The sequence below is a fragment of the Pseudonocardia sp. genome (assembly GCF_050246655.1).
Classification (GTDB): domain Bacteria; phylum Actinomycetota; class Actinomycetes; order Mycobacteriales; family Pseudonocardiaceae; genus Pseudonocardia.
Genome location: NZ_JBFWVQ010000002.1, coordinates 115,344 through 165,484 on the forward strand (window position 1 = coordinate 115,344; position 50,141 = coordinate 165,484).

The 50,141-nt window shown below is 74.2% G+C and carries 38 protein-coding genes and 2 pseudogenes (1 of these 40 only partly in view); 8 read left to right on the plus strand and 32 right to left on the minus strand.

Annotated features, from left to right (window positions below):
- From AB7J25_RS01275 to AB7J25_RS01300, 6 genes and pseudogenes are all read right to left on the minus strand, one after another.
- On the minus strand, nucleotides 1-595 hold the 5' end (the start) of the coding sequence (locus tag AB7J25_RS01275) for an HTTM domain-containing protein (protein WP_428504060.1). The gene continues 845 nt to the left of window position 1, outside the view; only the first 595 of its 1,440 coding nucleotides appear in the window; its start codon is at nucleotides 593-595; its stop codon lies beyond the left edge, outside the window.
- 75 nt (nucleotides 596-670) lie between these two features.
- On the minus strand, nucleotides 671-2,140 hold the full coding sequence (locus AB7J25_RS01280) for a hypothetical protein (protein ID WP_428504062.1): 1,470 nt from the start codon (nucleotides 2,138-2,140) through the stop codon (nucleotides 671-673).
- Nucleotides 2,141-2,402: 262 nt separating this feature from the next.
- Nucleotides 2,403-2,996 carry an HNH endonuclease gene (locus AB7J25_RS01285; RefSeq protein ID WP_428504064.1) on the minus strand — a complete coding sequence of 198 codons (594 nt, stop codon included), beginning with the start codon at nucleotides 2,994-2,996 and terminating at the stop codon, nucleotides 2,403-2,405.
- Nucleotides 2,997-3,056: 60 nt separating this feature from the next.
- Nucleotides 3,057-4,200: pseudogene (locus AB7J25_RS01290) on the minus strand (cystathionine gamma-lyase).
- Entirely contained in the window at nucleotides 4,197-5,234 is a 1,038-nt protein-coding gene (locus AB7J25_RS01295; RefSeq protein ID WP_428504066.1) for an NAD(P)H-dependent glycerol-3-phosphate dehydrogenase, read from the minus strand. Before AB7J25_RS01295 ends, AB7J25_RS01290 begins: the two are co-directional and overlap by 4 nt.
- Complete coding sequence (locus tag AB7J25_RS01300) at nucleotides 5,231-5,938, minus strand: lysophospholipid acyltransferase family protein (protein ID WP_428504068.1); 708 nt, start codon at nucleotides 5,936-5,938, stop codon at nucleotides 5,231-5,233. Before AB7J25_RS01300 ends, AB7J25_RS01295 begins: the two co-directional genes overlap by 4 nt.
- A gap of 104 nt (nucleotides 5,939-6,042) precedes the next feature.
- On the opposite strand from AB7J25_RS01300, the gene cofC reads away from it, so the two are divergent.
- The 4 genes from cofC (at nucleotide 6,043) to AB7J25_RS01320 (ending at nucleotide 11,872) form a co-directional block, all read left to right on the plus strand.
- The gene (cofC, locus tag AB7J25_RS01305) at nucleotides 6,043-6,714 is read left to right on the plus strand and encodes a 2-phospho-L-lactate guanylyltransferase (RefSeq protein ID WP_428504070.1); all 672 of its coding nucleotides are present in this window, start codon (nucleotides 6,043-6,045) and stop codon (nucleotides 6,712-6,714) included.
- Nucleotides 6,715-6,923: 209 nt separating this feature from the next.
- Nucleotides 6,924-9,236: an RNA degradosome polyphosphate kinase gene (locus tag AB7J25_RS01310; protein ID WP_428504072.1), complete on the plus strand. Its 2,313-nt coding sequence runs from the start codon at nucleotides 6,924-6,926 to the stop codon at nucleotides 9,234-9,236.
- Between the two features lie 41 nt (nucleotides 9,237-9,277).
- A complete protein-coding gene (locus AB7J25_RS01315; RefSeq protein ID WP_428504136.1) occupies nucleotides 9,278-10,240 on the plus strand; it encodes an NUDIX hydrolase in 963 nt (320 codons plus the stop codon).
- A 474-nt stretch (nucleotides 10,241-10,714) separates the two neighbouring features.
- Nucleotides 10,715-11,872, plus strand: a complete 1,158-nt coding sequence (locus AB7J25_RS01320) for a glycosyltransferase (RefSeq protein WP_428504074.1) — start codon at nucleotides 10,715-10,717, stop codon at nucleotides 11,870-11,872.
- A gap of 97 nt (nucleotides 11,873-11,969) precedes the next feature.
- On the opposite strand, the gene AB7J25_RS01325 is transcribed toward AB7J25_RS01320, so the two are convergent.
- The gene (locus AB7J25_RS01325) at nucleotides 11,970-13,733 is read right to left on the minus strand and encodes a polysaccharide biosynthesis tyrosine autokinase (RefSeq protein ID WP_428504076.1); all 1,764 of its coding nucleotides are present in this window, start codon (nucleotides 13,731-13,733) and stop codon (nucleotides 11,970-11,972) included.
- Nucleotides 13,734-13,926: 193 nt separating this feature from the next.
- Here AB7J25_RS01325 and rfbA point away from each other — a divergent pair, with 193 nt between their 5' ends.
- Together rfbA and AB7J25_RS01335 are read left to right on the plus strand one after the other, a co-directional pair.
- The gene (gene rfbA / locus AB7J25_RS01330) at nucleotides 13,927-14,805 is read left to right on the plus strand and encodes a glucose-1-phosphate thymidylyltransferase RfbA (protein ID WP_428504138.1); all 879 of its coding nucleotides are present in this window, start codon (nucleotides 13,927-13,929) and stop codon (nucleotides 14,803-14,805) included.
- Nucleotides 14,802-16,076 (plus strand): O-antigen ligase family protein, encoded by a 1,275-nt coding sequence (locus AB7J25_RS01335; protein WP_428504078.1) that lies wholly within the window; start codon nucleotides 14,802-14,804, stop codon nucleotides 16,074-16,076. The genes rfbA and AB7J25_RS01335 overlap by 4 nt, the downstream gene beginning before the upstream one ends.
- Here AB7J25_RS01335 and AB7J25_RS01340 read toward each other — a convergent pair.
- The 24 genes from AB7J25_RS01340 to AB7J25_RS01455 all read right to left on the minus strand — a co-directional run bounded on the left by AB7J25_RS01340 (nucleotide 16,046) and on the right by AB7J25_RS01455 (nucleotide 46,276).
- On the minus strand, nucleotides 16,046-17,656 hold the full coding sequence (locus AB7J25_RS01340) for a hypothetical protein (protein WP_428504080.1): 1,611 nt from the start codon (nucleotides 17,654-17,656) through the stop codon (nucleotides 16,046-16,048). The two genes, AB7J25_RS01335 and AB7J25_RS01340, sit on opposite strands and share 31 nt — an antisense overlap.
- A complete protein-coding gene (locus tag AB7J25_RS01345) occupies nucleotides 17,653-18,759 on the minus strand; it encodes a hypothetical protein (RefSeq protein WP_428504082.1) in 1,107 nt (368 codons plus the stop codon). The genes AB7J25_RS01340 and AB7J25_RS01345 overlap by 4 nt, the downstream gene beginning before the upstream one ends.
- Nucleotides 18,760-19,003: 244 nt before the next feature.
- Complete coding sequence (locus tag AB7J25_RS01350; RefSeq protein WP_428504084.1) at nucleotides 19,004-19,984, minus strand: glycosyltransferase family 2 protein; 981 nt, start codon at nucleotides 19,982-19,984, stop codon at nucleotides 19,004-19,006.
- On the minus strand, nucleotides 19,977-21,005 hold the full coding sequence (locus AB7J25_RS01355; protein WP_428504086.1) for an SDR family NAD(P)-dependent oxidoreductase: 1,029 nt from the start codon (nucleotides 21,003-21,005) through the stop codon (nucleotides 19,977-19,979). Before AB7J25_RS01355 ends, AB7J25_RS01350 begins: the two co-directional genes overlap by 8 nt.
- A 41-nt stretch (nucleotides 21,006-21,046) precedes the next feature.
- Complete coding sequence (locus AB7J25_RS01360) at nucleotides 21,047-22,225, minus strand: glycosyltransferase family 4 protein (RefSeq protein ID WP_428504088.1); 1,179 nt, start codon at nucleotides 22,223-22,225, stop codon at nucleotides 21,047-21,049.
- Nucleotides 22,222-23,475 carry an oligosaccharide flippase family protein gene (locus AB7J25_RS01365; RefSeq protein ID WP_428504090.1) on the minus strand — a complete coding sequence of 418 codons (1,254 nt, stop codon included), beginning with the start codon at nucleotides 23,473-23,475 and terminating at the stop codon, nucleotides 22,222-22,224. The genes AB7J25_RS01360 and AB7J25_RS01365 overlap by 4 nt, the downstream gene beginning before the upstream one ends.
- A gap of 68 nt (nucleotides 23,476-23,543) precedes the next feature.
- Nucleotides 23,544-24,704, minus strand: coding sequence for a glycosyltransferase family 4 protein (locus tag AB7J25_RS01370; protein ID WP_428504092.1), 1,161 nt, complete (start codon nucleotides 24,702-24,704; stop codon nucleotides 23,544-23,546).
- Between the two features lie 32 nt (nucleotides 24,705-24,736).
- On the minus strand, nucleotides 24,737-25,867 hold the full coding sequence (locus AB7J25_RS01375; protein ID WP_428504094.1) for an NAD-dependent epimerase/dehydratase family protein: 1,131 nt from the start codon (nucleotides 25,865-25,867) through the stop codon (nucleotides 24,737-24,739).
- A complete protein-coding gene (locus tag AB7J25_RS01380; protein WP_428504096.1) occupies nucleotides 25,864-26,868 on the minus strand; it encodes a beta-1,6-N-acetylglucosaminyltransferase in 1,005 nt (334 codons plus the stop codon). The genes AB7J25_RS01375 and AB7J25_RS01380 overlap by 4 nt, the downstream gene beginning before the upstream one ends.
- A 54-nt stretch (nucleotides 26,869-26,922) precedes the next feature.
- Nucleotides 26,923-27,801, minus strand: a complete 879-nt coding sequence (locus tag AB7J25_RS01385; protein ID WP_428504098.1) for a beta-1,6-N-acetylglucosaminyltransferase — start codon at nucleotides 27,799-27,801, stop codon at nucleotides 26,923-26,925.
- Between the two features lie 392 nt (nucleotides 27,802-28,193).
- A complete protein-coding gene (locus AB7J25_RS01390; protein WP_428504100.1) occupies nucleotides 28,194-29,942 on the minus strand; it encodes a DUF222 domain-containing protein in 1,749 nt (582 codons plus the stop codon).
- A gap of 19 nt (nucleotides 29,943-29,961) precedes the next feature.
- Nucleotides 29,962-30,924: a GDP-L-fucose synthase family protein gene (locus AB7J25_RS01395; protein ID WP_428504102.1), complete on the minus strand. Its 963-nt coding sequence runs from the start codon at nucleotides 30,922-30,924 to the stop codon at nucleotides 29,962-29,964.
- A gap of 158 nt (nucleotides 30,925-31,082) precedes the next feature.
- Nucleotides 31,083-32,156, minus strand: a complete 1,074-nt coding sequence (locus tag AB7J25_RS01400) for an LCP family protein (RefSeq protein ID WP_428504104.1) — start codon at nucleotides 32,154-32,156, stop codon at nucleotides 31,083-31,085.
- A gap of 75 nt (nucleotides 32,157-32,231) precedes the next feature.
- Complete coding sequence (locus AB7J25_RS01405) at nucleotides 32,232-32,930, minus strand: hypothetical protein (RefSeq protein WP_428504106.1); 699 nt, start codon at nucleotides 32,928-32,930, stop codon at nucleotides 32,232-32,234.
- 4 nt (nucleotides 32,931-32,934) lie between these two features.
- Nucleotides 32,935-33,561, minus strand: coding sequence for a response regulator transcription factor (locus AB7J25_RS01410; protein WP_428504108.1), 627 nt, complete (start codon nucleotides 33,559-33,561; stop codon nucleotides 32,935-32,937).
- 135 nt (nucleotides 33,562-33,696) lie between these two features.
- Nucleotides 33,697-34,380 carry an HU family DNA-binding protein gene (locus tag AB7J25_RS01415; RefSeq protein ID WP_428504110.1) on the minus strand — a complete coding sequence of 228 codons (684 nt, stop codon included), beginning with the start codon at nucleotides 34,378-34,380 and terminating at the stop codon, nucleotides 33,697-33,699.
- A gap of 85 nt (nucleotides 34,381-34,465) precedes the next feature.
- Entirely contained in the window at nucleotides 34,466-35,263 is a 798-nt protein-coding gene (locus AB7J25_RS01420; protein WP_428504112.1) for a methyltransferase domain-containing protein, read from the minus strand.
- A gap of 113 nt (nucleotides 35,264-35,376) precedes the next feature.
- Complete coding sequence (locus AB7J25_RS01425; protein WP_428504114.1) at nucleotides 35,377-39,036, minus strand: BTAD domain-containing putative transcriptional regulator; 3,660 nt, start codon at nucleotides 39,034-39,036, stop codon at nucleotides 35,377-35,379.
- A 229-nt stretch (nucleotides 39,037-39,265) separates the two neighbouring features.
- A complete protein-coding gene (locus tag AB7J25_RS01430) occupies nucleotides 39,266-39,700 on the minus strand; it encodes a cyclic nucleotide-binding domain-containing protein (RefSeq protein WP_428504116.1) in 435 nt (144 codons plus the stop codon).
- Complete coding sequence (locus AB7J25_RS01435; RefSeq protein WP_428504118.1) at nucleotides 39,697-41,778, minus strand: hypothetical protein; 2,082 nt, start codon at nucleotides 41,776-41,778, stop codon at nucleotides 39,697-39,699. The genes AB7J25_RS01430 and AB7J25_RS01435 overlap by 4 nt, the downstream gene beginning before the upstream one ends.
- Entirely contained in the window at nucleotides 41,775-43,097 is a 1,323-nt protein-coding gene (locus tag AB7J25_RS01440; RefSeq protein WP_428504120.1) for a reverse transcriptase domain-containing protein, read from the minus strand. The genes AB7J25_RS01435 and AB7J25_RS01440 overlap by 4 nt, the downstream gene beginning before the upstream one ends.
- 239 nt (nucleotides 43,098-43,336) lie before the next feature.
- Complete coding sequence (locus AB7J25_RS01445; RefSeq protein ID WP_428504122.1) at nucleotides 43,337-44,719, minus strand: MFS transporter; 1,383 nt, start codon at nucleotides 44,717-44,719, stop codon at nucleotides 43,337-43,339.
- Nucleotides 44,720-44,745: 26 nt separating this feature from the next.
- Nucleotides 44,746-45,369 (minus strand): RNA polymerase sigma factor, encoded by a 624-nt coding sequence (locus AB7J25_RS01450; protein WP_428504124.1) that lies wholly within the window; start codon nucleotides 45,367-45,369, stop codon nucleotides 44,746-44,748.
- Between the two features lie 19 nt (nucleotides 45,370-45,388).
- Nucleotides 45,389-46,276 carry a hypothetical protein gene (locus AB7J25_RS01455; protein WP_428504126.1) on the minus strand — a complete coding sequence of 296 codons (888 nt, stop codon included), beginning with the start codon at nucleotides 46,274-46,276 and terminating at the stop codon, nucleotides 45,389-45,391.
- Between the two features lie 103 nt (nucleotides 46,277-46,379).
- On the opposite strand from AB7J25_RS01455, the gene AB7J25_RS01460 reads away from it, so the two are divergent.
- The gene (locus tag AB7J25_RS01460) at nucleotides 46,380-48,275 is read left to right on the plus strand and encodes a hypothetical protein (protein ID WP_428504128.1); all 1,896 of its coding nucleotides are present in this window, start codon (nucleotides 46,380-46,382) and stop codon (nucleotides 48,273-48,275) included.
- Nucleotides 48,272-49,822, plus strand: a complete 1,551-nt coding sequence (locus AB7J25_RS01465) for a hypothetical protein (RefSeq protein WP_428504130.1) — start codon at nucleotides 48,272-48,274, stop codon at nucleotides 49,820-49,822. Before AB7J25_RS01460 ends, AB7J25_RS01465 begins: the two co-directional genes overlap by 4 nt.
- Before the next feature lie 16 nt (nucleotides 49,823-49,838).
- Here AB7J25_RS01465 and AB7J25_RS01470 read toward each other — a convergent pair.
- Nucleotides 49,839-50,141: pseudogene (locus tag AB7J25_RS01470) on the minus strand (3-isopropylmalate dehydratase small subunit); the annotation flags it as partial.

Below are 50,141 nucleotides of genomic sequence, written 5' to 3' on the forward strand. Positions count from 1 at the left end.
TGGTGCGGTGGAACAGCAGCATGGTCGGGATCGACAGCTCCAGCGCCATCGTCCCGTAGATCACCGCCGGGTGCAGCGGCGTCGGGACCGTCACGAACGGGATCGACTGGAGGATCCAGACCGAGCAGGTGGCGGCGACGTCGGTGAAGCCGGTGTTGAGCTTGGCGATCGCGGCCGACGCCCACAGCACGATGAACGACACCCGCAGGTAGGGCGTGACGCGCACCCACATCGCCGCGGGGTCGTTCGCGATCTCCGGGTGGCGCAGCCGCGTCCACACCCACCACGGGCCGAGCGTCAGCCCGAGGATCCCCATGAGGATCTGGTGGTTGATCGGGTCCGGCAGGGCGGTGAAGCACTCCAGGCCGAGCAGGGCAAGGAGCGTGACCAGCAGGGCCGGCTTCGTCGGCCGCAGGATCACCGCGAACGCGACGACGGCGATCGGGATGGCGACCCACCACAGCGCCGTGCTCTGGAACTCGTGGACCAGGGTCCCGATCGCGAAGGCCACCGCGAACACGGCGTACGCGACGCCCGCGAACGCGGTGCCGCCTACGCCGGCGATGTCCCGCCTGCGATCGACAACGAGGTCCATCGGTGCTCCTTACCACTCCGGTAGATCAGTTCCGGTAGATCAGTCCCTGGATCAGTCCCAGGATCAGTCCCAGGATCAGTGCTGACAGCGGGGGCCGTCGGTGTAGGGCCGCATCGCCCCGAACCACTCCTGCTCGGGCGAGAGCGGCACGCCGATCACGGGATCGGCCGACACGGGCGAGGCCAGCCGCTCGACGCCGTCGATGCGGTACCGGACGTCCGCGCCCGGGTGGGCCTCGACCAGGCGACGGACCTCCAGCAGCGGGAGCCTGCGGTCCCTGGAGTAGTCCTCGACGGCGGCGTCGAGCTCGGGTTCGTCCGAGCCGAGGAACTCCACGACGCCGTCCTGCCAGTCGAACACGCGCATCGCCTCGGGCAGGACGAGGTGGTTCCACTGGCCGGGCTCGGTGCGCACGTTGGAGAACATGGTGAGCGCGGCGCGCGTCTTCAGGCCTACGTAGGGCATGAGCGCGGTGAGCACGAGCAGCCCGACGCCCAGCAGCATCAGCGGCTGCGTGACGCGCAGAGAAGCCTTCGGACCGGGTGCGGGCAGCCACTCGCGGCGCAGCGTCCACAGAAGCCACCCGCAGACGCCCATCCAGGCCGTGCACACGACCGCGGCCGTCATCCAGTGGGCCCGCCACTGCAATCCGGCGGGCAGCGCCGCGATGGCCAGCGTGCCTGCGGCCCAGGCGACCGCGACCACCACGAGGGTGGAGGCGGTACGCGCCTGCCGGCGCACCCACCCGCGCACGACCGCGTCCGGCAGTGCCGCCCGGGCGCGCTGCGTGGCCGCCGCGATCATCGCAGGCGGCAGGAACAGCAGGTAGAACGACCAGGCGAACCCGGAGAAGGAGGCGTGCCCGGCGAACGCCGAGACCAGGTGGAACCCGAACCCGAGCACGATCGCGGCCGGGCGCGTGCGGTGGAACAGCAGCAGGAGGGGGATGGAGAGCTCGAGCGCGATCGTCCCGTAGATCGCCGGGGCGTGCAGCACCGCGGGCAGGTGCACGAGCGGGATCGACTCGAGGATCCACACCGCGCACGTGCCGGCCACGTCGAGGAAGCCGGTGTTGAGCTTGGCGAGCGCGGCGAACGCGAAGGTGGTGATGAACGCGAGCCGCAGGTAGGGCCCCACCCGCGCGTACAGCTCGGCCGGGTCCTGCGCGATCTCCGGGCTGCGCAGGCGCAGCACCAGCCACCACGGGATCAGCGTGACGCCGAGGACACCGACGACCACGAGGTGGTTGACCAGGTCCGGCAGGTCCGCGACGATCTCGACGAGCAGCGCGGCCAGCAGCAGCATCAGGCGCCCGGGCGCGGTGGGCCGCAGCAGCACGGCGACGGCGGCCACGGCGGTGAGCACGCCGACGGGCCCGCTGACGACCGCGGCCTGGGTGCCCTGCCAGGCGTGGATGAGCGTCCCGAGCGCGAACGCCGCCGACCAGGCTGCGAACGCGACGCCCTCCGGCGCCCGCGGCAGCGCCGTCGCCGCGGGCGTTGCCGCCCGGCGGCGGATGCGGCCGGTGCCGGCGTCGAAGACCATTGCTCGTCCCCCTCCTGCGAGCGACGGCGGATGCTATCGCCCGTTCCGACTGTCGACGGGGAGCGTTCGCCGTTACAGATCCCGCCCGGCAGCACGCCGCCCCGGCAGGCGACAACGCCGTCGAGCGCATCGCACGGTGAGCGTCTGTCCCTGCCGAGCCCCCCGATCGGCACAACGAGGGGGCGGTGACCGGCGTTGCCTCGACGCACGCGGAGCGCAGGAATGTGGACCGATCGAGTGAACCAGGGGCCAGGGAGGGCGATCAGGCGGCCGCGGCCAACCAGGGCTCCCACGCCGGCAGCGGCTCCACCGCCAGCACCATGATCCCGCCGGCAGCGCGGTTCGGCGCGCGGGGCGGTGTGTCGAGCGTCCAGCCGAGCTCGCCGAGCAGCCGGTCCGCCTTCCTGGAGTTGCACACCCGGCACGCCGCGACGCAGTTCTCCCAGCTGTGCGTGCCGCCGCGGCTGCGGGGGATCACGTGGTCGATGGTGTCGGCGCGCTTGCCGCAGTAGGCGCAGCGGCGGCCGTCACGGCGCAGCACGCCGGCGCGGGTCATGGGGACGCTCGCGCGGTAGGGCACGCGCACGTAGCGGGACAGGCGCATCACCGACGGGGCGGGGACGGTGAGCGACTCGGAGTGGAACGCACTCTCCAGCGATGCCTCGATGCACTCGGCCTTGCCGGTGAGCATGAGCACGACGGCGCGCTTCGCGGTGACGACCGTCAGCGGCTCGAAGGTCGCGTTGAGCAACAGGACCCTTGACCCCGTCGGGACCGCACCCGGGCTCGGCGCGATCCCCGGCGCCTCCCCTGGATCGGGGTCGGCACCGGTGGGGTCGGGTTGTCGTTCGGGCACGCGACCACCTCCCGCGCACAGCAGACCACAGAAGTGGTCTGCACCGCACTCCCCATCGCATCACACACCGGTGTGTCGGGGGTCGGCACCCCGGCCGGCACCGAGTGCCGCGTCGAGGCCCGCGCGGACGTCGGCGACCAGGTCGGCGGTGTCCTCCAGGCCTGCGGAGAATCGCAGCAGGCCGGGTGCGGCGTCGTCGCCCCAGCGGCCGCGGCGGTCGGCGTTGGAGCGCGGCCCGCCGAAGCTCGTGGCGGAGACGACCAGGTCGCAGGCCCCCAGGAACGCCGCGACGGCGGCCTCGTCCGCCAGCGTGAACCGCAGGACCCCGTTCCAGCGGCGCATCTGCGCGGCGGCGACGGCGTGCGCCGGATCGCCGGGCAGGCCGGGCCACCGGACGTCCGCCGCCGCAGGGTGGGCGAGCGCCAGCTCGGCGACGGCGCGGGCGTTGCGGGCCTGCCGCTCCAGGCGCAGGTCCAGGGTGGCGAGGCCGCGCAGCGCGAGCCACGCCTCCACCGCTCCGGGGACGGCTCCGCCCCGGGTGCGGGCGGTCCGCAACCGCTCCGCGAGCACCGGGTCGCGCGCGGAGACGTGGCCCGCGACGACGTCGCCGTGCCCGGAGACGGCCTTGGTGTCGCTCGACGGCGAGATCCGCACCGAGCTCCAGCGGCCGCTGCCCGAGCGGGGTGGCGGTGGTGTTGTCGACCGCGAGGAGCGCCCCCGCCGCGTGCACCTGAGTGGCGGTGGCCCGCAGGTCGCGCACGTCCAGCCCGGGGTTGGACGGCGTCTCGACCAGCACGAGCGCGGCGCCGTCCAGCAGCCCGTCGGGCCACGGGCCTGCCGTGGGCGCCTCGCGGACGTCGACGCCGTGCGGCGCCAGCTCGTCGCGGGCCAGGACCCGGGTGAGGTGGTAGCCGTCCGAGGGCAGGACGACGGCCCCGGCCGGCGCACCGAGGCGCAGGACGGCGCCGAGCGCGGCCATCCCGGACGAGAAGGCGACGCACTCGCCGCCGTCGAGGTCGCCGATCGCCGCCTCGAGGGCCCGCCAGGTGGGGTTGCCCGCGCGGCCGTAGTAGTCGGTGGGCAACGGCTCGGTCGGCGCGCCGAGGTGGAAGCCGGTGGAGAGCACCGGCCCGGCGTGCACGGGCTGCCCGGTCGCGGGAGCGGGGTGCCCGCCGAGGACGCAGCGGGTGCCGTCGCCCCTCACACCAGACCCGCCCGCTCGGGCCGGGGCGCGCGGCTGATCAGCTCCTTCGCCATGGCCTGGGCGGAGAGGCCCTCGTGGCAGACACGCCGGACGGCGTCCGCGATGGGCAGGTCCACGCCGTGGCGCGCACCGAGCTCGCAGATCGACAGGCACGACTTCACGCCCTCCGCGACCTGCCCGTGGTTCGCCGCCTCGGCCTGCGCGAGGGACTCGCCGCGACCCAGGCGCTCGCCGAACGTGCGGTTGCGCGACAGGGGCGACGAGCAGGTGGCGACGAGGTCGCCGAGCCCGGCGAGCCCCGCGAAGGTGAGCGGGTCCGCGCCGAGGGCGACGCCGAGCCGCGAGGTCTCGGCGAGTCCCCTGGTGATCAGCGAGGCGCGGGTGTTGTCGCCGAACCCCATCCCCGCCGCGATCCCGCAGGCCAGCGCGATGACGTTCTTCCCGGCGCCACCCATCTCGCAGCCGACGACGTCGGTGTGGGTGTAGGAGCGGAAGTAGCCGGTGGTGCAGGCGTGCTGGAGTGCGATGGCGCGGTCGTGGTCGGTGCAGGCGATGACGGTGGCGGTGGGCTCGCCCGCGGCGATCTCCCGGGCCAGGTTGGGCCCCGACACGACCGCGACCTGCGACGCCGGCACCCGCGCGACCTCGCAGACGACCTCGCTCATCCGCTTGAGGGTGCCCAGCTCCACGCCCTTCGCCAGGCTCACCAGGGTGGCGTCGCGGGGCAGCAGGTCGCGCCAGTGCGCGAGGTTCGCACGCAGGGTCTGCGACGGCACCGCGAGCGCGACGACGTCCGCGCCGTCCAGCGCCGCCGCGGCGATCGTGGTGGCGGTGAGCGCCTCGGGCAGCCGGATGCCGGGCAGGTAGCCGTCGTTGCGGTGGCCGTGGGTGATCTCCGCCGCGATCTCGGCGCGCCGCGCCCACAGGACGACGTCGCGGCCGGCGTCGGCGAGCACCTTCGCGAACGCCGTGCCCCACGACCCGGCACCCAGGACGGCGACGCGGCCGACGCCACGCGGTGTCCCGGCCGTCACCGGCCGGCCCCGCGGCGGAAGAACTCGGCCGGTGCCGTCTCGCCACGGACGTCGGCGAGCAGGTCGCGCACCCGCGACATGATCAGGTCCGTGACTTCGCGCAGCAGCGCCGCGTCCGCCGTCCTGCCCCGGTAGGGCGAGAGATCCACCGGCGGCCCGCTGCGGACGGTCACGGTCGTGCGCGGCAACGGGCGGAACTTCTTGTTGTAGCCGTCCAGGACCTCCCGGGTGCCCCAGTGCACGGTCGGCACGACGGGAACCCCCGTGGACAGCGCCAGGCGGGCGACACCGGTGCGCGAGAGCATCGGCCAGCCGTCCGGATCCCGTGTGATCGTGCCCTCCGGATAGATCACGACGGCCTTGCCGGCGTCCAGGGCGCCGGTGCCCGCACGCAGGCTCTCCTGGGCGTCCGCCGAGTCCCGGTAGACCGGGATCTGCTCGGTGGCCCGCAGGACCGTGCCCAGCACCGGCACCTTCCAGAGCACGTGCTTGGCGAGGAAGCGCGGGACCCGGCCGGCGCGGTGCACGTGCAGGGCGGTGTACACGGGGTCGAGGTGGGAGATGTGATTGGCGACGACGAGCACCCCGCCCGACTCCGGGATGTGCTCACCGCCCTCGTAGCGTTCGCGCCCGCACAGCAGGCCCAGCGGGTAGAAGACCACCGCCGCCCCCGCGACCCACGGCCCACCCTTCTCGCGCGCCATCCTGCCGACCTCCCCGCCCGCCGATCTCCGCGAGAGTCTTCCCGCCCCGCCGCCGGCGGTCCACCTCCGGGTCGGGGGATCACACCGGGTGCGAAGATGGCGCTGTGGGAGGGCCCGGCCCGGACGGCGCGCAGGTCCAGCTCGTCGTGCCGGTGAAGCCGCTGTGGGCGGCCAAGTCGCGCCTGCGCGGTGCCGCGGGCGAGGACCCGGTCGCGCACGGCAGGCTCGCGCTCGCGCTCGCCCTGGACACGATCTCCGCGGCGGGTGCGGCGCGGTTGGTGGGGCGGGTGCTGGTGATGAGCACGGACCCGGACGTCGCGGCGGGGCTCGTCGAGCGCGGGGTGGCCGTCGAGCCGGACGGTCCGAAGCCGGGGCTGAACGCGGCGCTGAGCCACGGCACCCGGTTGCTGCGCCGGGACGGGGCGGGGGTCGTGGGCGCGCTGCAGGCCGACCTGCCCGCCCTCAGCGCGGCCGAGCTGGACGCCGCCCTCGCCGCGGCGCTCGCCGCGTTCGCCGCGGGGGCGGCGCGGGCGTTCGTCCCGGACGCGGCAGGCACCGGGACGACGTTGCTGCTGGCGGCCCCCGGCGCGCCGATCGCGCCGCGCTTCGGCCGGGAGTCCGCGCGGCGCCACCGCGGCTCGGGCGCGGTGGCGCTCACGGGCCCGTGGCCGGGGCTGCGCCGCGACGTGGACACCGGCGAGGATCTTCGCGCGGCCGCCGACATCGGGTTGGGCCCGCACACCAGGGCCGTGCTGACACCCTGTGCGGGGACGTAGCCCCGATACTTGATCATCATTGTTCACCCGGATGTCGACCGGCGATGCGCACTCTCCGGGCCCTGGTGCGCGAGAATCACCCTGTGGGTGACGACGTGGCCGGCTGGGCGAACGGGGGCGGAACGGATCCGATCGGGCGGGTGCACCGGATGCCTGCACCACGCCGGTTCCCGCGCCCGGCTGTCCGGCGCACGGGACCGACCTGGCGGATGACCGACGTCGCGGGCACCGGTGTGGACGGCATCCCGCGCGGGCTGGGCGGCCGCGTGTCGCACGCCTCCGCCGGCACGGCGCCGGGGCCGGCGGCGGTGCCCACGGAGATCGGCCCGTTGGCGCCGGCGAACGGCGGGGCGCCCGCGGGACTCTCCGTTCCCGAGGCCGCCGTTCCGGTGAACCCGCCCGCGCGGACCCTCTCGCCCGCCCCCGCGGGCCTGCCCGAGGACCGCTACCTCAACCGCGAGCTCTCCTGGCTGGACTTCAACGCCCGCGTCCTCGCGCTGGCCGAGGACCCGAGCCAACCGCTGCTGGAGCGCGCCAAGTTCCTGGCGATCTTCGCGTCGAACCTCGACGAGTTCTACATGGTGCGCGTGGCGGGCCTGAAGCGCCGCGACGAGACGGGGCTCGCGGTGCGCAGCGCGGACGGCCTCACCCCGCGCGAGCAGCTGGCCCGGATCGCGGCACGCACGCAGGCGATCGCGGTGGCGCACGCGCGGGTGTTCCTCGACGAGGTGCGGCCCGAGCTCGCGGACCGGGGGATCCGCATCCTGCGCTGGTCCGATCTGTCGGTGCACCAGCGCCTGCAGCTGTCGGACTACTTCTCCGCGCAGGTCTACCCGGTGCTCACGCCGCTGGCGGTCGATCCGGCACACCCGTTCCCCTACATCTCGGGGCTGTCGCTGAACCTGGCCGTCACGGTGCGCGACCCGGAGGGCCACACCGAACGGTTCGCGCGGGTCAAGGTGCCCAACAACGTCCCGCGGCTGGTGCAGGTGCGCTCGGAGGCCGAGAACGGCACGGTCACCTTCCTGCCGGTCGAGGACCTCATCGCCGCGCACCTCGGGGATCTCTTCACCGGGATGGAGGTCGCGGAGGTGCACGCCTTCCGGGTCACGCGCAACGCGGACCTGGAGGTCGAGGAGGACCGCGACGAGGACCTCCTGCAGTCCCTGGAGCGCGAGCTCGCGCGGCGGCGCTTCGGCCCGCCGGTGCGCCTCGAGGTCACCGACACGATGAGCGAGCACGTCCTGGAGCTGCTGCTGCGGGAGCTGGACGTCGACCCGCACGACGTCGTCACCGTGCCGGGGCTGCTCGACCTCACGGCGCTGTGGCAGGTCCACGGCGTGGACCGGCCCGACCTGAAGGACGAGCCGTTCGTCCCCGCGACCCACCCGGCGTTCGCGGACAAGGAGACCCCGCGCAGCATCTTCGCCACGCTGCGGGAAGGTGGCGACGTCCTCGTCCACCACCCGTACGACTCGTTCTCCACGAGCGTGCAGCGCTTCATCGAGCAGGCCGCGGCGGACCCGAACGTGCTGGCGATCAAGCAGACGCTCTACCGCACGTCCGGCGACTCTCCCATCGTGGACGCCCTGGTGGAGGCCGCTGCGGCGGGCAAGCAGGTGGTGGCCCTGGTGGAGCTCAAGGCCCGGTTCGACGAGCAGGCCAACATCCGCTGGGCGCGCGAGCTGGAGAAGGCGGGCGTCCACGTCGTCTACGGGCTCGTGGGCCTCAAGACGCACTGCAAGACGTCGCTGGTGGTGCGCCAGGAGGGGTCGACGATCCGCCGCTACTGCCACGTCGGCACCGGCAACTACCACCCCAAGACGGCCCGGCTCTACGAGGACATCGGGGTGCTCACCGCGGACGCGACGATCGGCGCGGACCTCACGGACCTGTTCAACTCGCTCACCGGCTACTCCCGCCAGACGTCCTACCGCAGCCTGCTCGTCGCGCCGTACGGGGTGCGGCGCGGCATCGTGCGCCGCATCGAGGACGAGATCGAGGCCCACCGCGAGGGCAACGCGGGCGCCTGCGTCCGGATCAAGGTCAACTCGCTGGTGGACGAGCAGGTCATCGACGCCCTGTACCGCGCGTCGCAGGCGGGTGTCCCGGTGGACGTGGTGGTGCGCGGCATCTGCGCGCTGCGCCCGGGCCGGGAGGGGTTGAGCGAGAACATCCACGTGCGCTCGATCCTCGGGCGCTTCCTCGAGCACAGCCGGATCTTCCACTTCGGTGCCGCGCAGGAGTACTGGATCGGCAGCGCGGACATGATGCACCGCAACCTGGACCGCCGGGTCGAGGCGCTGCTGCGGGTCGCCGACAAGCGGCTCGCGACCAAGCTGGACCAGGTGTTCGCCTCCGCACTGGACCCGGCGACCCGCTGCTGGACGCTCGACGCGTCCGGCGGCTGGGAGCCCTCCCCCGCCCCCGGCTCGGGGGTCTCCCCGGTGCGCGACCACCAGGCCGAGATGATGGCCCTGCACGCCGCGCCGCCCGCCGACACGAGCGTGCAGTCGGCGTGAGCAGCGAGGTGCGGTACGACGGGCTCGACGGCGACCCGTCGGTGGGTGCGGACGTCCTCGCCGCGGGCGCCGTGCTCTGGCGCCCCACCGCGGGGACGGACGGCGTCGGCGGCTCCGCTGTGGACACTGTGGATGCCGTGGACGGTGTCGCAAAGGTCGAGCTGGCGCTGGTGCACCGGCCGCGCTACGACGACTGGTCGTTCCCCAAGGGGAAGCTCGACTCCGAGGAGACGATGGCGGCGGCCGCCGTCCGCGAGGTCGTCGAGGAGACCGGGTTCGCCCTCCGGTTGGGCCACGTCGTGAGCGACGTGCGCTACACCGTCCCGGACGGGCGCAAGCTGGTGCGCTACTGGAGCGCGCAGGCCCTCGACGGCCACTTCACGCCGGGCGCCGAGACCGACGAGCTGCGCTGGTTGGGCCCGGACGAGGCGGTCGAGCTCCTGAGCTACTCCAGGGACGTCGACCTGCTCAAGCGCTTCACGGCCGTGGGCCTGCCGGAGTCGATCGTCCTGCTGGTGCGGCACGCGAAGGCGGGCAACCGCATGCGGTGGGACGGCGACGACGACCTGCGCCCGCTCTCCGGGGCCGGCCACGAGCAGGCCGAGCAGCTCGCCGACCTGCTGCCGCTGTTCCGGCCGGAGCGGCTGGTCTCGGCGCCGCCGCTGCGCTGCGTCGACACCTTGAGGCCCACCGCGTCCCGGCTGGGCCTGGAGGTGACACTCGAGCCGCTGCTCGGGGAGGACGACTACTGGGACGAACCCGCGGCCGGGCTCGCGCAACTGCGGGAGCTGGCGGCCACGGCGGGCGTGACCGCGGTGTGCAGCCAGGGTGGCGTGATCCCGGACGTGGTGGGTGAACTGGCCGCCGCCGCGGGCCGGGCTGGGGCGCGCCGGCTGGGGATCGACCCGGACGACGTGCCGTCGAAGAAGGGCAGCACCTGGGTGCTCGGGTTCCGCGACGGCGGGCTGGTGACGGCCGACCACTTCCCGACGCCGCTGGGCTGAACATGAGAGTGGTCGGGCCGGTCTGTGGATGCTGTGGACCGGCGTTGACGGCTGCCGACACCGCGACCCGGCCGCGCCGGGCATGTCGACCTGCGACACGGTGACTCGTCGACCCGCCGGTGCACTCCGCGGTGACGGGAGTCCGGTGGTCGGTCGCGCGCGACCGTAACACCCACGTTCGACTGAACGAATCTAGACACAAGTACTCCGCGTGCAGATTCGCTCCCCCAGCCTGCTGTCGCGGCGTGCCACAGGCTCCCCCAAATGCACTAAGAACCTGAGGTAGAGGTCGCTCCCCGTGATCATTCAGGACGTCGGTATCCGTGTCAGTCGTCCCTCCTGGGCACCCGCGCACCCGGCGCGATGACGAACCCATCCGGGTCTGGGCGATACGAGCGTGCCGCCCACGGGCCGCACGGGATCCCGTCAGCGGTTGCGCTCCCCGGACCTCCCGAGGTTCCGATTCAGCGGACCGTGCCGGCCGCCGAACGGATCCGCCATCCGGCCGCATTCGGCCCGCCGTCCGTGATCTTGGTGCACGACTACCTCACGCAACGCGGCGGGGCGGAGCGGGTCGCCCTGGAGATGGCACGCCAGTTCCCGGGAGCACCGCTCCTCACGACCTTCTACGAGCCATCGACGACCTTCGCCGGCTTCCAGGACGTCGATGTGCGCCCCTGCCTGCTCTCCCGCCTCTCCCCCCTGCGGCGTGACCCGCGACGAGCCTTCCCGCTCCTCGCCGGAATGATCACGGTTCGCCGGGCGCCTGCGGGCGTCGTGCTCGCGAGTTCGTCGGGTTGGGCCCACGGTCTGCGCACCCGAGGTCCGAAGATCGTCTACTGCCACAACCCTGCGCGCTGGCTGTACCAGCCCGACGACTACTTCGCCGCACTCCCCCGCGCCGCCCGCCGTGCGATTGCGCGCCTGCTCGCGCCGCTGCGCACGTGGGACCGCCGCGCTGCCCGATCGGCCACGCGCTACCTCGCGAACTCGACGGTGGTAGCCGCGCGCATCGAGAAGTCGTACGGCATCACCGCAACCGTGGTGCACCCACCGGCCGGGTTGCTCCCGGACGGACCGCGCGAGCCGATCCCCGGGATCGAGCCGGGTTACTTCCTGACCATCGGCCGCCGACGCGGATACAAGAACAACGAGCTGGTGTGCGCGGCCGCGACCGCCGCCGGACGCCGGCTGGTCATCGTGGGGGGCGCGTCAGCAGACGGCGCGCCGGGGATCGTTGGGGTCTCCGACATCTCCGACGCACAGTTGCGGTGGCTCTACGCGAACTGCGCCGCGGTCGTCGCGATGAGCAAGGAGGACTTCGGCCTCACCCCCGTGGAGGGCTTCGGCTTCGGGAAGCCCTGCATCGCGTTGAGGGCAGGGGGATACCTGGACAGTTGTGTCGAAGGCCTCACCGGCACGTTCGTGGACGAGCCGGATCTGCACCAGCTCACGAGGGCGCTCCACAGGTTCGATCCGACGCGTTACAGCAGTTCCGCGATCACCCGCCACGCACAACGGTTCAGCCCTGCCGAGTTCGGCCGCCTGCTGCGCGACGAGGTGGCCCGCGCGGCGCATCCCACGCCGATCGCTTCGCGGATTCGGGATTCGGGAACCGTCCGAGCGGTCTGAGGCAGTCGCAGCCCACGATCGATGTTGTGGACGGACCTGCCCGCCGCTGGAGGATCCCGGGCCGTGTCACTCCTGGGCCCCGCCGCCGGATCGGCACCTACCGCTGCGGTGGAGCCGTCCCACGGGGTACGCGGCGGCCGTTGGTGGGAATCCTCCGGCCGGGGACGGGCACCAGCGGCCCGGAGACCGGGGCGAACGGCAGCGGGCCGGAGGGCTGAGGCCGCGCGTGGCGCGGCGCGTCACCACCGCCGACCCGCGGGACCGGGGGTGTCACGTCAGGCGGGTGCACCGGGAGCGGTCCGGACGGAACTCCCTGCCTCGGTCGCTGCGCCGGCACCGGGGGCGGTGTCGACACCTGTGGCGGTGTCGGCGGTGTCGGCGGTGTCGGCGGTGTCGGCGGCGGCGGCGGTGTCTGCGGCGGCACGTGGCGGACGTGACGGGGAGTCGCCGTCTCCTCCTCCGGCGGGGGCACATCGCGAGCGACGGGCCGGAGTGGGGCCACCTCGAACTCGGCACCGTACGAGGCATAGGACGTCTCGGAGTCCTTGATGCCTGGGACGGCCGCGAGGACGACGCCGAGCAGGTCAGTGGACACCGCACTCAGCCTCGCGCAGGCCGCCTCGACATCAGCCCTGCTGGTGGTGCGGTACCGACAGACCAGGACGGCACCGTCGGTGAGCGGGCCCAGCACGGCGGCATCGGTGACGGGCAACAGGGGTGGAGTGTCGATCAGGACGTAGTCGTACTGCGCGCGCACTTCGCGCACGATCGTTCCCATCCGCCGCGATGCCAGCAGCTCGCTCGGGTTCGGCGGCAACGGGCCCGACGCCAGGACGTCGAGCACCCCTCCACCCCACGGCTGGATCACCGTCGCGAGTTCGGCGCGGCCGGCGAGGACGCTGGTCAGACCCGCAGTGCGGTCCAGGTGGAACAGGTCGGCGGCACCGGGCCTGCGCAGGTCCGCCTCGATGACGAGCACCCGGCATCCGGCGGCGGCGAGAGCGAGGGCGAGGTTGCAGACCGTGGTCGTCTTGCCCTCCGCGGAGACGGCGCTCGTCACGGTGATGACCTTGCACGGCTCGTCGACCCGCAGGAACTGCAGGCCGGTCCGCAGGTGCCGGTAGGCCTCGGCCGCCGCGGACTGCGCGCCGTCCGCGACGACCAGCCGGCTGTTCTTCGACTCGGCGTCCAGCGCGGTGATGCCGATCGCCGGGGCCCCGGTGATCGCCTGCAACCGGGCCGTCGACGTCACCGAGGTGTCCAGCGCATTGCGCACGAAAGCGGCCGCGACACCGAGCCCGATCCCGAGCAGGATCCCGACCGCAAGGTAGACGGGCAGGCCGGGGCTGGAGGGCCCGCCCGGCACCGTGGCCGGTGCGACAACCTGGACGACCACGTCGGCCGATCCATCCTCCGATGCCGCGGCCTCCAGTTTCTCGATCATGGAGATGAACGATGCGGCCACGGCGTTGACGGTCTGGGCCGCCCGCTCGGGCGAGGTGTCCACGACGCTGATGTCGATCAGCGTGGAGTCCGCGACGCGGCCGGCGCCGATCCGCGACCGCAGCGAACCGGGTGTCTCGGACAGCCCGAGCGAGGCGATGGCGTCCTCGGCCACCCGCTCGCTGCGCACCAGCTCGACGTAAGAGGCCACACGCTGCTGCGCCAGCAGGGTTCCCTGGTAGGTGGCCTCCTCCGCCGCAGCCGGGACGCGCGTGGTGACGTAGGTGGTGAGCGAGGCGGTGTACTCGGCCGGCCGGGTCACGAAGAGCGCCCCGGCGACGGCCGCGCAGAGGAGCGTGACCGTCACGGCGGTGAGCCAGCGGGCCCGCAGGACGCGCAGGTGATCCTGAGGACTCACGGGGCCGCTTCCCTTCCCGGCCTCGCTCGAAGGCCGCGATACCTCTGTGTCGTCGGGCCAGTAGGACGGATCGTTACCAACGCGCCGACGCACGTCACCCGTTCTCCCGCACCTGTAACCGTCGATCGGCCGATGGCGATTTCATAGTGTGATCAGTCGGGACCTCGTCCGTGAGAGACCGGTAAGAGGCATCATCCTGGCGGGTGGCTGCGGGACACGCCTGCACCCGCTCACCCGGGCGGTGTCCAAGCAGCTGCTCCCGGTCTATGACAAGCCGATGATCTACCACCCCCTGTCCGTGCTGATGCTCGCCGGCATCCGGGAGATCCTGATCATCAGCACGCCCCGCGACCTGCCAGACTTCGTGCGGCTCCTCGGCGACGGCCACGAGCTCGGCCTGCAGTTCAGCTATCGCGAACAGCCGTCGCCCGACGGTCTCGCGCAGGCGTTCCTCATCGGCGCGGGCCACATCGACGGCTCCCCGGCCGCGCTCGTACTGGGCGACAACATCTTCCACGGCCCCGGCTTCTCCGCGACGCTGCAGCGCAGCATCTCCGGAACGATCTCCGGCGCGGACGGGTGCGTTCTCTTCGGTTATCCCGTCAGCGATCCGCATCGCTACGGCGTGGCGGAGACCGATGCGCGCGGCCGCCTCGTCTCGATCGAGGAGAAGCCCGACAAGCCTCGCTCCGACCGAGCCGTCACAGGCCTCTACCTCTACGACGACGAGGTCGTCGACATCGCCAGGACGCTCACGCCGTCGGCGCGCGGCGAGCTGGAGATCACCGATCTCAACCGTGTCTACCTCGAGCGGGGCCGGGCCCGACTCGTGGATCTGGGTCGCGGGTTCGCGTGGCTCGACACCGGCACGCACGACTCCCTGCTCGAGGCGGGCCAGTACGTGCAGGTGCTCGAGCACCGCCAGGGCATTCGGATCGCCTGCATTGAGGAGATCGCGTTGCGGATGGGGTTCATCGATGCCGAGGCGTGCTTCGCCCTCGGTGCACGGCAGGCATCGTCCGGGTATGGCGAGTACATCATGACCATCGCCCGGGCGCACGCGGCGGGATGACCGCCCGAGACCTCGCCGTATCGATCCCGTCGACGCGCGGGGTCGGTTCGGCGCGCGGCCGCAGCCACTGGCCGCTGTCCCTGACGATCGCGCTCCTGCCGTTCACCTACGTCCCACACGAGATCGTGCGGATCGACCTCAAGGTCTCCTACGTCCAGCTGGCCATGGTGGTGACCGCAGGCCTCCTGTACGGAGCGTTCCGAGGTCGCCTCCGGGCCCTCGAAGTAGTGGCGATCCTCCTCGGTGCATGGGCCCTGAGCAGGCTGCTGCTCATCAGCTATCTCGACACCGGCGTTCCTGAGGTCGGCAAGGCGCTGCGCGAAGGGTCGATCCTGGTCACAGCGCTGGTCCACTACCGGCTGGCGAGCCGCCCGGAACTCCGGCCCGCGGTGCTGCGCGGCCTGGTCGCGGCGCTGTGTCTCATGCTCACGATGGAGGCCTACCAGCTGACGGTCGGGTTGGACACGCTACTGGCCCTGGGCTACGAGTCGCCGGATTTCAACTACAACACCGCCGACGGCGGCTACCGGCCGTTCGGCACGATGCAGTCACCGGTCGTCTTCGGTACCTATCTCGCCATGGTCGGCCTCGTGGTGACGCTCGGGACGCGGCGCTGGGTCGCCGCGGCCGCGTTCGTCGCCACCAGCGTGGGCATCGCCCTGACCCAGACCCGCAGCGCGCTGATCGCGTTCGCCGTCGGGCTCGGCGTCGCCCTGCTGATGCAGCCGAAGCCTGCGCGCGGCGGAAAGCTGCTGCTGGCCGTGCCGGTGCTGTGGGCCACGGCGCTCGCCGCAGTCCTCCGGCCGGAGCTCTTCAGCTCGCTGTTCGCGAGGTTGGGCAGCGTGACCGACACGACGGACACCTCGGGGGCGGTGCGGCTGGATCTCTGGGCCGGAACGCTGCGGGCCGCCGCCGGGCGGCCCGTCGACGGCTACGGTGCTACCGAGTTCGCCCTGACGATGCAGCGGTACGTGGGCGCCTTGTCGGAGTACGGCCACCCGCACAACACCTACCTGCAGGTCCTCTACCTCTACGGCGTGGTCGGGATGGCGCTGTTCATCGCGGTGATCGTTCTCGCGCTGCACCCGGGCCACGCCGGACTGCCTGCGGATCGCGTGCGGATCGCCGCCGTCGCCGCCGTCCTGGCGTACGCGATCGGCGCCTTCTTCGAGGCGACCTGGACCAGCTTCAACATGATCGCGACGCTGTTCATCGTGGCCGGGCTCTCGGCCGGGACGGCCTACCCGCAGGAGAAGTCCTTCCGCACGTAGACCCCGAGCGGCGTGAGGGGTCCCCAGACGACCACGCGGTCCAGCAGGTAGTCACCGCCCAGCACGGTCGACCTCGGCTCGGCGTCGAAGGAGAGGATCATCTCGGGGCGCCGCTCGGTGAGGATCCGGCCGATGGCCGAGTCGGCGTCGAACCACTCGCGGTCGGCGATGCCATAGAAGGTCCGCGCCTCGTCCGGCGCCGTCCGCGCGATCTCGGCGTCGGTCAGGCCTCGCATGTCGATGATGTGCAGGTCCTGTCGGGCGAATCCGAAGTAGCCCATCTCGGTGTAGGCCACCGACGAGCCCGGTCCCAGGCAGGCGACGAGGTCCGGGCCCATCGCCCAGAGCCGGCTCGACGCACCGTCGAAATCGGAGTTGCCAACCTCCACGAGCGACCGGTCGTCGAACGACGCCGTCCGCCACACCGGGGAGAACGCCGACGTCACCGGCCAGCACGTGGCCGCGAGGACGGCAGCGGCGAGCGCTGCGCCGATCGCGGTCCGCCCCCTCCCGGGCAGGCATCGGTCCACGACCGCGACGAGCCCGATCACGAGCAGGACCGCCAGCGCGGGCAGCAGCGGGGCAAGGAAACGCGCACCGCGCATCCAGTCGCCACCAGAGGTCAGGACGAACACCGCCTGGCCCACGACGACGGCGGCGAGCGGCAGCAGGGCCCGACGATGGCGGTGGACGAGCACGACCGCGGCACACACCAGCGCGAACTGCACGACCAGGGCTGCCGTGGCTCCCGGCCGGTCCAGCGTGTCCCAGACCGGCTGGCTCTTGCGGACATAGCGGCTCGCCGTCACCAGACCCTCGACGGCCCCTGTCTCCTTGGCGTGGTAGGTGTTCGGGACGACCGATCCGAAGTAGGCGAGCCGGGCCACGACCAGCGCGGCGACGGCCAGCATCGGTCCCGCGACCCAGTGCAGGCTGGCGCGATAGCCGCGCACATCGGGTCGCACGGCGACGGCGAGCACCAGGAGCAGGACGATCAGCATCGACTCGGGCCGGGTGATCGCAAGCGCGCCCGCGACGACTCCGGTCACCGCGGGTCGCGTCACGTGCTCGCCCCCGATCAGGAGCGCAGCGAGCAGGGTGGTGAGGAAGGCGACGAGGCTCGTCTCGAGGCCGTTGGTCGACGACACGGCGAGCGCCCACGAACCGCCGATCGCTCCGAGCGCGAGCAGCCGCGCCCAGCGCCGTAGGCCGGCGGCTCGCACGAGCTTGACCGACGCGATCAGCGTGAGAACGCCGAATGCGATCGACATCAGCTTCATCTTCAGCAGGAAGTAGCCGCCCGGGAGCGCGGTGAGGACGACCGTGAGTGCGAGGTGAAGCGGGCTGCTGAAGCCTTCGACCGGTTCGCCCGGGTTGAAGACCAGCCCCTCGCCGCGCAGGGCGTTGGCGGCGTAGCGGGCGGTGATCAGAGCATCGTCGGGCGAGTAATGGAACACCACGACGGAGATCAGCAGGAACGGCCCGAGCGCGACGAGGTGATCCGCACCCCGCTTCAGCCTGCGCCTGCCGCGGCGTCGCGTGCCCGAAGGCGCGTCGGGGCCCGCGATGGTGAGGCTCATGCGATCGTCCCGTCCTCGATCAGTCCCGCGGCCTGCAGGGCCGCGATCAGCGAGGTCAGCGCCCCGCCATCCGCCCGCCCGCCCGCCACGAGCGGGAGGCTGCGCGAGCCGCGCCGGACGGTCCGCGCGAAGTCGTTGAGCGGGGTCTGGACGTAGATCGGGTGGTTGGCGTATCCCGTGACGTCCACGAGCGCGGGGCTCTCGGGGTTGGGGAACCCCTCGTCGAGGCGCGGGGAGAGCCAGACCGGACCGTGGGTGACGTCGCGGACGGTGAACGCCGGGCGTGCCGGGGTGCCGTCCCAGGTCCAGTAGCCGCCCTCGATGCGGATGTTGCCGGACGTGGCGAGCACGACGTGCTGCTCGGAGACGAACTCGATCGGCGAGGCGATCAGGACCAGTCCGGAGAAGCCGCGGTTCTCCCCGTCGGGGTCCTCGTGCAGGATCCCGAACCGCGAGAAGCCGAGGTGCGACCGGATCACCGCGAAGTTGTCGGTGCCGACGCCGGCGGGAAGGTAGATGCTGGCGCGCTCGTTCCCGTCGAGGAACGAGCCCGTCACGAAGTGGTCGAAGTGGTTGTCCCGCTCGAAGGTGATCCCGTCGGTGTTGCCGTTGAGCGCACAGTGTTCCAGCGTCGCGTGGTCGGACCAGGCACCGAACGTCACGCCCGCGGCGAAGCCGACGGCGACCACCCGCCGCGCGAGCGCCCCGTGCGTGTGATGGGACTCGCCGTCGCCGGCGAACCGCAGCCCGATCGAGCCGGCCCGCGCGCCGTGGCCGACCAGGGCGAGCCCGTCCACGCTCACCCACGAGCGCCGGACGCGCAGCAGCGAGGTCATCCCGTCCTGGGTCTGCCGATCGAGCGGCTGGAGGATCGAGCCGTACACCTCGTTTCCGTTGTCGTCGTTCTTGTCCCGGCCCCACGATCCGGCCAGGTTGACGTGGCGATCCACGTCGAGTTCGGCGGAGAGGCGGTACGCCTCGCCGGGGCCGACGGGCGGGATCCATATGGTGGTGCCCTCCGGGACCTCGTCGAGCGCTCGCCGGAGGACGGGGAAGGCGTCGAAGTCGGGATCGGTGGTACGGATCGTGCCGAACTCGCGCACGTCGATACCCGGCGTAACGCCCAGGAGCGCCGAGGGCGACTCGCTCGCGGAGGCGCGACCGGCTGGACCTGCCGCCGCTGCTGCCGCCGCGCCCGTCACGGCGGCCGCGCCCAGCTGCACGAGACGGCGACGGCCCAGGAGCGCATCCCGATCACCGGGCGCCGGATGCGCCTGCGATCGGCCCCGCTCCCCGAACACCGCGCCTGCCTCCTCGCGTTCCTCCGCCTCCCCGGTCCGGTCCCCTTCATCGACGGAGTGCGGCCTCCCGAGCGGGTCCGCCGGCAGACCCGGACGCTGCCCGACCGGGCCCGGTCCCGAAACGGGCCGGATACCGGGTGAGCAGCGGCTCGAAGGTGTACCCGACATGGCGCAGCACCCGCCGGACCGGCCAGAACGGTGCGTTCTCGCTCAACCACCACAGCATCCGAGCCGGGCGCGTCGTCGCGAACGGGCGCTCCGCGAAACGCACGTTCCAGACACCGTGCTCCGCGTGGTGCTCCGGGTACTCGCGGCGGAACCGCTCGGCGTCGAGCGCGAGCTTGGCCAGCCCGAGGGTGCTCCCGCCCTCCGCCTTGGTCAGCGCGTGGACGTGCATCGCCGTCGCGCCCCCGACGAGCACGACGCGGTAGCCCAGCTCGCGGATCTTCAGCACCATGATCGGGTCGTAGTAGCCCGCGACGTAGCCCTCGTCGACGCCGCCGACCTGCTCCAGGACGGCTCTCCGGAAGATGTTGAGGTTGAGCGTCATCGATGCCGGCTCGCAGGTGACCATCGTCGGGCGCAGGACGGACGACCGGACGATCTGGGTCACGTAGTCCCCGACACTCAGGTAGGGGAAAGCGCAGCCCACGTCATCCCTCTCCGCCATGTCGAGCAGGGCATCGAGCGCGCTGATCGGGTGCGGGAGGATGTCGTTGGCCATGATGCCCACGAACGGCTCCGGTAGGAGCCGCCAGCCGGTGTTGTAGCCCTCGGCGAGCCCGAGCTCGCGGCCTGCGTGATGGTAGCGGGCCCCGATCTCCTCACACGTCGCCGCGAGCTCGGAGTCCGGCGTGGGGCTGCCGTCGACGAGGACGATCGTCCCGACGCGGCGGTTGCGCCGCAGCAGCCGCAGCCCCAGCTCGGTGGTGCGTGCCAGCAGCGCCTTCCCCGTGGCGTCCGGCGAGTTCCAGTAGTAGTTGACCACCATCCCCAGGGCGGCCGTGCCCGGTGCCTGCTCAGGCATGGCGGCGCTCCGTCAGCGTGTGCCCGAGGGTGCGGCGGACCTCGTCGACGTCGTTGTTCTCGAGGTACCAGTCGATCGTGGACCGCAGCCCGTCCTTGAACTCGATCTCCGGGGTCCAGCCGAGCTTCTCGTGGCACAGGCGGAGATCGCAGACACGGTTGTAGGGCCCTGTCGGCTTGGACGGGTCGAAGACGAAGTCGGCGTCCTTGCCCATGTAGGCGAGGACCTCGCGGGCGCAGTCGACGACCTTCGTTCGCTCCATCGTGCCGATGTTGATCGCCGAGCCGTCGTCGACCCGCTCGGCAGCCCGGATCGTGCCCTCGACGATGTCGTCGACGTGGGTCCAGTTGCGGATCTGCTCGCCGGTGCCCCAGATCTCGAAGGGGTTCTGGCCGACCATCGCCCGGCCCATCATCGCCATCACCGCGTGGCTCTCCGGGCAGCGCGGCCCGTAGGCGGTGAAGTAGCGCACGGAGGCGGCGGCGAGCCGGCCCTCGGCACAGTAGGCCCGCAGGGTCATCTCGGCCATGAGCTTGGCCCAGCCGTACAGGTTGTCGGCGGCGTAGGGCGGCCCGACCAGATCCTCGGTGAGGTAGAGGATCTCGTCGGGGTCGGTCTGGAGGTGCTCGGGGTAGACGCAGCCGGACGAGGCGAACACGACCTTCTGCGCGCCGGCGCGTTCGGCGGCGCGGAAGACCATGCCGTCGAGGATCATGTTGGTCGAGCAGTTGACCTGGTGCAGGTCGATGTAGCCGCGCCCGCCGTGGTCGGCGGCGTTGTGGAAGACGACGTCGACTCCAGCCGTCGCGGCGTCGGTCACGGCCGCATCGAGGAGGTCGCCCTCGTGGAAGTCGATCGCCCCGCTCGCGAGATGGGTCGCGAGGTTCTCCGCCCGCCCGCTGGAGAGGTTGTCGACGACGCGCACCTGCGCGCCGCGCTCCACCAGCGCGTCGACGAGATGGGAACCGATGAACGATGCGCCACCGGTCACCAGGACCGTCCTGTCCGTCCAGTCGTACATTCGCGAAACTCCTCCGCGGTTGTCGGTCGTGTCAGGTGAGGTCATGCAGGCTGCCCCGGGCGGGCGCCGATCTTCAGCAGCTCGTCGTAGGCGCGAGCCCAGGTCCGGATCCGGGCCTCCGCCCTCCCCCGGGCGGCGAGAGCGCCGCGGTGGTGCTCGTCGGTGTGCAGGCGGGCGATGGCGCCCGCAAGGGCGGTCGCGTCCCCCGGGTCGACCAGCAGGGCGCCGGTCCCGACGATTTCGGGCATGCCGCCGGACCTCGTGCAGATCAGGGCGGCCTCGCTCGCGAGCGCTTCGAGCGCGACGAGCCCGAGCGGCTCGCGCCACACCGACGGGACGACCACGATCCGCGCGCCGTTCATGAACCGCGGGACGTCACGTGGCGGGAGGCACCCGACGAACTCCACGTCCAGGCCGCGGTCGGCGACGGTGCGGCGCAGCGCCCGCTCGTAGGCCCCGGAGCGTCCCGGCTCGGCGAACCGTTGCGCGCCCGCGATGCGGGCCCGCAACCGGATGCCTCGCCGGTCCAGCACGGTGAGGGCGTCGACGAGGACGTGCGCGCCCTTCTCCGGAACCATCCGTCCGAGGAACACCACGTCGGTGTGCGCCTCGGCGGCGGACCCGGGCGCGATGAACGCGTCAGCGTCCACGGCGTTGTGCACGACGTGCAGCCGCTCCGGCTCGATCCCGGAGCGCGCGGCGAAGTCGTCGGCGACGAAGCGGCTGACGCCGACGAACCCGTCGATCTCCCGCAGGACGCGCCGCACGGTGGCCCGCGGTACATGGCTCAGCAGGACATTGTGCGCGTAGAGGTGGATCGTCGCATCGGGCAGCTGCCTGCGGAAGGCGCCGGCGAGCCACGGCTGGTTGTGCAGGAACACGTGGGTGGGCCGCGAGCAGGCTGCGCTGACGTCCGCGACTTCGCGCCAGCCCAGCGACGTCCCGCGCAGCCACTTGCTCGCCGCGTCGGCCACCGCCCGGGCCCGGCCGCCGGGTCGGGGGCACAGGACGCCCTCGCGATCCGCGCGACCGTTCGTCTGCTCTGCGCCGACGGCGAGATAGGCGGGCACGCCGACGTCGACGGCCGCTCGCTGCAGCCCGCGCGCGACGTTCAGCACGGCGGAGGCGTTGTCCTCGGCCAGGGAGTCGACGACGACGTGCCAGTCGCAGCGGCGCTCCGCGGTGTCCGCCCGCACGGGTGAGCTCGTGGGCGAGGTCATCGGGCCCGCCCTCCCGCGAGCACGGCGGCGAGGTCCGCACGGCGCAGCACGAGCAGCGACGACAGCCCCAGCCCGCTGGCCCGTACGAAGATCGTCGCCCGCGAGCCCCAGAGCAGGAGCTGCGTCAGGCTCACCGTCACGGCGGCACCCACCGCCCCCCACCGGGGGACGGCAAGCAGCATGCCGAGCAGCGTCGCGACCACTCCGCCCGCCTCGGTCAGGGAGACGAGCCCTGGGGACCCGCTGGCTGCGAGCACCGCTCCGATCGCGGTCGCACTCGCCGCGAGCACCGCGCCTGCGAGCAGGATCTGGACGAGCACCACCGCGCCCGCGAACTCCGCGCCGAACACCAGCTCGACCAGCGGGGCGGCTACGACGGCGAGCCCGGTCGCGAGGATCGCGGAGGACCAGGCGACGAGGCGAACCACCCGGGCGGAGCCGTCCCAGCCGTACCCGCCCGCGACCCGGGTGAAGAGCACGGGTGCGGCGGCCCGGTACAGCACCGAGGGCAGCTCTGCGACCGTCACGGAGACGGCGTAGAGGCCGAGCTGGTACGCCGGGAGGGCGACGGCGAGGACGAGCTGATCGATCCGCGCGTTGACGACCGAACTCAGCGTCGTCGCCCAGGACCGCAGCCCGAAGGACGTGAGCTCGCCGCGGGTCGGCTCGGCGTGCGGCTTCAGCGGATGCGCCGCCGCGGCCCGCGGCCGCACCAGCACAAGCCCCACGACGATGCCCGAGCCCAGGTACACGGCCGTGACGAGCTGCACCGACTCGCTGCCGGTGAGGAAGAGGGCGCCACAAGCGGCAACCCGCAGCACCGGTCCCAGCACGGCCTCGAGATTGAGCCGGGTCCAGTTCGCCTCGCCCTGCCGGCAGGCCCGCAGGACGGCGAGCACGATCCCGGCGAGCACGGCCGCCCAGAGGATCCGCACCACGCCCAGGTCGAGTCCGTGGCGGCCGGCGACAGTCGGTGCGAAGAGGAACAGGACGAGGTAGGCCAGAAGCCCCGCGGTGACGAGCGCCGGAAGGGCGAGCCGGACGAGCCGCGCCGAGCCCGTCCCGCGGGCCCGGAAGTAGGCGATGGCCGCGGGGATCCCGACGGTCGCGAAGGCGTCCGCGAACGTGAGCGGGGCGAGGATGGCGGCCATCTCGCCCCGACCCTCGGCTCCGAGGGTCCGCGCGAGGATCGGCGCGAGGAGTGCGGCCCCGATCGGCCCCGCGGCCATCGACAGGGTATTGACCGCCATGACTCGCGCTCCGGGGCTGAGCCCGAACGTCCGCGGTGGGCGCACGCCGGTCGTGACCCCCTTCCCGGTCATCGCAGGACCGCCCGGGCCGCGGCGCCCCGCCGCCCACCGTGTGCCGCGACCTCGTTCACGACCGCAGCGGCAGCGGCCGCCGTCCGCGGCTGCGAGAACCGCTCGCGCGCGGTCTGGCGGGCGCGATCGCCCAGGCGCCGAGCCGTCACCGCGTCGGCGAGAAGCCCGCGGAGTGCGTCGGCCAGCGCCTCGGGCTCGCCCGGCTCGACGAGTAGCCCGTCGGAGCCGTCGTCGATGATCTCCGGGATCGCCCCGTTCCGGGCGGCGACCACCGGCAGTCCGCAGGCCATCGCCTCGACGACGGTGAGGCCGAACGGCTCGGCCGACACGCTGGGATGCACGCAGACGTCGACCGCCCTCATGAGCGTCGCCACGTCCTCGCGGTGCCCCATCATCGTCACGCGATCCGCGATCCCGAGCATGGCGACCTGCTCGCGCAGCTCGGCCAGGTAGGAGTCCTCGCCGAACTGCGGGCCTCCGACGAGCAGCAGGTGGACCCCGGGCAGCAGGGCGGTCGCGGCCACGGCGACGTGTTGGCCCTTCCACCGGGCGATCCGGCTGAACACGCCGAGGAGCGGCCCACCGGGCAGGCCGAGCTCGGCCCTCGGGGTGGCCTGGGCAACCACAGGCAGGTCGACGCCGTTGTGCACGACGCGCACGAGATCGGCCCGGCCGCCCGCGGCGACGAAGGCCGCCTCCGCTGCGGCCGACGGAACGACGACGGCGTCCGCGGCGAGGTTCGCGAGCTTGACGACGAGCCGGATCTGCATGCGCCCGAAGTGGTCGCTGTCGAGGATGTCGTGCAGGTGCCAGAGCAGGGCCCTACGGCGAGCGAAGGCGGCGACAGCCGAGACGACGAAGGCCTTCTGCGAGTTCGCGTACACGACGTCGGCATGCCGGGACGCCTCGGCGACGCGCCGGGCGACCCGGATCATGCCGCGGACGGCTGGGAGGGCCGCCCGCAGCAGTGGTGCGTCACGGCGGACACGGCTCAGATCGGGGGCGTCCGCGACGACCGCACACGGCACTCCTCGTGCCTGGAGCTGCGTCCGCAGCGGGCCGTCCGCGAACAGCAACGCCGTACCCCGCGGCACATGGCCGCCCGCGACGCCGAGGAGCACCCGTTCCGCGCCGCCGAGCACGCCCGTGTGACTCACGAAGAGAACGTCCGGGCCGTCGCCGCTCCCCGTCATGCGCGCCGAGCCCCGTCCAGCGCCAGGAGCCCGGTGAGAGTGCCGGGTTCCTCCGAGATCCAGTCGAGGAGGCGCAGCAGGCCGGTCTCGAGATCCACCGTCGGGCTATAACCGAGGATCTCCGCTGCCGCACCGAGGTCGGCGTGCGCCGCGCGGACGTCACCGGCGCGGTAGCGCCCGGACACGTTCGGCCGTGGCGCCCCTGTCAGCACCGCGAGGCGCCGGGCGAGGTCCAGCAGCGTCACGGGTGCACCCGAGCCGATGTCCACGGTCACCCGCCCACCGGCGCGCCTGCCGGCTGCCGCGGCCAGGGCGGCCACGACGTCGTCGACGTAGACGAAGTCGCGCAGGATCTGCCCGTCCTCGTAGACGTCGGCTGCCTCTCCGCGCAGCGCGAGCTGTGCGAACAGTGTGACGATGCCGGTGTACGGGTTGCCCAGCGACTGGCCGGGGCCGTACACGTTCTGCAGCCGCAGCACGCAGAGGCCGCAGTCGTGCGCCCCCGCCCACGCGTCGAGGATGTGCTCCTGCGCGAGCTTGGTGGCCGCGTACACGTTGGTCGGCCGTGGCTGCGTGGTAGCCGCCCGGTGCGGGAGTGGTGCCTGCGCAGGCTCACCGGTCCCGGTGTCCGGGTCCCACAGACCTGCCGCCAGCCGTGCAGCGTCCCGCGGACGCGGGTAGCCAGCTGCTCCCGCCGCGTCGGTCCAGCGGCCCTCGCCGTACACGGCCCGCGAGGAGGCCAGGACGAAGCCGTCGGGCACGTGGCCGCGGCGCGTGAACGCGTCGAGCATCTCGGTGGTGCCGACGACGTTGATCCGGCCATGCCGACTGGCCTCGGTGAGCGACTGGCCGGTGCCCGTCTCGGCCGCCAGGTGGACGACGACATCCGGGAGGTGGTCGCGCAGCAGCGCATCCCATCCGCCGGAGTCGGTGACATCGCCGAGCACCGTCCGGACCGTCGGCGGAAGCAACGCCGGCCATTCCCGGCGCGGATGGACCTGGGGGTGCAGCGAGTCCAGCACGACGACCTCGACGTCCTGGTCGGCACCGGCAAGGGCGAGCGCCCGGACCAGTCGCGAGCCGATGAACCCGGCTCCGCCGGTGACGAGGATCCGCCGGCGAGTCACGCGCCCACCACCGAGCTCGGACGGGCGGGCGACGTGCCGAGCACCTGCTCGTCGAGCAGGTCGAGGACGGCATGGTCGTCCGGATCGAACTTGCGGGCGAAGTACAGGCCGGAGGCGAGCATCCCGTCGACGGCGTCGAGGCCCAGTACGTCGGGCCGACCCGTCGTGGGCCTACTCCACCGGATGTGGTGCAGCGAGGCGTTCTCGATCACGAGCTCCGGATCGTTCGCCAGGATGGTGGCCGAGGCCGACTCCAGCGGGATGATCGTCCGCTCGTAGTGCGCAACCAGGTCCGGACGCTCTCGCAGCGTCGCGCACAGGCGCTCCATCGCCGTGCGTGAGAGCGCGAACCAGGGTGAGTTGACCCAGCACGGGTAGTCCGGTCCGAACAGCCTGCTCCCGGAGCGGACACCGATCTTGGTGGGAAGCTGCAGGGCCTCGGGGAACCAGTAGACCCGCACCGTGCTCTGAATCTTGTTGAAGGCGCGATAGCCGAATATCCGCACCTCACGAGCCATCCGCCGCACCCGCCCGGGGACCGCGTCGAATCGTGGGCGGGGAAGCTCGACGAAGCGGTAGAGGTAGCGGCGCTCGTGCTCGCGCCGCAGGCTGCGGTCCGGGATCCGGTCGAGCCGGTCGAGTTCGACGACGGCGTCGGCGCCGCCCGCGCCGAGGCGCGCAGCGAGCCCGGAGAGCTGGCGGATCGGGTAGTCCTGCTCGGAGAGCAGCACCGCCCAGTCGAACTCGACGTGCTCGAGCATCCAGGCGAAGACCCGCCAGCGGGCGGACTCGAGCGTCATGTCACCCCAGACGATCGGGGCGTCGCTGGTCAGCAGGTGGACGTCGCCGATCGCGGCGAGCGCGGATTCGTCGAGCGTGGACCGGAAGCGGTCGTGGTGGACGACGATCACGCTCGTGGGATCCCCCGCGCGCAGTGTTCGCAGGAGCCTCATGAGCATCTGCGGGGAGCGGTAGGAGGTGACGAAGTAGGCGATTCGCATCGGGGGGCCGTTCTGGGTCGGGGAGCTGTCGGCGGTCTAGGCGTCACAGGTCGGCTAGCAGCGGATTCGGGCATCGAGCGCGTCGAGCAGCTCTGCCGACCCGCCAGCGGAGACCTTGCGGACGAAGTACTTCCCGGACTCCTCGATCATGGGAAGGTCGTGGATGGTGCGGATGCCCAGCAGGGAGCGGTCCACGTAGTGATAGTTGGCGAAGTCGGCGGTGACCCTGCCGCTCCGCGGGCGCAGCTCCGGGTCCGCGACCTCGGCACGCCACCTGCTGCTCCACAGCAGGGTCTGGAAGAAGGTCTCGTCCGGCGCCTGGGTGTGGCGGAAGGCTCGAACGAGCCGTTCGTCCGCCGCCCGCTCGAGCAGGTCGGCGACGCAGTCGGCGGTGAGCGCGATCCACTGGCTGCCGGCGACCGGGGCGAAGCCGCCGAACGCGTCCGGCCGCCGCCGAGGCGCGAGGGCGGCCACCGTACGTCGTGCGGCGACGCGCGCAGGGTAGAGCGGCCCCGAACCGACGGGGATGTGGTCGAAGTACCAGCGCCGCAGGACCTGACCGGCGGCTGGGGTCCCGTCGAGCAAGAGGGCGGCGTGGCAGTGCTGCCGGAAGGGTGCCTTGTCGAGGTAGTCGGCGAACTCCTTCACGGGACGAGCGGGGTAGCACTGGCCGGACAGGAGCACGACGTGCTCGCGGGGGGCGGCGACCTCGACGGCCGTCTCGAAGAGGCGCACGGTCGCCTCGACGACGGAGAAGCCGCCCCAGCGGACCGGCACCCGATCTCGCACGTAGACCGTCCGCGGAAGCCCGGCGAACTCCTGTCCCGGCGAGCGGGCGTCGATGTGGACGATCACAGGATGGGGCGCCAGGCGGTCCACCAGGCGGGCGAGTAGTTGCGGCTCGGCGTGGGCCAGGACCGCGAAGACCGGCACGTCGTTCCTCCTTCAACCGGGATCAGGCCGCGGCCGTCGCGATCGGCCTGCCGGGCATCGAGAGCTCGCCGAGCCCGGCCGCAGATCCTCGCGGGCGGGAAGGCCGCCGACGGGGACGGCCCGGTGCCCGGCTACCGCGAGCACACCGGCCGCAACGCCCGCCTGGGGGGACGGGACGCCTCCGGAGACGATCCTGATCACGACTCTCCGTGGTTCTCGACAGCCGTGGGGGGAGCACCACGACACCCATTCAGTCGTACGGGAGCGCCATCCGTTACGCACCGGGCCCGACTTCATCACCGATAACGAGGCCGTCCGGCCCCGGTCGGGCAGGACCGGCCGGTCCAACACGCAAGGCAGCCGCGGCCCGATTCTGCGCCGCCAACCTCGATTCAAAACGGTGGCAGGTCGTCCAGGTCGACGTGTGGGTCGGCGGTGCGACCGGGTGTCCGGCTACCGAGCGCGAGGTCACGAGGCAGTGGGCCGAGCCCGTGTTCGAGGTCGACTGGGTCCACGCGGTAGTCGTGGGGATGACTCGTCCATGTGCGGCCCGTCGGCGTGGTCCAGGTGAGACCGCCGTCCGGTTCGAGGACGACGCGCCAACCGTTACTGCCGTGGTCGGCACCGCCCTTGAGGTCGTGGTGGCGCTTGCAGAGCGCCACGAGGTTCGCCGCGCTCGTCGGACCCTCGGGGTGCGGAACGTGGTGGTCGAGCTCGCACGACGTGGCGGGCCGCGGGCAGCGCGGACCGCGGCAGTGGAGGTCGCGGGAGCGCACGTGGTCGGCGAGCCCGGTGGGCGGCTTGTAGGTGGTGCGTCCGTGATCCAGCACGGTGCCGGAGAGCGGGTCGGTGACCAGCCTCCGCCAGACGCCGTCCGCGGCGACCTCGCGCGCCAGCCCAGCGGGGATCGGCCCGTACCCGGGCAGCTCAGCGGGCTCGTCGTCCGCGTCGAGCAGCGTCGAGTGCGGGATCACGATCGTGATCAACGGTTTCCCGGGCGACATCGGGTTGAGCCGCTCCCGCCTCGGCCGAGCAGGATCCCGGTGGGTGTGCTGCGGGGCGAGCGGCGGGGATGCGCCCTTACGGCTCGGTGGCGGCCGGTCCGAATCCCGCCTGCCGCCGACCGACCCAGCCACCCCCGCGCAGTCGGCCGTCCCGGCCGCCTCCGCCGGACCAGCCTGTGCCGCACCGGCCTCGTCGACCGAGCCCGGGCCGCCTGGCCACATCGCACCCCCCGGGCACCCCTCGCGGATGGCGTCGCCAGGCGGATCCGCAGGATCGACGTAGCTGATCCGGCCCGTCAGGAGGGCCACGAGCAGGTCGGCCCGGCGAGCGTCCATCCGCCGGGGGTCGTCCCCGCCGAGGCCGCGGGCGAGCCGCGTGAGCGACTCGAAGCACGCGCGGGCGTCGGGCGCGGAGAAGTAGGCCCACAGTGACGCCATGCCCTCGGGCTGCGCGTTGACCGTGACCCGCCGATCGTTGCGGGCGGCCTGATGGCGCCTCTCGGCACCCTCGGGATCGACCGAGATGACGGCCCGCTGCACAGACTTCCGCAGCTGGCCCTTGCTCTGCTCCGGCGCCCGACCGAGCACCCGCGCGGCCACGGCGGCTGCGTGCTCGGGCGAGAGCACCTCGGTGGCGTCGGTGATGATCCGGACCTTGCCGGCGTCGAGCGCGCCGCTCTCCCAGGCCTCCAGGACGTCCGGCAGCACCTCGTCGAGGTAGCCCGACCGTTCGACCCGCGCCGCCGACTCCCCCGGCGACAGCCGCAACGACACCCCGACCTCGTCCGGTACGAACGGCACCCGCCGACCGTTCTGGCCGGACAGCTCACGTTCCCGGCGGCGTCGCAGCTCGGCGAGCAAGCGGGCCTGCCGCGCCTGCGCCCAGGAGGCCATCTTGTCGAACCCGGCGATCGCACCCACCAGGTCGTCGTCCGACAGCTGCGCGGGTGCGTCCGTGGCCAACTCCAGCTCTAGCACCGCGAACCCGGACGGCGGCAGCTCGTCCAGCCGCGGCCCTTCGGTGCACCAGCTCTCCGGCACCATCGCAGGCACGTCCGGCCAGGCGTCCGCGGGCAGCGTCGTCCCGGGGAGAGACTGCCACTCGCCGGCTACGGATTCGATCGTTGATTCGAACATCCGTTCGATGATCGCATGTTCAGCCGATCTGCGCAACCGTCCTGTTCCGGACGAACCAGCGGTAGGTGCCCTCGATGCCGTCACGCAGCTGCACCCGCGGAGACCAGCCCGTGGCCCGGATGCGGCTCACGTCCAGGAGCTTGCGCGGCGTGCCGTCGGGTCGGGACAGGTCCTGCTCGATCGCGCCGCGGAAACCGACGACCTCCGCGACCGTCCTGGCGAGCTCGCGGATCGTCACGTCGCTGCCGACCCCGACGTTGATCGGGCTCGGGTCGTCGTAGACGTCGAGGAGGTGGACGACCGCGCGACCCAGGTCGTCGGCGTGCAGGAACTCGCGCCGTGGGGTACCGCTGCCCCACAGCACCACCCGGTCGCTGCCCGCCTCGACGGCCTCGTGGAAGCGGCGGACGAGCGCGGGCAGGACGTGCGAGTGCTCCGGGTGGAAGTTGTCGCCGGGGCCGTAGAGGTTCGTGGGCATGGCCGAGATCCACCGCGCGCCGTACTGGCGGCGGTGCGCCTGCACCTGCAGGATCCCGGCGATCTTCGCGATCGCGTAGGCGTCGTTGGTGGGTTCCAGCGGGCCCGTCAGCAGGCTCGACTCGGCGATCGGCTGCGGCGCGAGGCGGGGGTAGATGCACGACGAGCCGAGGAACAGCAGGCGTCGGACCCCGACGGCATGCGCGGCGTCCATGACGTTGACCTGGATGCGCAGGTTGTCGGAGAGGAACTCCGCGGGCATGGTGTCGTTCGCGACGATCCCGCCGACCCGCGCGGCCGCCAGGACGAGCACGTCGGGACGGACGTCGCGCAGGTGGTCGAACGTCGCCGCCCGGTCGCGCAGGTCGACCTCGGACGAGCGGGCCCCGACGACGTCGGCGAACCCGGCGGCGTCGAGCGCGCGGGCGATCGCGGAGCCGGCGAGGCCGGTGCGGCCTGCGACGTAGACGCGGGAGTTGCGGTCGAGCTGTTCGACGGTGGCCACGAGTGCTCCTGTCCGTTCGACGTCTTCCCGAGGAGCCGACGGGTTCGGCGGGACAGTCTCGCCGACCGGCCCGGCCGCCGGATCACCCCCTCCATGATCCGGCGGCCTCGGGCAGGCGAGCCGCTACTCGCGCAGCTCGCGCAGGTTGTCCTTGGCCGTCACGACGGCTCCTCGCCCAGCTCGGCGGCCGGGTTCGCCGCGACGTACTCGGCGACGGTCCCCGACCGGACGGCCGCCCACAGCAGTGCGCCGCCCGGCCCGTCCAGGTACACGACCGACTGGTCGCCTTCGCGCCCGAGCCCGCGCACCGGCGCGCTCAGGAACGTCACACCGGCCGGGCGCAGGCCGCGCGCGTCCAGCGCCAGCTCGCGCAGCCGTCCGTTGGTCATGCTGTCGTCGACGCCGACCGAGTGGGTCGCTGCGTCGAGGAAGCCGTAGAGCGCCACCGGGTCGGCCAGGGTGCCCGCCGAGGCCACCTTCGTGAGCAGCGCCCGCAGCGCGTTCTGTTGACGGCGGGCCCGGTCCAGGTCGCCCTCCGGGAGGTCGTAGCGCTGCCGCACGTAGGCCAGCGCCTCCGCCCCGTCCAGGTGGTTCATCCCGGCGTGGAAGTCGACGCCGTAGTTCGACGTCGGCGCCGCGACCTGGACGTCGATGCCGCCGACGGCGTCGACCATCGCCTGGAAGCCCGCGAAGTCGACGACGGCGAAGTGGTCCACGCGGATCCCGGTGAGCTGCTCGGCGGTGCGCACCAGGAGCGACGGGCCACCGTACGCGTACGCAGCATTGATCTTGGCGGGCCCGCGGCCGGGAATGTCGACCCAGCTGTCGCGCGGGATCGACACCACCGCCGCCGACGAGGCGTCCGGCGCGAGCCGGGCCAGCATGACGACGTCGCTGCGGGCCGAGCCCTCGTCGGCGCCAGCGGCGGAGCCGGTCGTGGGGAGCGCGGCGCGGGAGTCCGTCCCCATCAGCAGGAAGGTGAGCCCCGGCTCGTCGGCCGGGCGGGCGGCCGGGTCCAGGGGGGCGAACACGTCCGGCAGGCGGTCCACGTTGTCGCCGAGCCGATCCACCACCAGGAACCCGACGCCCGCCAGCAGCACGACGACCGCGAGCGCGGCGAGTGCCACGACGCGGGCGCGGGGCCGGCGCGATGCCGGCCTGCCCACCGCGGCACGCTCGGCCGAGGCGTCCGTCTCAGGGAACGGCGCCCTCGGCGGGTCGATCCAGTGCACGGACTCTCCGGTGGTGTTCGGTGGCCACGGGGGGAGCACCGCGACACCCGGTGAGTCGTTCGACCGCGTCGGTCGTTACCGCTCGCGCTCGGTTTCATCACGCAGTTGAGGCTCTCCGGCCCATCTGCGTACCGCCGGACGGCTGAGTACGGCGGTCTGCAGGTGGCCTGGTGTGATCACCGAGACGACCGTCTCCAGTGCCTCCGCGAGGAGCACCGCCGCCGCGTGGTGCGCCTGCCGCGGGCCTCCGATCGGGTCCGGCACCCGGTCCGCGTCCGGCCCGGCGGGAGGTGCGAGCCCACGCCCGTGCCGGGCATGGTCCACGAGCGCGTGTGCCCGCTCGACCGGGTCCGCCGGGAGCACCGCCGGATCGACGGCCGCGGCCAGCCGGGCGAACTCGCGCACCGCAAACGTGGTCCCGAGGCCCGCCGGGCTGCATTCCAGCACCGACCGCCGGTGCCGCGCGCCCGCGCCGAGAACGAGATCGGCCGCGTCGACCATCGACACGTCCAGCCGCCGCGCGACGAACGTCCCGCTCGCGGCGCCGTGCAGCCCCCAGGGCGCGAGCTCGGCGCGCGAGTCCGGGTGCATCCCCGCACCCGCGACACCCTGCACCCCCGCGCTCGCCACCACGAACCGCGCCGCCGCAGGCCCGAGCCGCGCCCGCAGCAGGTGGCGCGTCAGGATCTCGGCGAACGGTGACCGGCAGACGTTGCCCGTGCACACGAAGAGCACGCGGAAGTGCTCGTCCACGCCGGCCCGGTGACGCCCCACCGGATCAGTGTCCCCCGGCGTCCCGGTAGACCGTGATCGCCTGGTCCTGCGCGTTCACCTCGAGCTTCACCAGGATGGACCGGATGTGGGTGCGCACCGTCGCGAGCGCGACGAACAGGTCGTCCGCGATGTCCGCCGCCCGCCTGCCCTCGGCCAGGAGGCGCAGCACCTCCCGCTCCCGCCGCGACAGGCGGCGCAGGCGCTCGACGCGCCCGGCCCGCTCGGCCTCGGCACCCGCGTGGACCTCGTGCCACCGGGAACGCTCCGCCTCGCCCATCCGCAGTCCGGGCCCCGCCACGACGAGCTGGGCGAGGTCGGCGAACGGGGTGTCCGTGCTCGCCCAGGCTTGCGCGCCCGCGACGACGGCGGCCGCAGCACGGTCCACGCACGCCCACGCGCCGACGGCGATCACCGTCCAGCCTGCGGCGACCGCGCGCGGGATCGTCTCCACCGCGCGCGGCGGGCCGAGGTCGACGATCAGGACGCCAGGGCGTGCGTCCCCGAACGCGCTGCCGCTCGCCAGCAGCTCCGCCGGGTGGCCGTGGCAGCGCAGCGCGGCCACCAGGCTGGTGAGCAGCAGGCTCGGCGGACCGAGAACGGCGACCGGCACCGCCGCGCCTTCCGGGACCATCCACCGCCTCCGTGGGTACGCCGCGTGACGAAGTGGCGGCAACCGTAGGCACGGCAGGTTTCCGATCGGTTATCTACCACCCGATCGGATCAGGTCTTGTGGTACAAGGCGCAATCGAGCGCTCGACCAGGTGAGCTACTTCTTCTTCCCCTTGGCCGCCTTGCCCTTCGCGGGCTTGCCCTTGGCGTCCTTGCTCGCCTTCGCGCCCTTCCCGGCCTTGTCAGCCATCACGGCCTTGTCGGTCTTTACAGCCTTCACGGCCTTGTCGGTCTTCACGGCCTTCTTCGGCTTCGGCGGCACCGCGTCCACCTCGGGAGCGTCCGCGGCGAACGACGCACTCGCCCGCACCGGCGCGGCCGCGGGCTCGCTCGCGACCTCGGCCGCCTCGACGATCGGGGAGGCGGCGGGTGCCGCCGCCACCGGAGCGGGCCGCGTCCGGCGCGCGGACTTGGGAGCCGCCCCGTTGCGGGGGTCCGGCGGGACCGGCGCTGCCCCGTCCTTCGGCTCGAACGGCTCCCCCGGTAGTGCCGCCGGTGGGCTCGCCGCGGTGCCCGCCACGACGGCCCGGAACCCCGCACCGGGACGGAACGCGGGCACCGTCGTCGCCGGCACCGCTACCGCCTCTCCGGTGCGCGGGTTGCGGGCCGTGCGCGCAGCACGGGCTCTGCTCTCGAACACCCCGAACCCGGCCAGCGACACGGACTCTCCCGCGCCCACCGTGCGGACGATCGTCTCCAGGACGCCGTCCACCGCCGCCTGCGCCGTACGCCGGTCGCCGATCCGCGCCGTCACGGCCTCCACGAGCTGCGTCTTGTTCATCCGGGCACCGTATCGCCTGGTCGGGGCCACGCGGGTCCGGCTCGCGGGTGATCAGGTGCCCGTTCTCGACGCCGGCACCCCGCCGTCAGACCGCGCGTCCCACCGCGACGCACATCGGCAGCGCCCCCCACGGCCGCACCGCCGCCCCGTCCGCGCGCAGGAGCGCGGCCTCCCAGCGGGTCACGTCCGCGACCGTGGCGACGCCCGCCGCCACCATCACCTCCCGCGCCGCCCACGCGGGCGGGCGCACCCCGACCGGCAGGCGGAGCACCGAGCCACCACACGTGTAGCGCTCCACCGCGAGCCCTGCCCCCGCCAGCAGCACGCCGAGCCTGCGGCCCACCGCCATGTCGTTGCCGCGGCCGGACTGGAAGCGGCGGTAGCGCTCGGTCAGGTCGGCCAGGTCCGGGTCCTGTGGCTCGATCCAGGCCGAGGGCGCGTCCACGTCCACCAGGTAGACCGCACCGCCGGGCCGGGCCAGGTCCGCCAGGTGCGCGACGATCCGCTGCTCGTGGCCGCCGTTGTGCGCGAGGACGTGCCGGCACATCACGACGTCGTACGCGCCGGTCGGCAGGCCGGTCGCACCCGCCTCGCCACGGTGGACCGCGGCCTGCGGGAGGTCGCCGACCTCGGCTGCCGCCGCTGCCACCGCCTCGTCCGCGACGTCCACGCCGTCCGCGCGGCCCAGCGGACCCACCGCCTCGGCCAGCCGCCGGAGCACCGCGCCGGGCCCGCATCCGACGTCCGCGACCGTCGCGCCGGGCAGGATCCCGGCCGCGCTCCATGCGTCCCGCTCGTCGGCGTGGGCGATCGACGCCATCATCCGGTAGCGGGCACGCTCCTCCGGGCTCAACGCGAGCGCATATGTCGTGGTGGCTGCCATGGCGACTTCCTTCCCTGCGACGGCCTTCCTGCCCGCCACGGTGCGCCGCCGCGCTGTACGGCCGCTGATCCCCCGCTGACTCGGGTCCGATCAGCGCCCCGATCAGCGCCCGCTCAGCGCCCGCTCCGCGCCCGGGTCCGGTCCAGCGACGCCCGCGCGTGCGCCGTCCAGCGCGGCGCATCCGCCCGCCGCGCGACCGCGAGCGCCCGCCCGTACAGGTCGGCGGCCTCCCGCACCCGGCCCCGGTGCTCCGCGATCTCGCCCAGCACCTGCGCCACCGGCCCGACCGCCACCGTCGCCGTCCCCGCCCCGACGACGAGGTCGGGGAACGGCGCGAGCACCGCGTGCGCCTGCTCGACGCGTGCGTCGTCGCCGATCGCGATCCCGAGCCGGGCCCGGGCGGCCATCACCGTGTCGTGGAAGTAGTCCAGCCGCACCGGGCCGGGCGCGCCGGCCTCCGCGGCCGCCTCGTCCGTGCGGCCCGCCGCCGCCAGCGCCGCCGCGTACAGCTCCGGCAGCTCGCGGCCCTTCGCCGCCCGGTGCGCCGCCGCGATCCGCACCGCCTCGTCCGGGCGCCCGGCGAGCATCCGCAGGCTGTAGGCGGCGTAGGCGGCGAGGTCGTGCTCCCCGCCCCACTGCCCCAGCCGCGCGAGCATCGCCACCGCCTCGCGGTAGTCGCGCTCCGCACCGGCGACGTCGCCCGCCACGGCGCGGCGGGTCCCGCGGTAGAACTCGACGAACGCGAGCTGCAACGGGCGGTCGTAGCGGCTCGCCAGCTCGGCGACCGGCTCCACCAGCTCGTCGGCGGCGTCGAACTCGGCCCGCTTCGCGTGCGTGCCCGCGAGCATCAGTCGCGCCACGCCCTCGGCGTAGGCCAGCTCGTGGCGCTCCACCAGGTCCAGCATCTCCCGCGCCGCCGCAGAGCGGCGGCCCAGGCCGTCCAGGGTGTAGTGCTGCATGCACACCGCGTTGAGCGCCATCAGCAGCCCCGCCGGGGACCCGGCCCGCCGCGCCAGCTCCTCCGCCTGCGCCGCCGCGGCCCGCCCCCGCCCGCCCGCCTCCGCGTCGGTCTCGAACGCGATCGCCACGAGCAACCGCACCCGCAGCGTGTCGTGGCCCGGCGGGAGCTCGCGCAGCGTCCGCTCCGCGAGCGCGACGACGTCCCTCGCGAGCGTGCCGTAGGGCCGGGTCGTCCACAGCGCCGGAGCGGTGAGCGCTCCGATGGCGCGAGCCGTCCGTATCGGGTCGCTCAGGGCCACCGCCGCGGCGATCGCGTGCTCGCGCTCGGCACGCGCCGCCACCACGTCCCCGCCGAGGGCGAGGGCCCGGATGCGGCGCAGGGCCAGGTCCAGGCGCTCGCGCGGGTCCGGTCCCGCCTGCGCCGCGGCCCGGTCGGCCGCCACGATGCTGCGCTGCCACAACACCGCGGCCTCCGGGTAGGCCAGGCGCACCTCGGCCGCCTCCGCCGCCGCGCCCGCATACCGGGCCGTGGCGGCGTGGTCCGCGCCGCTCGCCGCGAAGTGGTGCGCCAGCGCCGCCACCTCCCCCGGCTGCGTGCGCTCCAGCGCCCGCGCCACCCGCCCGTGCACCCGGGCCCGCCGCAGGCGCGAGAGCGACTCGTACGCCACGTCGCGCACCAGCGCGTGCGCGAACTCCAGCCGCCCCGCGCCCGGCTCCACGACCAGTCCCGCGGCCACCGCGGGCTCCACCGCGTCGAGCACGGCGTCGGGGTCCGCCGCGGTCACCTCCGCGAGCAGCTCCACGTCGAAGCGCCGACCGATCACCGCGGCCGTCGCCAGCAGCGCGCTGCTCGCCGCGGGCAGCCGCGCGATCCGCCGCGCCAGGACGTCCCGGACGCCCGCCGGCACCTCCGTCGTCGCCGCCTCGGGGCCCTCCGCCTCCAGCAGGCGCGCGCACTCCGTCACGAAGAAGGCATTGCCGCCGGTCCGCAGCGCCAGCTCCGCGACCGTCCGGTCGTCCACGGGGGCCGTGCACACCGACCGCACCAGCTCCCCCACCGCCGCCTCGTCCAGGCCGCCGAGGGCGACCCGCACCGGCAGGTGGCGGGCCAGCTCGGCCAGGGCCGAAGCCAGCCGTTCCCCGCCCTCGTCACCGTCGTCGCCGCCCGCGGCGCCCACCTCCCCGTCACGCAGCGTCGCCACCACGAGCACCGCGGTGCCACCGAGATCGGGAACCAGACGGCACAGCAGCGCGAGCGTCTCGTCGTCCGCGTCGTGCAGGTCGTCGAGGAGCAGCAGCAGCGGACGGGTCGCCGCCAGCCCGGCCAGATACGCGCCGACGGCGCGATGGCGGCGGAAGCGGGCCACCGCGGGATCGCCCGCGACGTCCGACCGGCCGTCCCCGGTGCCGTACGGGGTGCCGTCCGCTGCGAGCAGGCCGTCCAGCGACGCCGCCTCCCGGTCAGCGACGATCCCGGCAGGCGGCTCCTGCGCCGTCAGCGCCTCCAGCAGCTCGATCCACGGCCACGCGGGCGGGGCGCCCCGATCCTGCGGGCACCAGCCCGCTGCCGTCCGCCACCCGGCGGCGGCGAGCTCGGCGGCCAGCCGGCGAGCGAGCGCGGACTTCCCCGCACCCGGGGCGCCGGACACGAGCACGAGCCCGCCCCGGCCACCGGCGGCGGACGCCGCCGCCGAGCGCAGGACGGAAAGCTCCGCGGCCCGGCCGACGAAGGGGGCGAGGCCGGGCGCCGGGACGGGCAGGGCGGCTGGAGCGGGCAGGGCGGCTGGAGCGGGCAACGCGGACATCCCGGCTGGCACGGGCACCGCGGGCAGCACGGGCGGCACGGGCACCGCGGCTGGAGCGGGCACCGCGGACGATGCGGGCGGCGGGAGCGGCGCGGGCAGCACGGCCGGCCCCGACACCGCGGGCGCGGGCACCGGGGGCGCGGGCACCGGGTTGGACGGCGCGCCCGCCACCTTCTCGACACCCGCCACCACGGGCCGCTCCGGCAGCGGGACGGCCTGGTCGAGCACGTCGCGCTCCGCCCGCCGCAGCGCGGGACCCGGGTCGACGCCCAGCTCGTCGCGCAGGGTGGCCCGCACCCGGCGAAGGGCGGCGAGCGCGTCCCCCTGGCGGCCGGACGCGTAGTGGGCGAGCGCGAGCAGCCGCCACGCCTCCTCGCGCAGCGGGTGGGCGGCGGCGTGGGCCTCCAGCTCGGGCACGAGATCCGCGACGCGACCGAGGGCCAGCGCGGCGGCGGCGCGGCGCTCGTGGGCGAGCAGCGCCGTCTCGGCGAGCCCGTCGGCCTCGACGCGGGCCCAGGCGGCGTCGGCGAACTCGGCGAACGCCGGCCCGGCGCACAGCGCGACCGCGGCCTCGGCGCGGGCGTGGGCGAGGGCCGCGCGCCCGTCGTCGAGCAGCTCACCGGCCTCGGCGACGAGGCGTTCCAGCTCCCAGGCGTCGACGGCGTCGGCGTCCAGCCGCAGCGCATAGCCGGGCGGCTCGGTGACGAGGACGCGCGCGGGTGTGCGGGGCGCCCGGTCCGGTTCGAGGGCACGGCGCAGCTGCGAGACGAACGTCTGCACCGCAGCGAGCGCCTGCTGGGGCGCAGCCTCGGGCCAGAGGTCCTCGATGAGCCGGTCCACGGCGACGACTCGGCCTCGGGCGACGGCGAGGCGGGCGAGCACCTCCCGGTGTCGCGGCCCCCGCAGGCGGACGGGCGCGTCCCCCAGGCGGGCCGCGATCCCGCCGAGCACCCGCAGCCGCACCCCGGTCGCCGAGCGCACCGGTGCGTCGAGCACGACCGCCGTCACCGACCCCACCCCCATGCCTTCTCGACGGCACGCGGTGCCGCGAGGTTCACCTCGGTCCGAACCCTGCACGGCACACCGTTCCGGCGGCGTTCCATCAGTCGAACGCCATGCGATTAGATTGAATCGCATTCCATCCGAATGTCAAGCCGGATTGCACCGAGCTCACGGACCAGTCGTACCGGCGGCGAGAGGGCGCCGGATCGGTGGCGACTACGGAGTTAGGGCCGAGCTAGGGCGAGGTCGAAGGGGTCAACACGTCCTGGGCCGCGACCAGCCCCCGCGCCATCCCGACCATCACCCGCCAGGAGACAGCAGCGTTGGTCTCCACGAGCCGCCGGAAGTCCCAGGAGCTGAGCGTGAAGCAGCGCAGCCCGTCGAGCGCAGTGACCGTCGCGGTGCGCGGGATCTCCAGGAGGAGCGCCACCTCGCCGAAGTGGTCGCCGGGCCCGAGCGTCCGGATGCGGCGACCGCCGACCGTGACCTCCGCGGCGCCAGCCTGGATGACGAAGAACCCGGCTCCGCGCTCCCCCTCGACGACGACGTGCTCGCCGGGTGCGAACCCGCGCTCCCCCATCAGCGCGGCGACCTTCGCGAGCTCGCGACGGCGCAGCTCGCAGAACAACGGCGAGCGCCGCAGCCCGGCCGCCAGGATCCGGGCGGTCACGGCAGCCTCCGCCGCGGCGTGCGCAGGCCCGCGACGGCGGCCCGCAGGTTCAGCGCCGTCACCCGGCGGTTCCAGGCCGCGATCGCGCGCCGGCCCGCCGCGCGGTCCGCGACGAACAGCAGCTCCAGCTCCCCGCCCGCGCACAGCGGGGTGACGGCGTAGCGGGAGCGCGGCCTGCGCACCCGCAGATCGCGGGCGAACGCCGTTGCGTCGGCGAGGACGGCCCGCAGCTCCCGCGCCGCGAGCCCGCGCAGGCCGGACGGTCCCCGCCCCGGCTCGTGGACCAGCCCGCCGGGCACCGCCGCCCGGAACGCCCGGCCTGCGTCGCGGGCGTCGACCGGCAGGATCGCCGTGGTCAGGTGCTCGCCCGCCGCGCCGAGCAGCCGGGTGCGCGCGGCGTGCAGCAGGGCCTGCTCCCCGTCGGGGCAGGTCGCGGTGCGCACGCGGCGCACCTGACCGCCGCTCGCCCGCTGCAGCCACTCCCCGCTCACCCCTGGCGTACCGGGCGGGCAGAACCACACGATCCGGTCCGGTGCGATCCAGGCCGCGCCACCGTCGTGACCGACGCGGCGGGCGACCCGTTCCGCGAGCTGCGCGAGCCGCCACCGCGCCGCGTCGGCCCGCGAGCGCGCGTCCAGCCGCTCCAGGCCGCGGGCCGCGACGAGCGCCGTCGACCCCACGACGACGGGCTCACGCACCCGGCCCAGCGCGTGCAGCCACTCCAGGGTCAGCAGGGCGGACGCGGGGCCGCGCCGCAGCCACTGCGGGCCGACGCTGCTGCGCCGCAGCGTGGCCAGGGCGCCCGCGCAAACCGCCACCACCGCGGCGACACCCGCCAGCAGCGGCGCCGCGGCCCCGGCCAGGTACCCGATCCCGACCACCCCGGCCGCGCACAGCGCACCGGTGCCGATCACCGCCGCGTACGCGGCCCCGGCGAACGCCTGGATCTGCGCCCGCGCCAGCACCGAGCGGGCCACGAAGAACGCGCCGAGGGCACCGAGCTCCGCGGGCCCGGGCCGCTCCACGAGAGCGACGACCGCCGCCGCGAGGGCCCCGAAGCCGAGACCGAGCACCACGGCGAGCCACGCGGTGAACCGCTCGAACCGCCGCCGCAGGTTCGCGAACAGGCGCAGCTCCAGGCGCTTGAGGTCGAAGTAGAGCAGCCGCGCCCACTCGGCCCCGGCCGTCACGGTCGGAAGCACCAGGAACAGCGCCGACACGCCCGCCGACACCCCGGCCGACACGCCCGCCGACGCCGCCCCGGCCAGGAGCCCGAGCACCACCAGCCCGTCCAGACCCATGACGGCGTTCGCCGTCCCGGCCGCGAGCGCGGTCCGCCACGCCGCCGCGCACCCGCGGGCGGCCCGCAGGCCCAGGCGCCCGCGCAGCCGAACCCCCAGGAAGTGCTGCAGCCGCCTCGTCCAGTGCAGGGTCGTCGCGGTCTCCAGCACCGTCGTCACCAGCACCGCGACGACCGGCGCGGACGCCCGTCCCGCGAGCGCGACCAGGACCGCGAGCCCGGCGAGCTGCGGGGCGAGCGTCGCGCCGAGCGGCAGCCGGACGCGGCGCACGGCGTACACCCCCGAGTGGTAGGCCCGCACCGGCAGCTCGGCCGCGAGCCGCACCAGGAGCGCCGCCACGTACAGCTGTGCGACCCCGGGCCCGAGGACGGCGACCCACGCGACCGCTGCGGCGAGCACCACCCCGCCCAGCCCGAGCCCCAGGCTCACCCAGGACGCGATCACCGGTGGCACCCGGTGCGGCCGCGCCGCCCGGTGCAGCTCCCGCACCCGGGACCGCTCGGCCTCCAGCACCCCCCACCAGAACTGCCCCGCCAGCAGGACGGCACCGTGCGCGGCCACCGCGGACACCAGCTCGTCCGTCCCGAACGAGCGCAGCAGCACCAGCGCGAGGACGGCGTGGGCGATCGACGCCACCAGCCAGTTCACGGTGAAGAACCGCAACCGGTAGGCGGCGTAGCGCCACAGCCGGTCGCCCAGCAGCGCCTGCTCCAGGGTGACGATCCGCGCCTCGCGGGCGGCCTGGCGCGCGAGCCAGCGCTCGGTTCCCGTGCTCACGCGCGCCCCCGGGCGTTGCGGGTCGCGACCAGCGACGCCAGGCCCCACTCACGGCGCATCCGCCGGTAGCCGACGGTGCGAAACGCCCGCGGGCCGCGGCGCCCGCTGATCGCGCAGGCCGCGATCAGGGCGATGCGGTGGTCGAGCTGGCGCAGCTGCTCGCGGTCGGTGACGATCTCGCGCAGCGCCGCGGCCGACCGTTGCTCGGTGAGCGCCGCGCGCGGGGTGAGCGTCCTGTTCACCACGGCACACACCGCCCGGCCGAGCCGGTCGGGATCCGTGCGACCGAGCGTCGCGACGGTGGCCGCGGTGCGCCGGTCCACCTCGCGCAGCAGCGCCCGTACCTTCGGCGGGTCCAGGCCGACGACGCCGCCGGCGTGGACCCGCATGCCGAGAAACGCCACCGCGGGCGCCCCCGTCGCCTCCGGCCAGTCCCCGGACGGGCGGCCCGGCGGGGTCAGATACAGGACACGGCGCTTGCGCGCGTTCACCGTGAGCCCGAGGCCCCGCAGGACCGCATCGATCGTGGCGGCGGCGCTGCGGGCGGCGTCCACGTCCGCGTGGGCGAAGAGGAAGTCGTCGCCGTAGCGGGCGTAGAACCCGCCGGGGACGGCGGCGAGGGCCGGGTCGAGGGCGTTGTCGAGATCGGCGAGGTAGCGGTTGGCGATCACGGGCGCGATCGGCTGGCCCATCGGCAACCCCCGCACCCGGGTCGCGAGACCCCCGCCCGGCACCCGCAGCGTCGTGCGCACCACCTCGGTGACCAGGGGCGGGAGCGGCCCGAGCGCGCCGGTGAGCATCGGCCACAGCGGCGAGCCCGGACCGAGCGGGATCGAGTCGGTGTAGGAGTCGACGTCCCCGCGCAGCACGTACACGCCCCGGCTGCCCGGCGCCTGGCCACGGCGGGTGGCGCGCAGCCACGCCGCGAACTGCGCCACCGGCTGCCACCACGAGCGGCCCGGCCGGTAGGAGAACACGCGCGCCGAGAGCGCGGGCTCCAGCGCCTGCGCCACCACGTCCGCGACGACGCCGTGCACCAGCAGGTCGGTGAGCCGGCACGAGTAGACCTCGCGCAGCTTGCCGCGCGCCCGGATCGTGCGCAGCTCGCCCGGTTCCAGCGCGTAGCGCCCGGCCGCGACGTCGCGGGCCAGCAGGCGCGCGACCCGGCCCCGGGCGAGCACGACCGAGGCGAGCGAGACGTCGTCCTGGCGCAGCTCGTGCAGGCGGCCGGTGAGCAGGTGGCGCTGGTGGAGCCGCTCGATGCGGCTCTCGTAGCGGCGCCGGTCGGCGAGCGCGTCACGCACGTCGACGATGGTCACGGTGGTCTCCGGAGGGGAAGGGCGGGCGAGTGGTTTGTCTTCCTTGGCGTAGCTCAGTGGTAGAGCGCCCCGGAACCTTTCCGGGGAGGCCGCTGGTTCGAGTCCAGCCGCCATACCTGACAGCCCGTGGCGGGACAGGACCGCGGTCCCTCCTCCCGCCCGGCGTGCGACCGCACCGCGAGCGGTGCGGGGGTCGCCCGCCCTTCCGGCCCGGTTCACGGACGGGCGGCCCGTCCGGTTCAGCCGTATCCACGGACGGCGCCGCTCGCGTTCAGCAACAGCACGAGCAGGACGGGCAGCACGGCCACCAGCACCGTCACGACCACCGCCGCCACGACCCGGACCGCCGGACCGTGCGCGTATCCGCGGGCCATCACGACGACCGCGGCCACCATGAACGGGGTGGCGAGCATCAGCCCGTACTCGGGGCCGAGGAGCTCCCAGACGACCGTGGCGCCGATCGTCGCCGTCATGCGGCCGAAGCTGCGCACCGCCGAGAGCGACCCGAACGCCGACCAGCGCAGCCCGGCGGGCGCGACCTGCGCGACGCCGACGTGCTCGGCCGCCTCGATCGCCCCGCCCGCGGCGCCCGCGGCGGCGAAGCACAGCGCGAGCTCGGCCACCGTGCCCGAGGCGAACGCGAACCCCGCGTAGGACGCGAGCAGCGACGCCACCCCGGCGGCCATCACCGGCACCGGTCCGGCGCGGTCGACCCAGCGCCCGCACAGCGGGCTCGACGCCGCGGCGGCCAGCCGCCACAGCAGGTAGAGCAGCACCGCCATCGCGGCCGGGCCGAACGGGACGTCGCGGCTCTCCAGGAGCTTCGTCGCCCGCAGCACGAGCAACACGGCGGCGAAGTTGGCCAGCTCGAACAGGGTGATACCGGTCATCAGCCTGCCCAGCGGGCCGGTGTAGACGGCGCGGACCCGCAACCGGGGAGCTGGGACCTGCGCCACCGCGGGAACGGCACGTCCGCGGCGGCGCAGGAGCACGATGCCGATCACCGTCGCGATCAGCCCGGGGACGACGGCGGCGAGCAGGGCCGAGCGGACGCCCGCGACGGCGAGCACCGCGAACGCGAGCAGCGGCCCCCCGACCGAGGCGAGGTGGTGCATCCCGCGCTCGAACCCGAACGCGCGGCCGTAGCCCGCGGAGGCGACCCGCTCCGGGACGGCCGCGTAGCGCTGCGGGGAGCGCAGTCCGCGCGCGGCGGCCGACCCACCGCGCAGGACCCCCACCTGCACCGCCGACGCGGCGACCGCCACCAGCCCGGCGAGGAGCGCCATCACGGCGTAGCTGCCCGCGCTGATCCAGCCGCGCCGCCTCGGGTTCTCGGCCAAGGCGCCACCAGCGAGCCGGGCCGCCCCGTCGGCGAGGCTCGCGAGGCCCTCGATCACGCCGAGCGCGATCGGGGACGCGGCCAGTGTCCCGGCGAGAAAGGCCGGCATCAGCGCGGTCGCGGCCTCGTCCGAGGCGGTGGAGCACAGAGTGGCGGTGCGCCCGGACCGGACCCGGCCCGGTGCCGGTGCGGTCGCGAGGGCTGTGCTGGTTGGAGGGCTCGTCGGCGGGCTCGTCGGAGGGCTCGTCGGCGGGCTTGTCGGAGGGCTCGTCGGCGGGCTCATCGGAGGGTCCTTCCGGGGACGGCGGTTCAGGCCGCCGGGTCCAGGTCGTTGCGGTCCGCGCCGTCGAGCTCCGCCAGCGCGGCGCGCAGGCGGCGCAGGCCGTAGTGGACGCGGCTGCGGACGGTGCCCGGCGGCACCCGCAGCTCTGCGGCCATCTCGTCGTAGGCGCGGTCACGCACGACCGTGCCGAGCACCGCGGCGCGGTGCTCCGGGGTGATGCGGGCGAGCGCGGCCACGAGATCGGCCCGCAGGAGCACCCGGTCGGTGGCCGAGGCCCCGCCCGTGGGCGCGGGTTCCGGCGGCGTCGTCACGTAGGTGCAGGGGCGAGCCGCCCGGGCGCGGAGCATGTCGAGCGCCACGTTGCGGACCACCACGAGCAGCCAGTGCCGCAGCGGCGCGCCCGAGCCTGCGCCGGGGTCGAAGGAGGCACACGCCCGCCAGGCGCGCAGGAAGGCCTCCTGCGCGGCGTCTTCGGCCGACGCCGAGTCGCCGAGGACCGCGCGGGCGCGGCCGAGCAGGGCGGCGCGGTGCTCCGCGTAGGCGGCGGCCATGCCGTCGGAGGTGCAGAGGCGCGCGCAGCCCGGCCGGCAGCCCGGCCGGGCTTCCTCGGCCGTGTCCCCCACGGGGACCGGGAGCTGCGAGATCGTCATGCCGGCAGCGTGCTCTGGCTCACTGTACGGCCGCTGAGCAGCGACTTCGTGCCGATCTCGCCGCGGATCTCACCCCCGACCGCGCCGCCGGGCTCCCGGCGCGCAGCAGCGCGACCCCGAGGGCGTAGGGCACCAGCGTGCTCATGAACGGGATCGTGAGGACGAACGCCGTCCACGCCCCGACGGCGCCCGCGGTGCCCGGCAGCAGGGCCGCGACCGCCACCCCCGCGACGACGAGCCCGGCGAGGCCGTATCCCGCGCGGGCCACACCGCGGAACCCGAGGGCGGCGGCGAGCGCGCCGAACCCGGCGTGGGCGAGCACGAGGTAGGCCAGCTGCGTGAGGTCCGACCACACGAGCAGCACGGTCATGAGCCCCGGCTCGCCGTCCAGCCCGGTGAGGTAGGACGCGGCCCACCACGCCGCGTCCTCCACCGCCGCCTGCTGCGCCGCCGCGCCGGACGCGACGACCGCGCCGCGCAACAGCAGGTTGAGCAGGTACCCGGCGCTGCCCACGACGAGCGCGACGACACCGAGCGCTGCCGGGCCACGCCCGCCGGACCCCACCCGCAGCGCGAGGACGACCGCGCAGGCGAGCAGGACGGCGCCCGCCGCGCCCAGCACGGCGGCGTTGACGAGCATCAGGCCGGGCTCGCGCGCCGTCGGCGGGCCGGTGAGCCCCGCGAGGGTGAAGATCCCCGGCCCGGCGAGCACGAGCCCGCTCGCCGCGGGATCGTCGGGCCCGCGCCGCACACACCAGAGCACGGCCGCCCCGTAGGCGGCGAGCACCGGGGCGGCGACGGCGACGGGCGGCGCCAGGGCCGTCACGACGAGGATGAGCAGGAGCCCGAGGGGCCAGCCGGTCCAGGCGGCCGCCAGGCTCGGGCGGGGACGTGGGAGAGATGCCATGCGCGCAGGGTGTTGAGGACCGCCCAACAGCTGTCGAACAGTTGCTGAGCAGCCGCTGTCGTAGGCTGCGGCGACCTGGGAACGTGGACGCCGAGGGGGGCTCGTGGACGGCGTGAGCGCGTTGCGCGAAGCGATCATGAGCGTGCCGGTGCCGGGTTCGCCGCCGCGGTTCCTGCGCGCGGACGCCGTCACGGGCCTCGGCTACCTCGACGCCGCCCTGCGCCTGGACCACGTCCGCAGGCTCACCGAGCGGCTCACCGTCGTCGCGCACCGCTCCGCGCACCGCACCACCGAGGTCGACGTCAACCTCGCGGGGCTCGATCACGGCCTGCGCGAGCACGGCGGCACGGTGTGGGTACCGGTGTCGCGGATCGCGCGGCGCAGCGTCGCCCCGGTCGAGGTCCGCGACGGCGCGGGCGACCGGCTTCCGCTGCTCACCCAGCACGAGCTCTCGCGGCAGCTCGCCGCGGGGCTGTACCGGTTGCTGTTGGGGATCCTGCACAGCCACCCGAACGCCCGCGGCACCTCGCTGCTCGACGAGCTGCTCACCCAGGCCCACGAGGCGCGCTGGCTGGTGCAGTCCGCGATGGCGAGCCTGCTCACCGACCAGCACCGGCCCGAACCGGACGAGATCATCGGCACCTCGTCGCACGGCACGGTGTCCGGCCAGGGTGCACGCCACCGCAGGCTCGCGCTGAAGGTCCTCGACGACTACGCCGACGAGCTCGCCGACTACTTCGCGCTGTTCGACGTCGCGGTGAACGACCACCTGCTCGTCGTCCCGCTGGACGCCTCCCGCGACGAGCACCTGGTCCGCTACGAGATGCCGCTCTACGCCGACGAGCCCGACGCCGGCCGGTCGCTGCGGCGGGTGGGCCGCAAGCTGCGCACCGGCGCCGAGGGCTACTCCCTGACCTACTCCAGCCGCATCTCCTCCAGCGTGCGCTCCTACCAGCTCGTCCTGGAGACCGAGCCGGGTGTGCACATCGAGCGGATGTTCCTGTCCACCGACGCCGACTCCGAACTCGTCGACGAGCTGCACGCGGACCTGGGCGTGCTCGCCAGGCGGCTCGCGCAGCCGCCCGCGGACCGCGCCGACCGCAAGATCCTGGAGCTGCAGACCCACACGACGCTGCGCAAGCTCGCCGACCTCGTCCGGCGCCGCGAGTGGGACACCGACCACGCGGGCGTCGACCTGCCCACCACGCTGCCCGAGTGCGCGGTGCTCGCCCGCGTGGCGGTCTCCGGGGAGGGCGTGGAGTCCGACGAGCACGGCGTGGACAGCTCGATCCTGCGCCACCCCCTGCTCGACGCCACGCGGCTGCGGCGGGCCGCCCAGGAGCTGCGCGGCGGCGAGGCCCACCGGGACCTGTCCGTGGAGCGCGACCCGGAGAGCCACCGCGCCCACGCCTACTGGCGCGGGCCCGCCGCCGACGCCCGCGGCAGCAGCCAGGTGGGGATCTACGCCGCGGCGCTGCTACGCGACGCCACCGCGGCCGGGCCGAGCGCCGTGCGGCTCTACGGCTTCGCGGTCGCCGCCATGGGCTACCTGACGGCGTGCTTCCTCACCGGGTCGGTGTGGCCGTTCGACGCGGCCGGGGTGGCGCGGATGGGCGCGGTCGACGACCCCGACGCGCTCATCGCGGTGCTCCTGCTCGTCCCGGGCTTCCTCTACACGCGGCTGGCGCTGCCGGACCGCACGTCGGTGGCCGGGCGGCTGCAGGCGCTGTCGCGGCTGGTGGCGAACCTGTGCGTCGCCGTCGTCGCGGTGGCCGCCGCCGCGATCGCCGCCGCGATGTCGGGGACGCTCATCGCCGCCACCCTCGCCGCGATGATGATCGTCCCGGTGCTCGGGGCACTCGTGCTCTTCGTGCGCAGGCCCGCCCGCAGCGACCGGGCCGAGCTGGTGCGCCTCGGGGCGCCCCGCTGGCTGGACCGGACCGCACCCGCGCCCGTCACGATGGACGCACGGTTCTCCTCGATCGGCGGTGCGGAGTGAGCTTCCCCGACGAGGAGCCGCGCCGCAGCCCCGCCACCGGCCGCCTCGCGGACCTCGCCCGCGCCGGCTATCTCGGCCTGCCGCGGCCGTCGATGCGGGTGGAGTTCGAGATCCACCACGTCGTGGACGGGCCGGGGCGGCTGCTCGGCATCCTGGACGGCGCCGCGGGCGGGCTCGCCGAGACCCTGTCCGCGGGCGGCAACGGCGTCGGCGTCGTGGTCGGCACGCGGCTGGCCGAGCATCCCGCGCAGGGCGTGTGGTCCCCGCTGCACCTCCAGCCCGGCACCACCCGCCAGTCCTTCCACGGCAGCGCCCGGCCCAACCCGACGTTCCAGCACGCCACCGCGGACCGTTTCGAGGCCGTCGTCTGCATCGAGGACGAGCCGCGCCGGGTCACGCTGCGCCACGGCTTCGCGCTGCGCGACCTGCTGCACGAGGTGTCGGAGGTGTCGCTGCGGGAGCAGGCGCCGCTGGTGTCGCTGCAGTGCCCGGCGCAGATCCCGCCGCACACGTCCCGACGGGTCGTCGGCGCCACCACCACGCGCGCCGTCGACAGCTCGCGGTCCTCGTCGCTCGCGATGCGGTTCTCGATGGCGCTGGCACGGCCGCGCGCGGCCGCACGCCTGCGGATCGCGGACCGGCTCGCGGCCTTCTGCAGGGAACGCGGCCTCGGCCTCTGGCTCGCCGACACCCGCGCGGGCTACCACGACGGTGACTGGTTCATCGTCTCGCGCCACGACCGCTCCACCGCCCGGGCGCGCTACGACACCCGCCCGGGCGGGCGTCACGGCGCGAGCGCCGAGGGCTGCCTGCCCGTCACCCTCGTCGGGCCCGCCCGGCTGGGCGCGGTGCACGCCGTCGCCGCGTTCCTCGCCCGCTGTCCCGACGCCGGCGTGCTGGCCTGCTCGATGACCCCGCTGGACGACCTCGCGTTCGTGCACCTGCAACTCGCCGTCCATCGCGCCTCCCGGGGGCGGCTCACCGGGATCAACAGGGTGCTCACCGAGGGCCCGTCCGGCGGCGGCCCCGCGGACGTGCTGCCGCACATCCTCGGCGACCTGCTCGGCTGCCCGCCCGCCGACCCCGTCCCGGGCACGGTGCTCGCCGACGCCGAGGACTACCAGGTGGTCGTCGGCCCGGCGCTGCCCGTCGTCGCGGACACGACGACGGTGCGGCTGCCCGCCTGGTTCTCCTGGACGATGCGCGCCCGCCCCTCCGGCGACGGGCTGCGCACGATCGTGGGGACGTTCACCGAGGCGCTCGCGTCCCTCGGGCTCGGCGGGGAGGACCAGGCCGCGCCGTCCATCGAGTACCTCGTGTGCCGCCAGGTGGGGCCCTCCCGGCTGAAGGGCAAGGGCAAGCTCGGGGTGCCGCGGGCGCTGGTCGACGCCCGCTTCCCGGCCAGCCGGGCGACCGCGCCGACCGGGCGGATGTGCAACGCCCTGGAGTCCGCCTGGCGGGCGCGACTGGCCGCCGCGCCCGGCGGGGAGGACGTGCTGGCGCTGTCCGTGTCGTGGCGGGAGTCCTGGCTGGGCCACTGGACGTGAGCGCGGGCTCCCGTGATCAGGACGTGACGGGCAGCCGGGCCGGCCGAGCCCCCTCGAACGTCGCGATGTACTCCGCGTGGCGCATCGTGAGCCCGATGTCGTCGAGGCCCTCCAGCAGCCGCCAGCGGGTGTAGTCGTCGATGTCGAAGCGGATCGTCAGGTCCTTGGCCTGCACCGTCCGCTCCACCAGGTCGACGGTGACCTCGGTGCCCGGCTCGTTCTCCAGCAGCTTCCACAGCAGCTCGACGTCCGGCTGCTCGACCCGCGCCGCCAGCAGGCCCTGCTTGGCCGAGTTGCCGCGGAAGATGTCGGCGAACCG

What these genes read in the sequence shown, in the direction of transcription:
- AB7J25_RS01380 (WP_428504096.1), bottom strand. Translation starts at nt 26,868, where the DNA reads ATGCGAATCGCCTACTTCGTCACCTCCTACCGCTCCCCGCAGATGCTC.
- AB7J25_RS01310 (WP_428504072.1), top strand. Translation starts at nt 6,924, where the DNA reads ATGACCGACGTCGCGGGCACCGGTGTGGACGGCATCCCGCGCGGGCTG.
- AB7J25_RS01415 (WP_428504110.1), bottom strand. Translation starts at nt 34,380, where the DNA reads ATGAACAAGACGCAGCTCGTGGAGGCCGTGACGGCGCGGATCGGCGAC.
- AB7J25_RS01280 (WP_428504062.1), bottom strand. Translation starts at nt 2,140, where the DNA reads ATGGTCTTCGACGCCGGCACCGGCCGCATCCGCCGCCGGGCGGCAACG.
- AB7J25_RS01410 (WP_428504108.1), bottom strand. Translation starts at nt 33,561, where the DNA reads ATGGTCCCGGAAGGCGCGGCGGTGCCGGTCGCCGTTCTCGGTCCGCCG.
- AB7J25_RS01390 (WP_428504100.1), bottom strand. Translation starts at nt 29,942, where the DNA reads ATGTTCGAATCAACGATCGAATCCGTAGCCGGCGAGTGGCAGTCTCTC.
- AB7J25_RS01450 (WP_428504124.1), bottom strand. Translation starts at nt 45,369, where the DNA reads ATGACGATCTCGCAGCTCCCGGTCCCCGTGGGGGACACGGCCGAGGAA.
- AB7J25_RS01455 (WP_428504126.1), bottom strand. Translation starts at nt 46,276, where the DNA reads ATGGCATCTCTCCCACGTCCCCGCCCGAGCCTGGCGGCCGCCTGGACC.
- AB7J25_RS01355 (WP_428504086.1), bottom strand. Translation starts at nt 21,005, where the DNA reads ATGTACGACTGGACGGACAGGACGGTCCTGGTGACCGGTGGCGCATCG.
- AB7J25_RS01420 (WP_428504112.1), bottom strand. Translation starts at nt 35,263, where the DNA reads ATGGCAGCCACCACGACATATGCGCTCGCGTTGAGCCCGGAGGAGCGT.
- AB7J25_RS01445 (WP_428504122.1), bottom strand. Translation starts at nt 44,719, where the DNA reads ATGAGCCCGCCGACGAGCCCTCCGACAAGCCCGCCGACGAGCCCTCCG.
- AB7J25_RS01360 (WP_428504088.1), bottom strand. Translation starts at nt 22,225, where the DNA reads ATGACCTCGCCCACGAGCTCACCCGTGCGGGCGGACACCGCGGAGCGC.
- AB7J25_RS01340 (WP_428504080.1), bottom strand. Translation starts at nt 17,656, where the DNA reads ATGAGCCTCACCATCGCGGGCCCCGACGCGCCTTCGGGCACGCGACGC.
- AB7J25_RS01350 (WP_428504084.1), bottom strand. Translation starts at nt 19,984, where the DNA reads ATGCCTGAGCAGGCACCGGGCACGGCCGCCCTGGGGATGGTGGTCAAC.
- AB7J25_RS01335 (WP_428504078.1), top strand. Translation starts at nt 14,802, where the DNA reads ATGACCGCCCGAGACCTCGCCGTATCGATCCCGTCGACGCGCGGGGTC.
- AB7J25_RS01300 (WP_428504068.1), bottom strand. Translation starts at nt 5,938, where the DNA reads ATGGCGCGCGAGAAGGGTGGGCCGTGGGTCGCGGGGGCGGCGGTGGTC.
- AB7J25_RS01365 (WP_428504090.1), bottom strand. Translation starts at nt 23,475, where the DNA reads ATGGCGGTCAATACCCTGTCGATGGCCGCGGGGCCGATCGGGGCCGCA.